Annotated in this window: 49 protein-coding genes (1 of these 49 running past the window's edge); 31 read left to right on the top strand and 18 right to left on the bottom strand. The window is 72.6% G+C overall.

The window, feature by feature from the left end:
* From ACP4J3_RS39620 to ACP4J3_RS39545, 16 genes are all read left to right on the top strand, one after another.
* Window positions 1–674, top strand: partial view of a 3-deoxy-7-phosphoheptulonate synthase gene (locus ACP4J3_RS39620; RefSeq protein ID WP_426541194.1) — the 3' portion only. It extends 496 nt beyond the left edge of the window; 674 of the gene's 1,170 nt are visible here — the last part of the coding sequence; its start codon lies beyond the left edge, outside the window; it ends in the stop codon at window positions 672–674.
* A 56-nt stretch (window positions 675–730) separates the two neighbouring features.
* Entirely contained in the window at window positions 731–1,507 is a 777-nt protein-coding gene (locus ACP4J3_RS39615) for a 2,3-dihydro-2,3-dihydroxybenzoate dehydrogenase (RefSeq protein WP_426541193.1), read from the top strand.
* Between the two features lie 141 nt (window positions 1,508–1,648).
* Window positions 1,649–2,272: an isochorismatase family protein gene (locus ACP4J3_RS39610; RefSeq protein WP_426541192.1), complete on the top strand. Its 624-nt coding sequence runs from the start codon at window positions 1,649–1,651 to the stop codon at window positions 2,270–2,272.
* On the top strand, window positions 2,269–4,191 hold the full coding sequence (locus ACP4J3_RS39605) for an anthranilate synthase family protein (protein WP_426541191.1): 1,923 nt from the start codon (window positions 2,269–2,271) through the stop codon (window positions 4,189–4,191). The genes ACP4J3_RS39610 and ACP4J3_RS39605 overlap by 4 nt, the downstream gene beginning before the upstream one ends.
* A 164-nt stretch (window positions 4,192–4,355) precedes the next feature.
* Window positions 4,356–5,411, top strand: a complete 1,056-nt coding sequence (locus ACP4J3_RS39600) for a 3-oxoacyl-ACP synthase III family protein (protein WP_426541190.1) — start codon at window positions 4,356–4,358, stop codon at window positions 5,409–5,411.
* A gap of 10 nt (window positions 5,412–5,421) precedes the next feature.
* Window positions 5,422–6,225, top strand: coding sequence for an arylamine N-acetyltransferase family protein (locus ACP4J3_RS39595; RefSeq protein ID WP_426541189.1), 804 nt, complete (start codon window positions 5,422–5,424; stop codon window positions 6,223–6,225).
* Between the two features lie 5 nt (window positions 6,226–6,230).
* Complete coding sequence (locus ACP4J3_RS39590) at window positions 6,231–7,805, top strand: FAD-dependent oxidoreductase (RefSeq protein ID WP_426541188.1); 1,575 nt, start codon at window positions 6,231–6,233, stop codon at window positions 7,803–7,805.
* An 80-nt stretch (window positions 7,806–7,885) separates the two neighbouring features.
* Window positions 7,886–8,371, top strand: a complete 486-nt coding sequence (locus ACP4J3_RS39585; RefSeq protein ID WP_426541187.1) for an RrF2 family transcriptional regulator — start codon at window positions 7,886–7,888, stop codon at window positions 8,369–8,371.
* Between the two features lie 105 nt (window positions 8,372–8,476).
* A complete protein-coding gene (locus ACP4J3_RS39580) occupies window positions 8,477–9,961 on the top strand; it encodes an MFS transporter (protein WP_426541186.1) in 1,485 nt (494 codons plus the stop codon).
* A gap of 187 nt (window positions 9,962–10,148) precedes the next feature.
* Complete coding sequence (locus ACP4J3_RS39575; RefSeq protein WP_426541185.1) at window positions 10,149–11,333, top strand: MFS transporter; 1,185 nt, start codon at window positions 10,149–10,151, stop codon at window positions 11,331–11,333.
* A gap of 169 nt (window positions 11,334–11,502) precedes the next feature.
* Complete coding sequence (locus ACP4J3_RS39570) at window positions 11,503–12,117, top strand: NAD(P)H-dependent oxidoreductase (protein ID WP_426541184.1); 615 nt, start codon at window positions 11,503–11,505, stop codon at window positions 12,115–12,117.
* Window positions 12,118–12,135: 18 nt separating this feature from the next.
* Window positions 12,136–12,519 carry a YybH family protein gene (locus ACP4J3_RS39565; RefSeq protein WP_426541183.1) on the top strand — a complete coding sequence of 128 codons (384 nt, stop codon included), beginning with the start codon at window positions 12,136–12,138 and terminating at the stop codon, window positions 12,517–12,519.
* A 187-nt stretch (window positions 12,520–12,706) separates the two neighbouring features.
* Window positions 12,707–13,354 carry an NAD(P)H-dependent oxidoreductase gene (locus ACP4J3_RS39560; protein ID WP_426541182.1) on the top strand — a complete coding sequence of 216 codons (648 nt, stop codon included), beginning with the start codon at window positions 12,707–12,709 and terminating at the stop codon, window positions 13,352–13,354.
* A 173-nt stretch (window positions 13,355–13,527) separates the two neighbouring features.
* Window positions 13,528–15,156: a class I adenylate-forming enzyme family protein gene (locus tag ACP4J3_RS39555; RefSeq protein WP_426541181.1), complete on the top strand. Its 1,629-nt coding sequence runs from the start codon at window positions 13,528–13,530 to the stop codon at window positions 15,154–15,156.
* Window positions 15,157–15,200: 44 nt separating this feature from the next.
* The gene (locus tag ACP4J3_RS39550; protein WP_361497625.1) at window positions 15,201–15,365 is read left to right on the top strand and encodes a hypothetical protein; all 165 of its coding nucleotides are present in this window, start codon (window positions 15,201–15,203) and stop codon (window positions 15,363–15,365) included.
* Window positions 15,366–15,516: 151 nt separating this feature from the next.
* A complete protein-coding gene (locus ACP4J3_RS39545; RefSeq protein WP_426541180.1) occupies window positions 15,517–16,101 on the top strand; it encodes an NADPH-dependent FMN reductase in 585 nt (194 codons plus the stop codon).
* A 596-nt stretch (window positions 16,102–16,697) separates the two neighbouring features.
* Here the strand turns inward: ACP4J3_RS39545 and ACP4J3_RS39540 are convergent.
* The 9 genes from ACP4J3_RS39540 to ACP4J3_RS39500 form a co-directional block, all read right to left on the bottom strand.
* Window positions 16,698–17,921, bottom strand: a complete 1,224-nt coding sequence (locus ACP4J3_RS39540) for an FAD-dependent oxidoreductase (protein WP_426541179.1) — start codon at window positions 17,919–17,921, stop codon at window positions 16,698–16,700.
* Window positions 17,918–19,321 (bottom strand): FAD-dependent oxidoreductase, encoded by a 1,404-nt coding sequence (locus tag ACP4J3_RS39535; protein ID WP_426541178.1) that lies wholly within the window; start codon window positions 19,319–19,321, stop codon window positions 17,918–17,920. The genes ACP4J3_RS39540 and ACP4J3_RS39535 overlap by 4 nt, the downstream gene beginning before the upstream one ends.
* Window positions 19,318–21,447, bottom strand: coding sequence for a molybdopterin oxidoreductase family protein (locus tag ACP4J3_RS39530; protein ID WP_426541177.1), 2,130 nt, complete (start codon window positions 21,445–21,447; stop codon window positions 19,318–19,320). The genes ACP4J3_RS39535 and ACP4J3_RS39530 overlap by 4 nt, the downstream gene beginning before the upstream one ends.
* Window positions 21,437–22,816, bottom strand: a complete 1,380-nt coding sequence (locus ACP4J3_RS39525) for an MFS transporter (RefSeq protein ID WP_426541176.1) — start codon at window positions 22,814–22,816, stop codon at window positions 21,437–21,439. Before ACP4J3_RS39525 ends, ACP4J3_RS39530 begins: the two co-directional genes overlap by 11 nt.
* Window positions 22,817–22,905: 89 nt before the next feature.
* Window positions 22,906–24,270, bottom strand: coding sequence for a 3-carboxy-cis,cis-muconate cycloisomerase (gene pcaB / locus ACP4J3_RS39520; protein ID WP_426541235.1), 1,365 nt, complete (start codon window positions 24,268–24,270; stop codon window positions 22,906–22,908).
* Between the two features lie 218 nt (window positions 24,271–24,488).
* On the bottom strand, window positions 24,489–26,468 hold the full coding sequence (locus ACP4J3_RS39515; protein ID WP_426541175.1) for an FAD/NAD(P)-binding protein: 1,980 nt from the start codon (window positions 26,466–26,468) through the stop codon (window positions 24,489–24,491).
* Window positions 26,469–26,716: 248 nt separating this feature from the next.
* Entirely contained in the window at window positions 26,717–28,285 is a 1,569-nt protein-coding gene (locus tag ACP4J3_RS39510; protein WP_426541174.1) for a class I adenylate-forming enzyme family protein, read from the bottom strand.
* 98 nt (window positions 28,286–28,383) lie between these two features.
* Window positions 28,384–28,938, bottom strand: coding sequence for an SRPBCC family protein (locus tag ACP4J3_RS39505; protein WP_426541173.1), 555 nt, complete (start codon window positions 28,936–28,938; stop codon window positions 28,384–28,386).
* A 232-nt stretch (window positions 28,939–29,170) separates the two neighbouring features.
* Window positions 29,171–30,148, bottom strand: a complete 978-nt coding sequence (locus tag ACP4J3_RS39500; RefSeq protein ID WP_426541172.1) for an NADPH:quinone reductase — start codon at window positions 30,146–30,148, stop codon at window positions 29,171–29,173.
* Between the two features lie 136 nt (window positions 30,149–30,284).
* Between ACP4J3_RS39500 and ACP4J3_RS39495 the strand changes: the two genes are divergently transcribed.
* From ACP4J3_RS39495 to ACP4J3_RS39485, 3 genes are all read left to right on the top strand, one after another.
* Window positions 30,285–30,725 carry a GNAT family N-acetyltransferase gene (locus ACP4J3_RS39495; RefSeq protein ID WP_426541171.1) on the top strand — a complete coding sequence of 147 codons (441 nt, stop codon included), beginning with the start codon at window positions 30,285–30,287 and terminating at the stop codon, window positions 30,723–30,725.
* A 672-nt stretch (window positions 30,726–31,397) separates the two neighbouring features.
* A complete protein-coding gene (locus ACP4J3_RS39490) occupies window positions 31,398–31,790 on the top strand; it encodes a hypothetical protein (RefSeq protein WP_426541170.1) in 393 nt (130 codons plus the stop codon).
* Entirely contained in the window at window positions 31,777–32,409 is a 633-nt protein-coding gene (locus ACP4J3_RS39485; protein ID WP_426541169.1) for a DsbA family protein, read from the top strand. Before ACP4J3_RS39490 ends, ACP4J3_RS39485 begins: the two co-directional genes overlap by 14 nt.
* Window positions 32,410–32,682: 273 nt before the next feature.
* Here the strand turns inward: ACP4J3_RS39485 and ACP4J3_RS39480 are convergent, their stop codons facing one another.
* Genes ACP4J3_RS39480 through ACP4J3_RS39465 form a run of 4 tightly spaced genes read right to left on the bottom strand, consistent with a single transcriptional unit; the run spans window position 32,683 to window position 39,149 of the window.
* A complete protein-coding gene (locus tag ACP4J3_RS39480) occupies window positions 32,683–33,876 on the bottom strand; it encodes an MFS transporter (protein WP_426541168.1) in 1,194 nt (397 codons plus the stop codon).
* Between the two features lie 31 nt (window positions 33,877–33,907).
* Complete coding sequence (locus ACP4J3_RS39475) at window positions 33,908–35,203, bottom strand: ATP-grasp domain-containing protein (protein ID WP_426541167.1); 1,296 nt, start codon at window positions 35,201–35,203, stop codon at window positions 33,908–33,910.
* Between the two features lie 14 nt (window positions 35,204–35,217).
* Window positions 35,218–35,763, bottom strand: coding sequence for an NADPH-dependent FMN reductase (locus tag ACP4J3_RS39470; protein ID WP_426541166.1), 546 nt, complete (start codon window positions 35,761–35,763; stop codon window positions 35,218–35,220).
* Window positions 35,764–35,768: 5 nt separating this feature from the next.
* Window positions 35,769–39,149, bottom strand: coding sequence for an ATP-grasp domain-containing protein (locus tag ACP4J3_RS39465; RefSeq protein WP_426541165.1), 3,381 nt, complete (start codon window positions 39,147–39,149; stop codon window positions 35,769–35,771).
* A 311-nt stretch (window positions 39,150–39,460) separates the two neighbouring features.
* Here ACP4J3_RS39465 and ACP4J3_RS39460 point away from each other — a divergent pair, with 311 nt between their 5' ends.
* The 9 genes from ACP4J3_RS39460 to trxB all read left to right on the top strand — a co-directional run bounded on the left by ACP4J3_RS39460 (window position 39,461) and on the right by trxB (window position 49,224).
* Entirely contained in the window at window positions 39,461–41,344 is a 1,884-nt protein-coding gene (locus ACP4J3_RS39460) for a WD40 repeat domain-containing protein (RefSeq protein ID WP_426541164.1), read from the top strand.
* Window positions 41,341–41,973, top strand: coding sequence for a GTP cyclohydrolase II RibA (ribA, locus tag ACP4J3_RS39455; RefSeq protein ID WP_426541163.1), 633 nt, complete (start codon window positions 41,341–41,343; stop codon window positions 41,971–41,973). The genes ACP4J3_RS39460 and ribA overlap by 4 nt, the downstream gene beginning before the upstream one ends.
* Window positions 41,970–42,932 carry a formylglycine-generating enzyme family protein gene (locus ACP4J3_RS39450; protein WP_426541162.1) on the top strand — a complete coding sequence of 321 codons (963 nt, stop codon included), beginning with the start codon at window positions 41,970–41,972 and terminating at the stop codon, window positions 42,930–42,932. Before ribA ends, ACP4J3_RS39450 begins: the two co-directional genes overlap by 4 nt.
* The gene (locus ACP4J3_RS39445) at window positions 42,929–43,993 is read left to right on the top strand and encodes a pyridoxal-phosphate dependent enzyme (RefSeq protein WP_426541161.1); all 1,065 of its coding nucleotides are present in this window, start codon (window positions 42,929–42,931) and stop codon (window positions 43,991–43,993) included. Before ACP4J3_RS39450 ends, ACP4J3_RS39445 begins: the two co-directional genes overlap by 4 nt.
* On the top strand, window positions 43,977–44,645 hold the full coding sequence (locus tag ACP4J3_RS39440) for a class I SAM-dependent methyltransferase (RefSeq protein ID WP_426541160.1): 669 nt from the start codon (window positions 43,977–43,979) through the stop codon (window positions 44,643–44,645). The genes ACP4J3_RS39445 and ACP4J3_RS39440 overlap by 17 nt, the downstream gene beginning before the upstream one ends.
* A gap of 28 nt (window positions 44,646–44,673) precedes the next feature.
* Entirely contained in the window at window positions 44,674–45,618 is a 945-nt protein-coding gene (locus tag ACP4J3_RS39435) for an isopenicillin N synthase family dioxygenase (RefSeq protein ID WP_426541159.1), read from the top strand.
* A gap of 362 nt (window positions 45,619–45,980) precedes the next feature.
* Window positions 45,981–46,550, top strand: coding sequence for a serine O-acetyltransferase EpsC (epsC, locus tag ACP4J3_RS39430; RefSeq protein WP_426541158.1), 570 nt, complete (start codon window positions 45,981–45,983; stop codon window positions 46,548–46,550).
* 146 nt (window positions 46,551–46,696) lie between these two features.
* The gene (locus ACP4J3_RS39425; RefSeq protein ID WP_426541157.1) at window positions 46,697–48,220 is read left to right on the top strand and encodes an FAD-binding oxidoreductase; all 1,524 of its coding nucleotides are present in this window, start codon (window positions 46,697–46,699) and stop codon (window positions 48,218–48,220) included.
* A gap of 56 nt (window positions 48,221–48,276) precedes the next feature.
* The gene (gene trxB / locus ACP4J3_RS39420; protein ID WP_426541156.1) at window positions 48,277–49,224 is read left to right on the top strand and encodes a thioredoxin-disulfide reductase; all 948 of its coding nucleotides are present in this window, start codon (window positions 48,277–48,279) and stop codon (window positions 49,222–49,224) included.
* 198 nt (window positions 49,225–49,422) lie between these two features.
* Here the strand turns inward: trxB and ACP4J3_RS39415 are convergent, their stop codons facing one another.
* Together ACP4J3_RS39415 and ACP4J3_RS39410 are read right to left on the bottom strand one after the other, a co-directional pair.
* On the bottom strand, window positions 49,423–49,557 hold the full coding sequence (locus ACP4J3_RS39415) for a hypothetical protein (RefSeq protein WP_426541155.1): 135 nt from the start codon (window positions 49,555–49,557) through the stop codon (window positions 49,423–49,425).
* Window positions 49,558–49,740: 183 nt separating this feature from the next.
* Window positions 49,741–50,910: a serine hydrolase domain-containing protein gene (locus ACP4J3_RS39410; RefSeq protein ID WP_426541154.1), complete on the bottom strand. Its 1,170-nt coding sequence runs from the start codon at window positions 50,908–50,910 to the stop codon at window positions 49,741–49,743.
* A 220-nt stretch (window positions 50,911–51,130) separates the two neighbouring features.
* Here ACP4J3_RS39410 and ACP4J3_RS39405 point away from each other — a divergent pair, with 220 nt between their 5' ends.
* Window positions 51,131–51,736 (top strand): dihydrofolate reductase family protein, encoded by a 606-nt coding sequence (locus ACP4J3_RS39405; protein WP_426541153.1) that lies wholly within the window; start codon window positions 51,131–51,133, stop codon window positions 51,734–51,736.
* 171 nt (window positions 51,737–51,907) lie between these two features.
* Here the strand turns inward: ACP4J3_RS39405 and ACP4J3_RS39400 are convergent, their stop codons facing one another.
* From ACP4J3_RS39400 to ACP4J3_RS39390, 3 genes are all read right to left on the bottom strand, one after another.
* Window positions 51,908–52,279, bottom strand: a complete 372-nt coding sequence (locus tag ACP4J3_RS39400; RefSeq protein WP_426541152.1) for a fic family toxin-antitoxin system, toxin component — start codon at window positions 52,277–52,279, stop codon at window positions 51,908–51,910.
* Between the two features lie 75 nt (window positions 52,280–52,354).
* The gene (locus ACP4J3_RS39395) at window positions 52,355–53,128 is read right to left on the bottom strand and encodes a glycosyltransferase (protein WP_426541151.1); all 774 of its coding nucleotides are present in this window, start codon (window positions 53,126–53,128) and stop codon (window positions 52,355–52,357) included.
* Between the two features lie 78 nt (window positions 53,129–53,206).
* On the bottom strand, window positions 53,207–53,380 hold the full coding sequence (locus tag ACP4J3_RS39390; protein ID WP_426541150.1) for a transposase: 174 nt from the start codon (window positions 53,378–53,380) through the stop codon (window positions 53,207–53,209).
* 957 nt (window positions 53,381–54,337) lie between these two features.
* On the opposite strand from ACP4J3_RS39390, the gene ACP4J3_RS39385 reads away from it, so the two are divergent.
* Together ACP4J3_RS39385 and ACP4J3_RS39380 are read left to right on the top strand one after the other, a co-directional pair.
* The gene (locus ACP4J3_RS39385) at window positions 54,338–56,641 is read left to right on the top strand and encodes a type II toxin-antitoxin system prevent-host-death family antitoxin (RefSeq protein ID WP_426541149.1); all 2,304 of its coding nucleotides are present in this window, start codon (window positions 54,338–54,340) and stop codon (window positions 56,639–56,641) included.
* Window positions 56,641–57,276: a hypothetical protein gene (locus ACP4J3_RS39380; RefSeq protein WP_426541148.1), complete on the top strand. Its 636-nt coding sequence runs from the start codon at window positions 56,641–56,643 to the stop codon at window positions 57,274–57,276. Before ACP4J3_RS39385 ends, ACP4J3_RS39380 begins: the two co-directional genes overlap by 1 nt.
* Window positions 57,277–57,671: the final 395 nt, after the last annotated feature.

The raw sequence follows: 57,671 nt of genomic DNA, 5'->3' as shown, positions 1-57,671 counted from the left end.
TCGGCTGGCACCGGCAGTCCGGGCCGGACCGCATCGACCCGCCGGTGTGGACCAGCCACGAGGCGCTGCTGCTCGACTACGAGGTCCCGCTGCTGCGGCACGAGGACGACGGGATGCTGCTGTCCTCGACGCACTGGCCGTGGATCGGTGAGCGCACCCGGCAGCCCGAGGGCGCCCACGTCGCCCTGCTGGCCGGCGTGACCAACCCGGTGTCCTGCAAGGTCGGCCCGCGCACCACCCCCGACGAAATCCTGGAGCTGTGCCGGCGCCTGGACCCGCGGCGCGAGCCGGGACGGCTCACCCTCATCGCGCGCATGGGCGCCGACACGGTCGCCGACGCGCTGCCCCCGCTGGTCGAGGCGGTCCGCGCGGCCGGACACCCGGTGATCTGGCTCACCGACCCGCTGCACGCCAACACCGTCACCACCCCCGGGGGATTCAAGACCCGCTACGTGGAGGCGGCCGAGCGCGAGGTCGCCGCCTTCCACCAGGCGGTCGTACACCACGGTGGCACCGCCGGCGGCCTGCACCTGGAGGCGACACCCGACGCCGTCCTGGAGTGCGTGCCCGACGAGCGGATGGCCGACCTGGTCGGCGACGCCTACGAGAGCTTCTGCGACCCGCGGCTCAACGCCGGCCAGGCCATCTCCGTGGTGTCGGCCTGGCACCTGTGAGCCGCTCCGGACCCGACAGTCCCTGCCCGCACGGCATGTGAAGGAGAAGGCACGACATGCACAGCCAAAGCAGACTGGCCCTGGTCACCGGCGCCGCCGGCGGCATCGGCGCGGCCGTCGCCCGCGTCCTGGGCGAACGGGGCGTCGCGGTGGCCGCCGTCGACCGTGACGCCGGACAGCTCGACGAGGTGATCGGCAAACTGGGCGCGGACGCGCTGCCGGTGGCGCCGTTCGCCGCGGACGTGACCGACAGCGCCGCGGTCGAGAGCGTCGTCGCCGAGATCGAACAGCGCCTCGGCCCCATCGACCACCTCGTCAACGCGGCCGGCGTGCTGCGCCTCGGCGAGGTGAGCACCTTCAGCGACGACGACTGGAACAGCACCTTCGCCGTCAACACCACCGGCGTCTTCCACCTGTCGCGCGCCGTGGTGGGCCGCATGGTGCCGCGTGGCAGCGGAGCCGTCGTCACCGTCGCCTCCAACGCGGCCGCCACCCCCCGTACGGGGATGGCCGCCTACGCCGCCTCCAAGGCGGCCGCGGAGATGTTCACCAAGAGCCTCGGCCTGGAGGTCGCCCGGCACGGCATCCGCTGCAACATCGTCGCGCCCGGCTCCACCGACACCCCGATGCTCAGCTCGATGTGGCACGACGACTCCGGCCCGCGCGCCACCCTCGCCGGGAGCCTCGAGGCGTTCCGGGTCGGCATCCCGCTCGGCAAGCTCGCCGCGCCCACCGACGTCGCGCACGCCGTCGCCTTCCTGCTGTCCGACCAGGCGTCCCACATCACGCTGCACACCCTGACCGTCGACGGCGGCGCCGCACTGGGCGCATAGAGCTCGGTCGTTCAGCGCCGTTTGCGACTGCGGGCCGTCTGTGGCTGGTCGCGCCCACGCGGCGGAGCCGCACATGGACGCAGCCCCGCGCCCCTTTGGGGCGCGCTTCCCGCACCGTCGAGAAAGGACTTCGAGTTCGTCATGGCCGGTCTCCCGCCCATTGAGTCGTACCCCTTGCCGACCCCGTCCGAGCTGCAGGCGAACACCGCCCCCTGGACCCCCGACCCCGACCGCGCGGTGCTGCTCGTCCACGACATGCAGCGCTACTTCCTCAAGCCGTTCCCCGAGCCGCTGCGCGGTCAACTCGTGCAGAACGCGGCCCACCTGCGTGAGCGCTGCGCCGGTCTCAAGATCCCCGTCGCCTACACCGCCCAGCCCGGCGGCATGAGTGCCCACCAGCGGGGTCTGCTCAAGGACTTCTGGGGCCCGGGCATGCGTCCGGCGCCCGCGGACCGCGCCGTGGTCGACGCGCTCGCCCCCCGCGAGGGGGACTGGCTGATCACCAAGTGGCGCTACAGCGCCTTCCACCACACCGACCTGCTCACCCGGATGCGTTTCCACCAGCGCGACCAGCTCATCGTCTGCGGCGTCTACGCCCACGTCGGCGTGCTGATCACCGCCGTGGAGGCGTTCAGCCACGACATCGAGACGTTCCTGGCCGCCGACGCCGTCGCCGACTTCGACGAGAGCCACCACCGGATGGCCGTCGAGTACGCGGCCGCGCGCTGCGCGGTCGTCACCACCGCCAAGGAGGTCTTCGCATGACCGGCACCCGCGCCGGACGCCCGCACGAGGGCGGTCTGCTCGACGACATACTCGGCCCCACGCCGCCGCCGTTCGCCCTGCTGCACCGCCCCGAGGCCACCGGCCCCGGCGTGCTCGACGTCATCGTCGGCGAGGTGTCGCACCCCGAGACCCTGGCCGGCATCCCGCTGCCCGGGCCGACCGAGGCGACCGGCGCCCCCCGGCACGAGGTGCTCGCCCTCGTCCCCTACCGGCAGATCGCCGAGCGGGGCTATTGCGGCCACGACGACGGCACCCCCCTGGTGGCGCTGAGCGTCACCCGGCAGGAGACCGCCCCGCTGGCCGCCGTCCTGCAGAGGCTGCCCGACGAACCCATCCGCACCACCGGAGCCCGCTTCGACGTCGACGACGACGCCTACGCCGACACCGTGCGCCGGATCATCACCGACGAGATCGGCACCGGCGAGGGCGCGAACTTCGTCATCAAGCGGACCTTCACCGTCGACATCTCCGACTACACCCCGCGCAGCGCCCTGACCTTCTTCAAGCGGCTCCTGGAGCGCGAGAAGGGCGCGTACTGGACGTTCGTCGTGCACACCGGCGAGCGCACCCTGGTCGGCGCCACACCCGAGCGGCACATCAGCGTGGACGGCGGCACCGCGGTGATGAACCCGATCTCCGGCACCTACCGCTACCCGGCCTCCGGCCCCACCCTGCCGGAGGTGATGGACTTCCTCGCCGACCGCAAGGAGGCCGACGAGCTGTACATGGTCGTCGACGAGGAACTGAAGATGATGGCCCGGATCTGCCCCGGCGGCGGCCGGGTGACGGGCCCCTTCCTCAAGGAGATGGCGCGGCTCGCGCACACCGAGTACTTCATCGAGGGACGGACCGCCGGCGACCCGCGCGAGGTGCTGCGCGAGACGCTGTTCGCGCCGACGGTCACCGGCTCGCCCCTGGAGAGCGCCTGCCGGGTCATCGGCCGCTACGAGCAGGAGGGCCGCGGCTACTACAGCGGCGTCGTCGCCCTGATGGGCCGTGACGCCGAGGGCCGCCCGGCCCTGGACTCCGCGATCTGCATCCGCACCGCCGACATCGACACGGCGGGAACCGTGCGCATCGGCGTCGGGGCCACCCTGGTGCGCCACTCCGACCCGCTGTCCGAGGTGGCCGAGACCCGCGCCAAGGCCGCCGGGCTGCTCGCCGCCCTGGAGGGGGAGGGGCAGGCCCGGTTCGCGGCCCACCCCGAGGTGCGCCGGGCGCTGGAGAGGCGCAACGAGACCATCGCCGGGTTCTGGCTCGCCGACGGTGCGCGGCCCGTCGGACGGACGCTGCTGCCGCCGGGCCGCAAGCTCCTGGTGGTGGACGCCGAGGACACCTTCACCTCGATGATCGGGCACCAACTGCACTCCCTGGGCCTGGAGGTGACGGTCAAACGCTTCGACGAGCCCTATCGCCTCGCCGGCCACGACCTGGTGGTGATGGGACCCGGCCCCGGTGACCCGCGCGACCTGTCCCAGCCCAAGATCGCCCACCTGGACGCCACGATCGCACGGCTGCTGAAGGAGCAGCGGCCGTTCCTGGCGATCTGCCTCAGCCACCAGGTGCTCAGCCGCCGTCTCGGCCTCGGCCTGGTGCGCCGGGCCGTGCCCAACCAGGGCGTCCAGCGGGACATCGACCTGTTCGGGCGGCGCGAACGCGTCGGCTTCTACAACACGTTCGCGGCCGTGAGCGCCGAGGACAAGACGGAGGCGGCCGGGGCCGGCGTCGTCGAGATCGCCCGCGATCCCGACAGCCAGGAGGTCCACGCGCTGCGCGGCACGTACTTCGCGTCGATGCAGTTCCACCCCGAGTCCGTGCTCACCCAGAACGGGTTCGCCATCACCGGCGACCTGGTGCGCGGCCTGCTGACCGGCTCTCCGCTGGCGCCGGCCGCGTGACACCCCGGCGTCCGGCCCGGCACCCCTGCGGCCGGGCCGGACGCCATCTGACGTACTCCCCGGCGACCTGACGGGTTCGGCGTCCGGCCTTTGCCCGGGGCCGAGCGGCCTCGGGAGCATCTGCCTGCGCGGGGAGGCCCGAACTCTCATGGAAGGGTCACACAATGATCACCACGGGTACGGCCCGGACCGGCCGGACGAGTGCAGGTATCGCGATCCTGGGGACGGGGTCCTGCCTGCCCTCGCATGTGGTCGGCAACGACGAGGTGGCGGCCGCCGCCGGGGTCACCGACGAGTGGATCCGGCTCAAGACCGGGATACGCAGCAGGCGCCGGGCCAAGCCGGACGAGGCCACCTCGGACCTGGCGATCGCCGCGGGCCGGGCCGCGATGGAGGCCGCCGGCATCGGCGCCGCGGACCTCTCGCTGATCGTCGTCGCGACCTCGACGCCCGACCAGCCGCAGCCGCCCACCGCCAGCATCGTCGCCGACGGCCTCGGCGCGGGCCACGGCACCGCCGCCTTCGACGTCAACGCCGTCTGCAGCGGCTTCGTGTTCGCGCTGAACGCCGCCCAGCACGTCCTGGCGGGCTCCGACTCGCCGTACGCGCTGGTCGTGGGCGCGGACATCTACTCCCGCATCCTCAACCCCGCCGACCGGCGCACCGCCATCCTCTTCGGCGACGGCGCCGGAGCGGTGGTGCTCGGCCCGGCCCGGCCCGGGCGCGGCCTGCTGGCCGGACGGCTGGCCGGATTCGGCGCCGAACGCGACCTGATCGAGGTGCCGGCCGGGGGCAGCCGCCTGCCCGCGAGCGCCGAGACCCTCGCCGACGGCCGGCACTACTTCACCATGAACGGGCGCGGGGTGCGCGACTTCGTCAACACCACGGTCGCCCCGGCCATCACCGCCTTCGTCGAGGAGGCGGGCTTCACCGCCGGCGCCGTCGACCACTTCGTGCCGCACCAGGCCAACGGGCGGATGCTCGAGGACCTTTCGGACACCCTCGGCATCCCGGCCGGCCACACCCGCGTCACCTACGAGGACTTCGGCAACACCGGAGCCGCCTCGATCCCCGTCACCCTCGACCGGGCGGCCCGCTCGGGGCAGCTCGCCGACGGGGACCTCCTGCTTCTGGCCGGCTTCGGCGGCGGCATGGCGATGGGCCTGTCGCTGCTGCGCTGGCAGCGCACCCAACCCTCACCCAGCACCACGCAACGCTAAGGAGACGGCGATGTTGGACGGCATCATGGACGACTACCTGCGCCGCATCGGAGCGACCCGGCCCGAGCGCGCGGACCTCGAAGGACTCCGCCACGTGATGGAGCGTCACCTTCTGTCGGTCCCCTTCGAGAACCTCGGCTACCACCTCGACGAGGACATCTTCATGGACGAACGCGTCCTGGAGAAGATCGTCCGCCACAACCGCGGCGGCGGCTGCTACGAGGTCAACCCCGCCCTGTCGTTCCTGCTGACCTCGCTCGGCTACGAGGTCGACATCCTGCCGGGCTGGGTGCACCGCCCCGGCGGGGTCCTCGGCCCCTTCCTCGGCCACCTGGCGCTGCGCGTCAAGGCCGACGGCGAGGACTGGCTGGTCGACGTCGGCTTCGGCCGCAACAGCCGCTTCCCGCTGAACCTGGCCTCGCGGAAGGTGCAGCACGACCCGCACGGCGACTACCAGCTGCACGACGTGGGCGACGGCGCCGTCGACGTGTACCTCGGCGGCAAGCCCCTGTACCGGGTCGCCGACCGGCCGGTGACCATCGCCGACTTCGCCCCCACGCTGTGGTGGTACCGCACCTCGCCCGACTCGTCGTTCCTGCAGGGCCTGTTCTGCTCCATCCGCACCCCCGACGGCCTGGTCACCCTCAAGGCCAACAAGCAGGTCAGCATGGTCGCCGGCGAGGAGCGCTCCAAGCGTGCCCTGCAGAGCGAGGCGGAGGCCCTCGAGGCGTACAAGGAGTACTTCGGCATCAGCCTGGACCGGCTGCCCGACGAGCCCGCCGGGGGCGTCACCGCCGGCGTGCGGACGGAATGAGCGCGATGAGCGAGAACCTCACCGGCGCGCCCGACATGGACGTGCTCGTCGTCGGCGCCGGGCCCACCGGCCTGCTGACCGCCGTGGAACTGATGCGCCGTGGCATACGGGTACGTGTCATCGACCGCGCCCAGGCGCCGTCGACCACCCCCAAGGCGCTGTCGGTGTGGCCCCGCGCCCTGGACATCCTCCAGGACGCGGGGCTCGCCGACGGCATCATGCGCGAGTCCGTGGCCGTCAGCCGGCTCAGCTACTTCTCCGAACGCAAGCCGCTCGCCTCCTTCGCCCTGACCGAGGACACCGCCTGCCGGGTGCTGCCGCAGCATGTGACCGAGCGTCTGCTCGCCGAGCGGCTCGCCGAGCTCGGCGGCAAGGTGGAGCGCGGGGTGCGGCTGCTGGCCCTGGAAGGCGTGGACTTCTCCGGCGACATCGGCGCGAGCGAGGGTGTCACCGCCGTCGTGGAGCTGCCCGACGGCAGCGTCGACCGCATCCGGGCGCCCTTCGTGGTCGGCGCCGACGGCGCCGGCAGCGCGGTGCGCGGCCAGCTCGGCATCGGTTTCCAGGGCAGCACCTACGAGATGGCCTTCGCGCTGGTCGACGCGCGGATCGAGGGCGAACTCCCGCCGGACGAGTGCCTGTTCTACCAGGCGCCCAGCGGTGCCCTGGTGGTCGTGCCGATGCCCGGCGGCGTCCACCGCTTCCTGTCCGTCATGCCGCAGGGCCGGGGCGAGGTCTGCCTGGAGATGATGCAGGAGATCCTCGACGAGCGCGGGCCGCGCGGGGTGCGGCTGACCGAGGCGGTGTGGCAGGCGGTCTTCCGCGTGCACGCCCGGCACGCCTGCGACTTCAGCGTCGGGCGCGTCTTCCTCGCCGGCGACGCCGCCCACGTGCACAGCCCGGCCGGCGGCCAGGGCATGAACAACGGCCTGCAGGACGCCCAGAACCTGGGCTGGAAGCTGGCCGCCGTCATCCGGGGCCAGTCGCCGGCCTCGCTGCTCGCCAGCTACGGCACCGAGCGCTCGGAGGCCACCCGCCAGATCGTGCGCGACACCGACCTGCAGACCCGTGCCTGGGTGGCGAACAGCAGGGCCAAGGTGCTCGCCCGGGACACCGCCTTCAAACTGCTCGACCGCACCGGCGTCGTGTCGCGGTTCTACACCCCGGTGATGGCCGGGCGGCGCCTGGCCTACCCGCCGGTGCGCGACACCCAGCGGCCCTCGGGGATCGCCGGCTGCCGGGTCCGGGGCCGGATACCGGGCGGCCTGAAGGACGGCGCCGTCTTCCCGCGGCGCCACGCCCTCGCATACGGCATCAGCGGGCCGGGCGCCGACCCGCACGCCTGGACCCTGGTCCTCGCGCCGCCGTCGGACGCCTGGCGCACCGAGGCCGGGCACGTCGCGGCCCGTCACGGCGAGGCGGTGCGCACGGTGGTGCTGCGGCGCCGCGAGAGCGCCTTCGCCACCGGCTGCCGCAGCGCCGGGTACTGGCTGGTGCGCCCCGACGGGCACGTCGCGGCACACGGCCACGAGGCCGATCTCGGCCGTCTGGAAGCCGAGCTGAAACATGCTCTGAACAGCTAGAACGGGCACACCCAAGGCGACTTGACATTAAAAGAGGCCGGCCCTTCTGGCGGACATCGAGGATGCGTAATGTCCAGAACATGAAGCTGCGAGAGGGCGTGGAATGGGCGGTGCACTGCTGCATCAACCTGTCCTGGATCTCCCCTGACAGGGCGGTGCCGGCCGCCAGGCTGGCCGAGTTCCACGACCTGCCCACGGCTTACCTGAACAAGCAGATGAACGCGCTGGGACGAGCCGGCATCGTCTCGTCCCGCTCCGGCCCTCGCGGCGGATTCCGTCTCAACCGTGAACCGGAGGAGATCACCCTGATGGACGTGGCGGCGGCCATAGACGGTTCGGCACGGGCCTTCCTGTGCACGGGCATTCGCCACCAGGGCCCGGCCGGCCGCATCGCCGGCCCGGCCGGACACCGCACCCCCTGCACCGTGGCCCAGGCCTTCTCCAGTGCGGAACTGGCCTGGCGGCGCAGGCTGGCGGACCAGACGATCGCCGATCTGGCGGACGAGGTCCGGCGGGCGAACCCCGCCGCACCGGACCACGTACGCCACTGGTTCGACCGGACCTGAGCCGGAGCCAAGAGCGCACCCCCTGTACTGCGCCGGGGCCGTTCCCCCGGCGGTGGCGCCTCGCGCGCCTGTCGAATTTCCGACCCCGTAGTGAAAGGCACAGTCATGCCGTCTTCGGCCACAGGCGCCGCCACCGAGGCACCGCGCCGGCGCCCTGGACTCCTCCTGGCGCTGCTGGCGTTCGCCCAGCTGATCATCTCCATCGACTACAACATCGTCTACGTCGCACTCCCCGAGATCGGCGACGGACTCGGGTTCTCCGCCCAGTCCCTGCAGTGGGTGGTCAGCGCCTACGCCGTCGCGTTCGGCGGGTTCCTGCTGCTCGGCGGCCGGGCCTGCGATCTGTGGGGGCCACGGCGCATCTTCGTCCTCGGCCTGTCCCTGTACGGGGTGTCCTCGCTGCTCGGCGGCCTGGCCACCGACCCCGGGGTACTGGTCGCGGCCCGCGCGGTGCAGGGCATCGGCGGCGCCTTCCTCTTCCCGGCGACGCTGACCCTGGTCTCCACCAAGTTCGCCGAGGGCAAGGAGCGCAACCGCGCCTTCGCCGTGTGGGGCACCGCCGGCGGTTCCGGAATGATCCTCGGTTCGCTGCTCGGCGGCGTCCTCACCGAGGCCTTCGGCTGGGAGTCCGTCTTCTTCGTCAACGTCCCGCTCGCCGTCCTCGCGATCCTGTTCGCCTTCCCGCTGATCGCCCCCGACATCCTGAGCGGCAGCGGCCGCTCCTTCGACCTGGCCGGTGCGCTGACCTCCACCGTCGGCACCACGTCCGTCGTCTTCGCCCTGGTCCAGGGCCCGGAGTCGGGCTGGGGCTCGGGTCTGATCATCGGCGCCTTCGTCCTCGGCGTGGCGCTGCTGGCCGCCTTCCTCGTCATCGAGAAGCGCAGCAGTGACCCGCTGATGCCGCTGCGCCTGTTCCGCAACCGCAACCTGAGCACCGGCGCCGCGGTCACCTTCCTCTACATGGCGACCTTCGGCACCCTGCTGTACTTCCTGACCGTCTACTTCCAGGGCGTGCACGGCTACAGCGCGCTGGAGACGGGCCTGGCCTTCCTGGTCCCGATGGTCGCCATCGCCATCGGCGCCCAGACGGCGGGCCGCCTGGCCACGAAGTACGGTCTGCGCGCCATCATGATCACCAGCCTGCTGGTGGGCCTCGTCGGCACCGTCATCGTGGGCCTGACCCTGGCCACCGACGGCTCCTACGCCGCGCTGATCCCCGGCATGGTCGTCATGGGCCTCGGCCAGGGCGCCGGCTACACGCTGATGTTCGGTGCCGCCACGGTCGGCGTGGACCCGATGGAGCAGGGCATCGCCTCCGGCTGGGCCTCCACCACGCAGCAGGTCGGCGGTGCGGTCGGTCTCGCCATCCTGGTCGCCATCGCCAACTCCGGCCTCGACGGCCTGCAGGGCGAGGCGCTGCGCGCCGCCACCAACGACGGCCTGCGCACCGCGGTGCTCATCGCCGCGGCCGGTATCGCGCTGACCGCGCTGGTCGCCCTCGGCCTGCAGAAGCCGAACAAGCAGCGGGCCGTCGCCCAGGGCGGGGCCGCGGCCACCGCCTCCGACGAGCCGCAGACCGCCCAGGTCTGATCCGCTCTCCGGCGCGCCGCCCGGGCGCGCCGGACGCCGGGCCCCTCGCACCGATCATTCCCCCGCGGGTGCGGGGGTTCGGCATGTCACCCCTCCTCTCCAGACAAGTCCCCTTTCTTCGAAAGGTACTTGACACATAGTCGGCCGCCGGTTGCCGCGGCCGGAGGACCCTGACGAAGGTCGGTGTATGTCGAAATCATCGGTTGCCGAGGCCCCGCCCTCGGCGGCGCCGCGGACCGCACCGTTCGCCGCGACCGTCGCGACCGTGTCCGTCATGGGCGTGCTCGTGGTCGGCCAGATGTACGTCACCATCCCGCTCATGCCCGAACTCGCCGGCGCCTGGCGCGTGCCGGCCGGGTCGGCGGCGGCCTCGACCACCGCGTTCGCCTTCGCCCACGCCGTGGGCTCGCTGTTGAGCGGCCCGCTGTCCTCCCGCTTCGGGCGGCGCACCGTCATGGTGGCCAACGTCCTCGCCATGGCCGTCGTCACCGCCCTGCTGCCGCTGGCCAGCTCCCTGACCGCCGGAGTAGGCCTGCGCGCCCTGCAGGGCCTGTTCGCCGGCTCCTTCATCCCCATGTCGTACGCCTATCTGCACGCACGCATCGCCCCGCACCGCGTCTCCACGGCCCTGACAGTGGTCTCCGCCTGCATGGGGGCCACGGTGGTGCTCGGCCAGGTCGAGGCGCAGCTGGTGACGGCGTGGCTCGGTTGGGTGTGGGTGTTCTGGGGGACCGTGCCGTTGCTGCTCGTGGGGGCAGCCCTCTCCTGGCGGGTCCTGCTGCCCGAAGGGCGGCTGAGTGCGGGCGGCCCACTGGGCCTGAGGGCCGCGCTGGGCGCCCGGATGGTCCCGCTGTACCTGGTCATCCTGGTCGGCGCGGGCAGCCTCACCGCCGTCTACACCGGAGTCCAGTTGTACGGGCCCGCCGACGTGGTGGGCGGCGGCGCGCCGCTGCTCGTGCTGCGCGCCAGCGCCCTGCCGGCGCTGCTGGGCGCCGTCCTTCTCGCCCCCGCGCTGGCCCGCGTGCCCGCCTCCCGCCGCGCCGTCGGCGCGCTCGTGGTGACCGCCGGCGCGATGCTGGCCGCCGCCCTCGGCGCGGACGACGCCGTCGCCCTCGGGGCCTCCCTGTTCGTGTTCATGGCGGGCTTCTCCACGCTCGGCCCCGCGCTCATCCAGTCGGTCGGCGCCCGCGCCGGGGCGGCGGCCCAGACCACGGCGATCGCCCTGTACGGCTTCACGCTCAACGTGGGAGCCGGGGCGGGCGCCCAACTCGCCGCGTTCTTCGACCGCTTCACCCCGCTGGCGCTGTTCCTGGCCCTCGCTCTGGCCGTCGCCGCCGGCGGCGTCCTGCGCCGCCGCCGTAAGAGCCTGTGAACAAACCCCCGCCGAGCAGGCGGGGGTTTGTTCACAGGCTCCACGACCTGACGCACTCGCGGGCCCTTCGTTGCCGCGCCCCCGCCCGGCGGACCACGATGCGGACAGCGCCGCACACTCCACCGCCCACGTAACTCATGACCCCCGTACGCCCAGGGAGCGCCCGACCATGACCAACGTCGCCGTCATCTACTACTCGTCCACCGGCTCGACCCACCGGCTCGCCCAGGCCGCCGCGGACGCCGCGGCCGCGGAGGGCGCCGAGGTGCGGCTGCGCCGGGTGCCCGAGCTCGCCGCCACCGGACGGCCCGGCTCCGCGGAGCACGCCGCCGAAGTGGCGGACATACCCGAGGCGACGCTGGACGACCTGGAGTGGGCCGACGCCGTCCTGCTCGGCTCGCCTGTCCACTTCGGGCTGGCCGCCCCACAGTTGATGCAGTTCATCAACACGACCTCGTCGCTGTCGATCCACGGCAAGCTGCTCAACAAGGCGGTCTCCGCCTTCGCCTCCGGTTCCGCCGAGCACGGCGGCCAGGTGACGACGATCCTCGCGCTGCACAACGCGATCTGCCACTGGGGCTCGGTCATCGTCGCCACCGGCTCCGCCGATCCGGTGCTGTACGAGAAGAACAACGGCAACCCGTACGGCGCGAGCACCGTGGCCGGCAACCGCATCGGCTTCATCCACAGCGAGAACGTCGGCGCCATCGCCTACCAGACCCGCCGGACCATCCAGGTCGCCGCGGCCCTGAAGGCCGCCGCGGCCGCCCCGGCCGCCGCCTGATCCCAAGGAGGAGACATCATGGCAGTCAGCGACCCGGCCCTGTTGCCCTCGACCTTCGTCGAAGCCTTCAACGCCAAGGATCTCGGCGCCATCGACCGGCTCTTCGAACCGGAGGCGGTGCGGGTACTGAAGCCCGGCGTGGTGGTCACCGGTGACGGCCGCCGCCAGGCGACCAGCAGCTTCCTGGCCCTGGGCGTCCCGATCGAGATCAGCCTCCGGCACACCTACGTCTACGACGACACGGCCCTGCTGATCGGCGACTTCGTCATCGACGGCACCAAGCCCGACGGCGAGTACGTGCACATCGAGGGCACGGCCACCGACGTGGCCCGCCGCGGTTCCGACGGGCTGTGGCGCTACATCATCGACAACCCGCCGGGCGTCGAGACGGGCGGGCAGTGAACCGCCGCCCACTCGCCGACGCCGTGCGAAACGGCAGGAAAAACCGGCTGCCCGCCCGGAAGAGGGAGGTACTTGACGGACTAATGAATTCAAGTGGCCGCCCGGCGCGGCCCGCGACACCATGGAGCACGCACCCAGCAGCCGGAAACGGCGCGAGCACCCAATCCAATGAGGGAGCAGTACGGCCATGACCAATGTCGCCATCGTTTACTACTCGGCCACCGGAAACATCCACAAGCTGGCTGTCGCCGCCGCCGAGGCGGCGCAGAAGGCAGGGGCCGAGGTACGGCTGCGCAGGGTCGCGGAGATCACCGACGAACCGCTCGCGCCCAACTACAAGGAATGGACCGAGGCCAACAACGAGCACGCGGCCGCCGCCCGCGAGGTGCCGGTGGCCGCCATCGACGACCTGGACTGGGCCGACGCCGTCATCTGGGGCACCCCGGGCCGCTACGGTCTGCTGGCCGGCCCGCTCAAGCACTTCATCGACCAGACCTTCGAACTGCACGCCCGGCGCGGCCTGATGAACAAGGCGATGTCCGCCTTCACCTCGACAGGCACCCCGCACGGCGGCCAGGAGTCCACGATCCTGTCCCTGAGCAACGTCTTCTACCACTGGGGGGCCGTCATCGTGCCGCCCGGCGTCACTGACGACATCCTGCTCACGCCGAGCAACGGCAACCCGTACGGTGTCAGCGCCACCTCGGGTCTGCAGGCCATCCCGGGCCACCTCGCGCAGAACGTCACCGACGACAACCTCGCCGCCGTCGGCTACCAGACCGTGCGCACCCTGCGGGTGGCCGAGGCACTCAAGCAGGGGCTGGAGAAGGACTGACGCTTTTGATTTCCGCACCAGAACCCGGGCCGCGCATCCGCGCGGCCCGGGTTTTTCTTTGGTTGACGAGATGACGCATTAACCGGCTCTTTCTTCCTGGTGAATGGCTTCCTGTGGGATTTTTTTCAGGGGAGTTCCCATTTTGTGTGTCGGTTCTCAGAGGAAGAGTTCTGATGTTTAAGGTGCCGAAGAGCAAGAAGTTCCTCTACCTCGGGGTCGTCTCCGAGCGTGCGGCCGAGAAGTACGGCGACACCCCGATCACGCTCGACCACGACATGGAGGCCTTCCCCGGGGTGGGCCGGAAGCTGACCGTCGCCGAGTTCGCCGGCCTCGTGGCCGACACCGCCAACCGGCTGTGGGCCGCGGGGGTGCGGCCCAGCGAGCATGTGGCCGTGCACAAGACGTCGAGCTTCGACATCACGGTGCTGGCCTGCGGCGTGGCCCGGATCGGCGCGGTGCCGGTGATGCTCTCCCCGCACCTGGACGGGGAGTCGATCGGCAAGCTGCTCCAGCGGCTGGAGCGTCCCACCCTGCTCACCGACGAGGCGAAGCTGACCGGTCCGCTGGCCGGCCTGCCGCTGCGCGAGCTGACCGTGCGGACCGTCACCGCGACCGGCTCCCACCCGGACGCCGTCTGCCTGGCGGACCTCGCGGGCGCGCCCGAGCGCCGGCCGGTACTGCTCGACCCCGACCAGCCGGCCCTGATGACGCACACCTCCGGGACCACCGGCATCCCCAAGCTGGTGGTGCACTCGGCGCGCTCGCTGGGCGCCCGCGGCAACTGGCAGGACAAGGTCGTCTCCTTCATCCGCAAGCGGGAGACGGTCGCCATGCACGTGTCGTACGTGCACTCGCGGATGTACCTGGGCCTGGCCGTGCTGCAGATGCGCGGCATGCCGATGGTCTTCATGAGCGACGGCAGCCCGAAGCACGTCGCCGACATGCTGGTCCGCCACCGCCCCGGTGTCCTGGAGACCCACCCCAACTCGTTCCTGGAGTGGGAGGAGATGCTCGAGGACCCGCGCCGGCCGATCTCCAACGTCAAGTACTTCAACAGCACCTTCGACGCCATCCACCCGAGCACGATGCACAAGTTCCTGCACGCCACGGACCGCCGCAGCCCGGTGTTCCTCCAGGTGTACGGGCAGAGCGAGTGCGGCCCGCTGGCCGCCCGCACCTACCGGCGCCGCAACGCCCTGAAGGCCGACGGCCGCTGCCAGGGCTACCCCACGCCCGGCATGACCAAGTACCGGCTGGTCTCCCGGGGCGGTGCCAAGCCGTCGAAGGAGAACCCCGGCTACATCGACGTCTCCACGGCGGGCCGCGCGCTGACGTACTACGGCGAGCAGGAGCGCTTCGACAAGCAGGTCATCGGCGAGTGGTGGCGCGGCGGCGACGTCGGCTACCGCACCAAGTGGGGCTGCCTGCACCTGCTCGACCGGGAGGTCGACGTGATCCCGGGCATCGACTCCACCCTCGAGATCGAGGACGCGGTGCTGCACAAGCTGGACGAGCTGACCGAGCTGGTCATCGTGCCCGGCCCGGACAAGCGGCCGGTGCCGGTGGTGTGCACCCGCGGCGACCAGCCGCTCGACCCCGAGCGCTGGCAGGCCGCCGTCGCCGACCAGCCCGCGCTGTGCCCGCCCGTCCAGCGCCGGCTGTCCGACCTGCCGCGCACGGCCACCGCGAAGATCCGGCGGCTGGAGCTGGCCCGGCAACTGGCCGAGACGCTCGCGCCGGCCCGGGCCGCCGACGAGCCGCTGAACACGACCCCGGAACGGACCGGGGCCGCCGCCCGCTGAAGCGCTTCGGCGGGCAGGCCGACCGAGTGAAGGGAGAGTTACGGGTGACAGCGCATCAGACGCCCGTGGGGTGGGCGCAGGACACCGGGCGCGGTCCGGCACCCCCGGACCCGGGCTTCCTGGAGGTCTGGGCGAGGTCCGCCCCGATCCGCCTGGCCGGCTACGAGGACGACCTCGCCGAACCCCACATCCTGCAGGGCGTCGACTGATCCCCTGACGGTCCACCGACTGCCGGGCCCGCCGCACGAGGGCGGGCCCGGCAGTGGTGCGGTCCCATCGAATTCTTCGATTCGACTTGGAAACCCGCATGCGGGTTTGTTCTTCTGTTGGTGGAGGACTGACCGTCGTGAAAGGGCTGACATGTCGAGTGACCGCATCCGCGTGGCCGTGATCCTGTCGAGCGTACGCAAGGGCCGCTTCGGCCCCACGATCGCGAACTGGTTCGTCGGCACCGCCGACCAGCGCGATGACCTCGAGGTCGACCTGGTGGACCTGGCCGACTTCCCGCTGCCCACCGCCATGACCGACCAGCCGACGCCCGAGGTCGCCGAACTGCTCGGCGCGTTCTCGGCACGGCTGTCGGCGGCGGACGGCTTCGTCGTGGTGACGCCCGAGTACAACCACAGCTTCCCGGCCGCGCTGAAAGCCGCCGTGGACTGGACCCAGAACGAGTGGCACGCCAAGCCGGTCGGCTTCGTCGGCTACGGCGGCCTCGCCGGCGGTCTGCGCGCCGTCCAGCAGCTGAAGCACATCTTCACCGAGCTGCACGCCGTTCCGGTCCGCGACGCCGTCAGCTTCCATGGCCCCTGGGCGCAGTTCGACTCCGAGGGCACCCTGACGGAGCCCGCGGACGCGGAGGCGGCCGCCAAGGTCCTCTGGGACAAGCTGAGCTGGTGGGCGCTGGCCACCAAGGAGGCCAAGGCCCGCCGCCCGTACGACAACTGACGCCCCGCCGGGACGACCCCGGCCACCGGGCCGCACCCACCACCCCCGGGCCGCGGCCGGGGCATGACCTCCCCGCGGCCGTCCCCGGCGCCCCACCCCTGGCGCCGGCCAGGACGGCACCGCACCACCACCCAGGACCGCGGGTCCGCGCCCACCCCCCTGACGCGGCCCCGCGACAAAGACCCTGCCGAGCATCCGGTCTCCTCCACACCCGGGTTCTCGGCAGGGTCTGGGGCGTGTCGGCGCACCGAACGAGGGTGTGTGCACCGGCACGCCGAAGCAGCGGGGTCCGGCAACCAGAGGGACGGCCGCCGGACCCCGCCAACTCCACTCACCGGCACCCAGGAGACGCGGGCCGCCTGGGCGACGACGCCCGGTGAAGCGGTCCGCACCGCCGGCCGGCACTGCTCAGGAGACGTCGACCGCCCGGGGCGGTGACGAGACCGGTGAGGTCGGGTCGCGCCATGGGGCCCGCGGCGCTCAGAGGGCGTTGGGTGCCGGGGTCGGTGACGAGCATGGTGAACCCAGGGTGCGGCGTGCAAGCGGCGCCGGGCGTGGCGGCGAACAGCCCGGTGGGTCGGGCCGGGGCGTGGGGTTCAGGCAGTGGCTGTGGCTGTGGACAGCAACTCGTCGGGGGATGCGGTCAGCTGGCGGCCGGTCAGAGCGCGTAGCAGTGGGTACACGCCGGTGTCGCCGGCCAGGACGCCCCCGAGGACCGTGCGGCCGTCCGGGGCCAGGACCACCTTCGCGTAGGTGCCGGCGCGCCGGTCGTCCCGTACGTACTCGATCGCCCCCTGCGAGCGCGCGTGCGCGTCGCCGAAGCCGGCCACCTCCACGCCGAGAAGCTTGAGCTTGGCGGAGGCGTCCGCCCCGGCGAACGCCTCGCCCGGCACGCCGAGCAGCTGCCGGGCCACGGTCTCGGCCATCCGGAAGCCGGGAGCCGCCAGCCCGTGGCAGCGGCCCGCGACGGCCGCGCACTCGCCGATCGCCCAGATGCGCTCGTCCGCGGTGCGGCACCACTCGTCCACCAGAAAGCCGCCGCGCTCACCCCGCTCGAGCCCCAGCCCGGCGGCGAGTTCGTCACGCGGCCGCACCCCGGCGGCGAAGACGACGAGCGCGGCGTCCAGCACCGTGCCGTCGGCCAGTTCGACCCGATCCGCGCGGCCGTCCGCGCCCGCGCCGACCGCGTGCAGCGTGGTGGAGCAGTGCACGCCCACCCCGAGCCGCTCGATCGCCCCGGCCAGCACCCGCCCGCCGCCCTCGTCGATCTGCTGGGCCATCAGCCACGGCGCCATCTCCACCACATGGGGCCGCATGCCCAGCAGCCGGAGGCCGTTCGCGGCCTCCAGACCGAGCAGCCCGCCCCCGACCACCACCGCGTCCCGGCCCGGCACGGCGGCCGCGCGGATCGCCGCGACGTCCTCCACCGTCCGGTACACGAAGCACCCTGGCAGATCGTGTCCGGGCACGGGCGGCACGAACGGCCGCGACCCGGTGGCCAGCACCAGCGCGTCGTACCCGAACTCGGTGCCGTCGCCGCAGGTCACCTTCCTCGCCCCGCGGTCGACACCGCTCACCGTGGTGCCCGGACGCAGCGCGAGGCGGCGGTCGTCGAGGACGCCGGGTCCGGCGAGGGCGAGGTCGTCGGGCGTGGCGCCGTCGAGCAGGGAGGACAGCGCCACCCGGTCGTAGGCGGCCCGCGGCTCCTCGCCGAGCACGACGACGCGCCACCGCCCCTGGGCATCGCCGGCGAGCATCTCCTCGACCAGCCGGTGGCCCGCCATGCCGTGGCCGGCCACGACCAAGGTCTGCGTCGTCACGGCGTCGCTCCTTCCACGGTGGTGTCGTCGCCGGCGCCGGCGAGCGCCGTGCACAGCTCCCGTATGGCCGAGGTGCAACTGCCGCAGCCCGTCGTCGCCCGGGTCGCCCGGGCCAGCGCCGCGCTGTCGTGCGCGCCGCGGTGCCAGGCGTCCTTCACCGCCTTCCTGGTGACGTTGTTGCAGTGGCACACCACGGCCTCGTCCGGCAGTGCCCCGTCGCCCGCGTACTCGCCGTCGGCGCCGGTCAGCAGCGCCAGCAGGTCGGCGGGCACCGGCTCGTCGCGCAGGTACAGCCGGCTCACGGCGGCGACGGCCGAGGGCGAGCCGACGACGGCCCCTTCGTGGATGCGCCCGCCGCGCAGCACGAGCCGGGCATGGCGGCCCCGTGCCCTGTCCAGCAGCGAGACCGTCTCGCCGGTGTCCGCCCCGGGCCCGGCCGGCGGGAGGACGACCATGTCCTTGCCCGGGGTGCGCGGCCGCAGCACGCGCCGCCCGGGTTCGTACGACTGCCCCCGCCCGGTGAGGATCCGGGCGAGCGCCTGCGCCTGCTCCCACGCCCGAAGCACCGTCGTGCCGACCGCGCCCGCGTGCTCGGCGCAGTCGCCGATCGCGTGGATGTGCGGATCGCCGGTGCGCAGCAGGGCGTCGACGACCACCCCCGCGCGCACGTCGAGGCCGCTCGCGCGGGCCAGTGCGGCCTCCGCCACCGTGCCCGTGCACAGCAGCACGGTGCCCGCCGCCAGCACCTGGCCGTCGTCCAGGACCACCTTGCCCGGCACGTACTCACCGGCCCGGCGGCCGAGGTGCAGCGTGACGCCCCGGCCGGCGAGCCACTCGGCCACCACGGCCGAGCCCGCCGCGTCCAGGTGACGGTCCATCAGCCGGTCCGCGGGATGGACGAGTGCCACCTCGTGCCCGGCCCGGCGCAGCGCCCGGGCCGACTCCACGCCGCGGATCCCGCCGCCGAGGACCACGACGGGTCCCTCGGACAGCGGACGGCAGTCGGCCGCGGTGCGCACCGCGCGCACCCCCTCGGCGAGCCGTCCGGGCGCGGTCGTGAGCCCCGGCACCCGCGGCACCCGCGGCCGGGCGCCGGTGGCCAGCACCAGGACGCCGTAGGGCAGTTCACGGCCGTCACTCGTGCGCACCGTGCGGCGCAGCCGGTCGACGGCGGTCACCCGCATCCCGGTCAGCTGCCGTACCGCCGCGGGCAGCGCGGGCAGCGACAGCCGGCCGGCGTCGAGTGTGCCGTCCAGGACCGAGCCGAGCAGGGCCCGGTTGTAGGCGGGCCGCGGCTCGGCGCCGACGACGGTCACCTCACCCGCGTATCCGTACCGCACCAGCAGCGCGGCCAGCCGGTGCGCGGCCGGGCCGCCGCCCGCGACGACGACGCCGCTCACGGCCGCTCACCCACCGGCCGGACGCGCACCGCGCTCACCTTGAACTCGGGCATACGGCTGCGCGGGTCGAGCGCGTCGCCGGTGAACAGGTTGGCGCGGGCGGCGCCGGGAAAGTGGAACGGCACGAACACGGTGTCCGCGCGCACCGTGCGGGTCAGCCGCACCCGCGCCCGGGCGGTGCCGTGCGCCGAGCCGATCTCGGCCAGCTGGCCGTCGGCCAGGCCGAAGCGCCGTGCGGTGTCCGGGTGCATCTCGACGACCGCCTCCGGCGCGGCCGCGACCAGCTCGGGCACCCGGCGGGTCTGCGCGCCCGACTGGTACTGGGCCAGCACCCGGCCGGTCGTCCCGTACAGCGGGAAGTCCTCGTCGGGCTCCCGGGCGGGCGGGCGGTGCTCCACCGCCGCGAACCTCGCGCGCCCGTCCGGGTGCGCGAACCGGTCCAGGAAGGGCCGAGGCGTCCCCGGATGACCACTGCCACCGCCATCGCCGCTAGGACCACCGCCGTTGTCGCCGTCGGCCGGGCAGGGCCAGTGCAGCGCCTCGCCGGCGTCCAGACGTGCGTAGCTGATGCCCGAGTAGTCCGCGCGGCCCCCGGCCGAGGCGCGGCGCAGCTCGTCGAAGACCTCTTCGGGCCGGGTGGGGAAGCGGTCGGCGCTCTGCCCGAGCCGGACCGCGAGCGCGTGCAGCACCTCCAGGTCGGTGCGCACACCGGGCGGCGGGCTCAGATGGGCACGGCGGCGCAGCACCCTTCCCTCCAGGCTGGTCAGGGTGCCCTCCTCCTCGGCCCACTGGGCCACCGGCAGCACCACGTCGGCGAGCGCGGCCGTCTCGGACGGCACGAAGTCGGCCACCACCAGCAGGTCGAGGCCCTCGAGCCGTTCGGTGACATGGGCGGCCCGGGGCGCCGAGACGACCGGGTTCGCCCCGAACACCAGCAGCGCCCGCGGACCTTCGGCCCCGCCGAGGGCGTCCAGCAGCTCGTACGCGCTGCGGCCAGGCCCCGGCAGCGTGTCCGCGTCCACCCCCCACACGGCGGCCACATGGGCGCGGTCCGCCGGGTCGGTGAGCGAGCGGTAGCCGGGCAGCTGGTCGGCCTTCTGGCCCATCTCGCGGCCGCCCTGCCCGTTGCCCTGCCCGGTCAGCGTGCCGAAGCCGCTGCCCTCCCGGCCCGGCAGGCCCAGGGCGAGCGCCAGGTTGACGAACGCGGCGACCGTGTCGGAGCCCTTGCTGTGCTGCTCGGCGCCCCGGCCCGTCAGGACGTAGGCCCGGCGGGCGCCGCCGAGCATCCGCACCGCCGCGCGCAGGTCGTCGGCCGGCACCCCGGTGACCTCCTCCACCCGCTCCGGCCACCAGGGGAGGCAACTCTCCCAGGCCGCGTCGAAGCCGGCGGTGCGCGCGTCCACGTACTCCTTGTCGACCAGCCCCTCGGTGACCGCCAGATGCAGCAGACCGAGGGCCAGGGCGAGGTCGGTTCCCGGGGCCGGCCGCAGATGCAGCGCGGCCCGCTCGGCGGTGCGGGTGCGGCGCGGATCGACCACCACGAGGTCCGCCCCCTCCAGGTGGCGCATGAGCGGCGGCATCGTCTCCGCCGGGTTGGCCCCGGCCAGCAGGATCACCTCGGCCCCGTCCAGGTCGGTGACCGGGAACGGCAGACCGCGGTCGAGCCCGAAGGCCGCGGTGGTCGCCGCGGCCGCCGACGACATGCAGAACCGGCCGTTGTAGTCGATCTGACTGGTGCCCAGGGCCACGCGCGCGAACTTGCCGAGCGTGTACGCCTTCTCGTTGGTCAGCCCGCCGCCGCCGAACACCCCGACCGCGTCGGAGCCGTGCCGCGCGCGGATCTCCCGCAGCCGCCCGGCCACCAGGTCCAGCGCCTCGTCCCACCCGGCCGGCGCGAGCTCACCGTCGGCCCCGCGCACCAGGGGCGTCAGCAGCCGGTCGGGGGCGCCGAGCACGGCGGGTGCCGTCCACCCCTTCTGGCACAGCCCGCCCCGGTTGACGGGGAAGTCGGCCGAGGGCCGCACCGCCACACCGCCCCGCTCACCCGACAGCACGGTGGAGCACTGCAGCGCACAGTACGGGCAGTGGGTGGTGCTCTGCCGCCCGGTCCTCTGCTCAGCGCACATGGGAGGCACGCACCCGTTCGGTGACGGACAGCGCATCGGGCCTGCGCCCGCCGCGCACGTACACCGCCCACAGCACCGCGGCACACAGCCCGTAGAAGGCGAGGAAGGCGTAGAACGCCGGCTCGCCGCTGCCCAGCCGGCCGTAGGCCGAACGGAAGGCGAGGTTGATGGCGACCCCGCCGAGCGCGCCCACCGCCCCGGCGATACCGATGACGGCCCCGGACAGGCGGCGGGAGCGGGCGAAGGCGGCCGCGGCGTCGTGACCGGAGGTGACGGCGACCTCCGCCTGCCGGGCGAAGACCGCCGGGATCATCTTGTACGTCGAGCCGTTGCCGATGCCGCTCATCACGAACAGCGCGGTGAACCCGGCCACGAACAGCGGGAACGAACCGCTCTCGGTGGCCCACAGCAGGACGGCGATCCCGCCCGCCATCCCGGCGAACGCCCACAGCGTCACCCGCGCCCCGCCGAACCGGTCGGCGATCCGGCCGCCGAGCGGGCGGGCCACCGAGCCGAGCAGCGGCCCGAGGAAGGTGAACGAGGCGGCCTCGAGCGGCGTGGACCCGAACTGGCTCTGCAGCACCAGCCCGAAGGCGAACCCGAAGCCGATGAAGGAGCCGAACGTACCGATGTACAGCAGCGAGATCCACCAGGTGTGGGCACTCGCGGCGGCCTCACGCTGCGCGCCCCGCTCGGTGCGCACCACGGCCACGTTGTCCATGCGCAGCGCGGCCAGCACCGACACCAGCGCGATCAGCGGCAGATAGAACGCGGCGACGTACGCCGGGTGGGTGTCCCCGGCGACGGAGATCACCAGCAGGCCGAGCAGCTGGACCGCGGCGACGCCCAGGTTGCCGCCGCCCGCGTTCAGGCCGAGCGCCCAGCCCTGGTGGCGCTGCGGATAGAAGGCGGTGATGTTCGTCATCGAGGAGGCGAAGTTGCCGCCGCCCGCCCCGGCCGCCGCGCCGATCAGCAGGAACACCCACAGCGGGGTGCCCGGCCGCTGCACGAAGTACGTCGTCGCCGCCGTCGGCACCAGCAGCACCAGCGAGGCGAACACGGTCCAGTTACGGCCCCCGAACCGGGTCACCGCATAGCTGTAGGGCAGCCTCAGCAGCGAGCCCACCAGGGTGGGCACCACCACCATCAGGAACTTCTCGTCGGGCGCGAAGTCCAGTCCGATCCTCGGCGACATGAACAGCACCAGGACCGACCACATGCTCCACACGGAGAAGCCGACGTGCTCGGAGAGCACCGACAGCACCAGGTTGCGCCGGGCGATGCGCTTGCCGCCCCGCTCCCACAACTCCTCGTCCTCGGGGTCCCAGTTCTCGATCCACCGCCCTCGGGCGGCGCGTGCGCTGGCCATCTTCTCCTCGGCTTTCTCCGGGTCGTACCAGCGCGGCCCGGCGGGAGCAGGCCGCGATGGCGGGGACGGGGGTGGGGGGGGGTGGGGGTTCAGCGCCGCAGCGCACGCTCCACCAGGGCGGTGGCGGCTCCGGTGTATCCGGCCGGATCGCACAGCTCGGCCAGCTCGCCCGTGACGCCGGACGGCAGGCCCGGCAGTCCGGCGAGCACCTCGGCCAGCGGGCGGCCGGTACGGCCCGCCTCCCGCGCGGCCTCGGTCATCAGCTGCTTGGCCTCGGCCTTGCCGAGCAGCGGGGCGAGTTGTGCGGCCACCCGCTCCGAGACGATCTGACTGCCCGTCATGTCCAGGTTGGCGCGCATCCGTTCGGGCCTGACCTGCAGCCCCTCGGCGAGCTCCACCGCGGTGTGGGCCGCCCCGCCGGCCAGCCGCAGGCACTCGCGCAGCAGCTGCCACTCCGCGTGCCAGGCGCCGGCGGACCGCTCGTCCTCCGACACCAGGCACTGCGTGAGCGCGGCGGCCAGGGCCGGTACCTGAAGGGCCGCACTGCGCAGCAGGGTGGCGAGCACCGGGTTGCGCTTGTGCGGCATGGCGGAGGAACTGCCGCGGCCGTCCGCACCGGGCTCGGCGACCTCGCCGACCTCGGTGCGGGCCAGTGACTGCACATCGACGGCGATCTTGCCGAGCGCACCGGCCGTGAAGGCCAGCGCGGATGCCAGATCGGCGACGGGGGTGCGCAGCGCGTGCCAGGGCAGCACGGGCCGGGCAAGGCCGGTCTCGGCGGCGTACGCGTCGACCAACCGGTCCAGATAGACGCCCGGTTCGGGCCGTCGGCCGTCGTCGCCGACGGCCGCGTACTCCAGATAGCCGGCCAGTGTGCCGGCCGCCCCGCCGAGCGAGACGGGCAGTCCGCCCTCGTGGACGCGGGCCAGGCGCGCCTCGGCGTCCAGCACCAGCTGCCGCCAGCCGGCCGCCTTCAGCCCGAACGTCGTCGGTACGGCGTGCAGGGCGAGCGTGCGGCTGACGGCGAGCGTGTCCCGGTGCCGGCCGGCCAGCTCCGCCAGCGCCCGCGCGGTGCGCATGAGGTCGGCCCGGATGATCCCGAGCACGCGGCGGGCGACCAGCATGGTGCCGGTGTCGAGGACGTCCTGACTGGTGGAGCCCCGGTGCACGTACTCGGCGGCCCACGCGTCCTGTTCGGCCACCACCGCGGTGAACGCCTTCACCAGACCGACCACCGGATTGGCGGTCTCCCGGGCGGCCAGCGCCAGCGCGCGCAGGTCGAGCCGCCCGGCGTCGGCCGCCCGGGTGATGCTCTCGGCGGCCTCCTTGGGCAACGTCCCGAGCGAGGCCTGCGCCCGCGCCAGAGCCGCCTCGGCATCCAGCATGGCCTGCAGCCAGGCCCTGTCACCGGTAGCCACCTCAACGGGTGTACCGGCCCGGACCGGCGACAGCAGTCCGGCGTCGGTGAGGTGATCGGGGGCTGGGGTGGCACGGTCACGGTCGGTGGCCGCTTCGGTGGGTGTGCCGGTGGTGAGCGGGCACTGCGGTCCGGTGGCGGTGAGCTGGCCGGGGGATGGGGTTGCGCGATCACCGCCGGCGGCCGTTTCGACGGGTGTGCCGGTCGTGGCCGGCGGCAGCAGGCCGGTGTCCGTGAACCCCTCGGGGGAGAAGGTCACACGATCACCCCGGACAGGTCGCTGTCGGCGTCCACCGGCCGTACAGCGACGGGGACATGGGCCACCGGCGGCAGTGCCAGCACCGAGCGGGCGATCGCGTCGGAGTCGCCGAGCGTCACCGAGTCGACGCCCGGCCGGATGCCGGCCGCCGTCACCCAGTGCACCGACTCCGTGGGCACGCCGTAGGCGAAGCGCCGCGGGTGGGCGCGGCCGCGGCCGTCGAGCAGCCGGTAGGGGCGCTCGGTGACCGCCAGTCCACCGGTCTCGTAGACGGTGCCGCCCGCGCCCGCGATCCGGTACGGCGTCGCCTGGTCGGTGTCGAGCAGGTGCTGCAGCAGCGGGTCGTCGGTGCGGCGCAGGTCCGGCTCGGGCAGCCGGGCCTCGATGAGCGCGCTCGCCCGCACCGGCTCGCCCGGCACCGCCGTCGACGTAGCGACGTACACCTGGGCCGTGGTGTCGATCCGGACCTGCGTGCCCGGGCCGGTCAGCGTCAGCACGCCCGCCTCGATCAGCGCGATCATCTCCTCGATGCGGGAGGACGGCGGGCCGATCGACAGGAACGCGTTGAGCGGCGTGTACCAGCCCTCCAGGTCGTCGCGGTGCGAGTTGCCCTCCAGACCGCCGTGGTCGACGGCGAGGCGGACCTCGTTGCGCAGGTCGCGCAGCACGTCCAGGGCGGCCTTGAGCGGACCGCTGACATTGCCCTTGCGGGACTCCTCGACATCCCGCCGCAGATAGGCGAGCAGCCAGCCGGTGAACTCCTCACGGCCGGCGAACTCCCGCTCGCCGTACGGCCGCGACAGGCGCTCCCAGTCCCAGCGCTCCTCGGCCGGGATGCCGTATGCGTCGAGGAGGGCGCCCGGATCGGCGTCCGGCTCCAGCGCGAGCAGCCGCCCGGTGAACTCCTCCCGGCGCTCGCCCTCGCCGCGCTCGCTCAGCAGCGCGCCGTAGTAGACGCTCTCCACCTCGCGGGAGATCAGCGGCCACAGGTCCTCGCCGAAGTTGACCGGCCGGCCGGCGGCGGAGCGCTCCTTGAGCGTCGCGATGTACTCGGCGGTCAGCAGGCGGGGGAAGTAGCGGCCGGTGGAGCCCTTCTCGTTCTCGCCGCGCGCGTGGTACGGGACGCCGCGCCGGGAGAACGCGTACAGCTTCGGCTCGTTCCCCGAGGGGCGGTAGACGAGCCCGCCGCCCGGCGTGCGCTCGAAGCGGCCGCCGCGGCCCAGCGTGAACAGGGCCATGTGATCGAAGAAGTTCAGGCCGAGCCCGCGCAGCAGCACGTTCTGTCCCGGCCGGATGCCGGTCAGGTCCAGGTCGGCCGGGTTGGCCGGGGTGACGTAGGTCAGGTGGTGGATGCGCGACAGGCTCGCGGTGCGCGCCTCGCGGGCCGACAGCCGGGCCCGGACATGGCCCTGGGCCATCACGACGGCGTCCAGCTCGTTGAGCCGGGTGCCGTCCTCCAGGCGGATGCCCTGCGGGCCGCCGGGAACGCCGTGCGTGTCGGCCGCGGCGACCGCGCGCGAGCGGTGCACCCGGACCTCGACGTGGGCGGGAGCGGACCGCACGATGTGCTCGAAGCAGTCCTGCAGGTAGCTGCCGTAGAAGGCGCGCGTGGGATAGGAGTCGGGGCCCAGGCGCCGGGCCTCGGCGAGGACCGCCTCGTCGACCTCGGCCGGGTCGCCGAGCAGGGCCAGGCTCTGCGCCCACTCGTAGAGGCTGGGGCCGGGCTCGATGGGGCCGTCGATCCGGGCACTGTCGTCGGTGAAGACGGTGATCTGCGAAGCCACCGTGTTCATCAGCAGGTGCTGCGACTGCTCGGTGCGCCACACCGTTCCGGCGCCGGGCGCCGAGGGGTCGACGACATGGACCGTCACCGCGCTGTGCGCCGGGGCACGGCGCTCATTGGCCAGCAGCCGTTCCAGCACCGACAGCCCGCGAGGGCCGGCACCAATGATGCAGACCTCGAGGGTGCTGCTCATGCGGATACTCCGTTTCTGGGCAGGGGCGACCGGCGGCCGGGAGCGTAGGAACCGGCCGCCTGCCGCGGACGAGGGGACTTGAGGCCACCGGGGCCAGGGCCCGGGTACTGACGGCGTGCGGGGCCGGAAGTCGGTCACAGGCCTGGATACGGGGGTGGCGGACCGGGCGTCCGGGCGGGGCCCGCCGCCTGCGCGCGGCCCGCCGCTCGGGCAGCGGCCCTTGAGCCCGCCCGGTCCGTCGGAAACGGCTACTCGCCGGGACCGGCCGCCAGCAGGCGGGCCAGTTCCAGGCGCTTGATCTTGGTGGTGGCGGTCTGCGGGAGGTCCTCCAGCCGCCACTGGACCGGATCGCCCAGGGCCGGCAGATCGACCACCGCGGTCTTCCAGGCCATGTCGTCCAGCGGTGCGTCGTCGCGCGTGCACACCACCGGTACCGCACGCCCGTCCGGGCCGGGGATGATGATGACCTCGACGAGCTCGGGCAGCCGGGTGAACAGCTTGTCCTCGATCTCCAGCGTGGACTGCACACCGGGGATCTCGTCGACCTCGCGGTCCAGCAGGTGCAGGCAGCCCCACTTGGTGCGGTAGCCGAGGTCGCCCATGCGCCACCAGCCGTCGTTGACCTGCTTCTGCCAGCGCTGGTGCTCACCGAGATAGGTGACGATCCGCCCGTCGCTGCGGACCTCGATGAAGCCGGGGTTCTCCCTGGAGACCGGCGCGCCGTTGCGGCTGACCACGCGCACCCCGGTCATGCCCGGGAACGGCATGCCGACGCAGCGGCCGTTGAAGTCGGCGCCGTCCTTGAGCGAGTAGGTGCGCGCGGCGATCGGACCGACCTCACTTTGCCCGTAGGCCTGGGCGAAGCGCCGGCCCTTGCGGCGGGAGGCCTTGAGCAGGGTGTTGACGGTGCGCGGGTGGATGGCGTCGAAGGTGGAGGAGAAGTACTTCACGTTCGCCAGCGGCCCGCGCGGGTCGTCGGCCAGCACCTCCCAGCGCAGGAACGTGTTGGGGTGGGCCTCGATGAAGCCGGGCGGGATCTGCGTGAACAGCTCGCCCACGGTCTGCGGGTCGTCGTCCTTGAGGATGATCAGCGGGTGGCCCTGCAGGATCGAGATGGGCATCGCCGTGAACATCCGCGAGTGCACGAACGACACATGGATGGCGATGGGCTCGCTGCGGCGCACGGCGCCGCGCACGACGGTGGCCTGCGGCCGGTAACGGGACTGGAAGCTCATGCCGGTGTGCACGGCCAGCTTCGGCGTGCCGGTGGTGCCGGAGGTGTGCGTGATGAGCGTCGGGTGGTCGATGGGCATGGACACCGCGGGCACGCGCGGGGCGCCGGCCAGCGAGGCGAACGGCGTCGCTCCCTCGTACTCGCCAAAGGCCAGCAGCACCTTGCGGGACAGACCGAAGACCTCGGCCGGCAGGTCGTGTTCGAGCTTGTCCTGATCGGTGACGAGGAACGGCTGCCCGACCCGGCGCAGCAGTTCGGCGACCGTCGCGCCGTCCAGTTTCGGCGACAGCAGCACCGGGATGGCTCCGGTGCGGGCGACGGCGCAGGCGAGGAGGGAGATGTCGAAGCCGTCGCTCTTGTGCACCACGACGTGGTCCCCGGGGCGCACCTTGACGGACCACAGCCGGGAGGCGAAGTCGTCCACCAGGTCGGCCAGTTCGGTCAGCGTCGCGCGCCGGCCGAGGCGGGGGGCGATGTCCAGGTCGTGGTCGAGGATCACGAAATTCGCCGGATGCCGGGCCGCCGCTCGGTCGAACAGCGTGCCAAGCCGAATTCCCTTGCTTCCTATTCGCTGGAGAAACATGTAACCGATCTCTCGTCCATGGCTGCGGATTCCTGAAAGGGGGGTGCCGGATTACGGAACTGACGGCCTGCCGGTTGCGGGTGGTGCGGCGCGCGGCCTCAGTTCTTCTCGATGACGTCCTTGATGCGGGCCAGGGTGTCGTCGAGGTCCTGCTCGAGCTTCGCGGTCCAGTCGGCGATGAACCGCTTCCGCGCGTCCTCGTCGAGATCCGCGACGATCTTGTGGATTCCGGCGGTGGCCCTGCCCATCCGGAAGTGGTGGACGAGCCAGGAGGTGCCCTCACCGGCGTCCTCGACGTCGAAGCCCCAGATCGACTCCTGGTCCTCGCGGGCGTGGGTGAGCATCATCCAGCGGAAGGTCCGGCCGGGCTCGGCGGCCACCACGCGGGCCTCGGTGTACCAGGTGCCGCGCACCAGCGGCGCCCAGCCGACCACGTCCTCGCTGCGCAGGTTCTCGCCGCGGAAGACCGAGCCGACCGCCGAGGGCTCGCCCTCGATCCACTCGCCGCCCATGCACTCCGGGCTCCACTCCTTGCTGCGGGTCAGGTCGCTGACCACGGAGTAGACCTCCGCCGGGGTCGCGGAAATACGAATTCGGGCGTCCAGTTCGAAGAGTGGGGAATTGTTGATGACGGTTTCAGTGTTCGCTGTCATGGCGGCAATCCTGCCGATCCCCGCAGAAGCCGAGCAATGAAGCCGTCCGGGGTCCGTCAAGTTCAATTCCGTCCCGCCGCCGGGGAGTTGACGGTGGATCATTTCGATACGGGAATCACCGGCCGGCGCGGGAAATCACGAGAGGGCGCCGCGACAGCCGTACGCGACGCCTTCACCGGCAACGGAACGGAGCGCATACGGCCGCTCAGGCGGGGGTTTGTCCAGGGGGCTCTCAGTCGCGCACGCGCAGTACGAGCTTGCCGTGCACCTTCCCCTCGTCCAGGCGGCGGTGGGCCTCGGCCGCCTCGCTCAGCGGCAGGACCTCGGTGGCGCGCGGGCGCAGCCGGCCCGCCGCCAGCAGCCCGTTGATGCCGCGGGCCGCGTCGGCGAGCTGGGCGGTGTCGGCGTGCGAGATGGCGAAGCCGTGCACGGAGCGGTCCATCAGGTACAGCGGTCCCACGGGCAGCACCGGACGGGTGCGCAGCCCGGCCAGCACCACGATCCGGCCCCGGCCGGCCAGCAGGTTCACCGCGGTGTCGAGGTCGTTGCGGCCGGAGGTGTCGACATGGACGTCCACGCCGTGCGGGGCGGCGGCCCGGATCTGCCCGGCGACGTCGTCCGAGCGGTAGTCGACGACATGGTCGGCGCCCAGGGACCGCAGGTACGGCTCGTCGCGGCCGGAGGCGACGGCGATCACCCGGGCGCCCGCCCGGACCGCCATCACGACGGCCGCGCTGCCCACGTTGCCGCCGGCGCCGAGCACCGCGACGGTCTCGCCGGCGCGCAGCCGTCCGTGCGTGAACAGCGCCAGGTGCGCGGTCGCGGCCGGGTGCGCCAGCGCCACCGCGTCCACCGGGTCCACGCCGTCGGGCAGGTGGTAGAGCCGGTCCGCGGGCACCACCGCCTGCTCGGCGGCGGCGCCCTGGCGGCCGTCGTGGCCCAGGCTGTTGCACCACACCCGGTCGCCGGGCCCGAAGCCGGTGGCGGCCGGGCCGGCCGCGGCCACCGTGCCGACCAGATCGCGGCCGATGACGAAGGGGAACTCGACTGGGGTGCGCCAGGCCCCTGAACGGACGAAGGTGTCCACATGGTTGACGGCGCTCACCTCGACGTCGACCAGCACGTCGTGCGGGCCGGGCACGGGCGGTGGCAGCTCGTCGTGACGAATGAGGTCGGGGGAGCCGAGCTGGGTTATGTAAGCGGCACGCATGGTCGCCGAGTCTGGCACCGGCCGCGACGCCCGCGGCAGACCTGGCGGCGATCAGGGGGCACGGTCCGTCAGGTCGGCCCGATGGTGTGTCAACTCGGGTGCACGGGACGGCCATGGGGCCCCTACGATTCCCGCCGTGTCCCTCACCCTGACCGATGTGGTGCCCGGCGACTGGCGCATGTCCGCGCACATACGGCCCCTGATGCGCGCCCTGCGGCCCGCGCTCACCGAAGAGGACTTCGACCGGTTCGCGTCCGAGGCGCACGCGCAGGGCCTGGTGTTCACCGCCGCCCACGACATCCACGGCCACTGCGCGGCGGTCGCCACGCACCGCGTCCTGGCCACCAGCCGTGGCCGGATCCTCTTCGTCGACGACCTCGTCACCGACCCCGACCGCCGCTCGGCCGGCATCGGAACGGCCCTGCTCACCCACCTGACCGAACGGGCCCGCGCCGCCGGCTGCCATCGCATCGAACTCGACTCCGGCACTGCCAACCTCGCCGCCCACCGCTTCTACCACGCCCGCCGGATGAACATCTCGGCCCTGCACTTCACGCGCGACATCACCGGCACGTGACGCCCACGGGTTCCCGCCCGGCCGCTTCTGTCGTTCCGGCGGGTGCCGGGGTGCCGGGGTGCCGGGGTGCCGGGGTGCCGGGGTGCCGGGGTGCCGGGGTGCCGGGGTGCCGGGGTGCCGAGGTGTTGGGGTGCCGAGGTGTTGGGGTGTTGGGGTGTTGGGGTGCCGAGGTGTCGGGGTGTCGAGGTGCGGCGGCTGCGGGGGCCGCTGGGGGCAGGAGGGCGAGCCCGGCGCCACCGCTTTCTGTCGCGCTCGCGGGATGAACGCAGGCCCCGGCACACAGGAGTCCTCGCCGCCACCATGTCAGCCGTCGGGACGCTGCGGGCTCGGCCGCCGTCTCCTCCCGGCCGCTTCCGGTCTCGCCGGGGTTGGGCTGGGCTGTCGTCCACGCCGTGTGCCGCCCCTTCCGCTCCGCCCTCCAGGCGCAGCTCACCGGGGCGGCCGGGGCGCGCCGTGTCATCCCGCATCCGGGCCGTCGCGTCTTCCCGGCCGGCCAGTGCCACCCCGCTCCGGACTCCTGCGACCCCTCCCGCAGGCCCGCCTTGGTCGCCCCTTGGCCGAGCGTCGACCGCTTGCGGCGACCGTGTGGGCACGCCGCAGCGCCCGGCACCCGCGCCGTGGGCAGCCGTACGTGGCGCGAACGGCACGACAAGGAAGCGGAAAACACCTCACATGACCGACACCACCGTTGCCCCGGACGGGCAGGACGCCCCGGCCGTCGGACGGCTCGCCGAGCTGACGGCCGCGCTGGCGCAGGACCTGGCCGACGGAGCCTGGAGTCCCGGCCCGCTGGAGCGCCGGCTCGCCCATCGCCTGCTCGTCGCGTCGGCGGGGGACCAGGAACTGACCGCGGACCGCCTGCGCGACACGCTCTGGGAGGGCGACGTCGCCCTGCACCACGTCGGCGAGGGCCGGCTCGCGGCCCTGCTCGCACACCTGTTCGCCATAGCCAATGCCTCCGATGCCCCCGGTGCCCCCGGTGCCACGGCGGCCAGGACCGAGGCCCGCGCCCTGCTGGAGCGGGTCGCGGGCCGGGAAGGAGAACACGACCGTGCCCGCAGCTGACCCCACCCCCGTCGACTTCTGGTTCGACCCCGTGTGCCCGTGGGCGTGGATGACCTCCCGCTGGCTGCTGGAGGTCGCCGAGCACCGCGCCCTCGACATCCGCTGGCACGTCATGAGCCTGGCCGTGCTGAACGGGGGCCGCGATGACCTGCCCGAGCGCTACCGCCGGCTCCTGACCGAGGGCTGGGGACCGGTGCGGGTGGTGACCGCCGCGGCGCAGAAGTACGGCGACGACGTCACGGCCCCCCTCTACACCGCGCTCGGCAACCGCATCCACCGGCAGGGCCTCGGCCCGAGCCGGGAGGCGATGGCCGGAGCTCTTGAGGAGGCAGGCCTCGCACCGGACCTGATCGACTACGCCGACCAGGACACCTACGACCGCGAACTGCGGGCCTCCCACCAGGAGGGCATCGACCGAGTCGGCCAGGAGGTCGGCACCCCGGTGATCGCCCTGCCCGGCCCCGACGGTACCGCGACGGCCTTCTTCGGCCCGGTCATCACCCCCGCCCTGCACGGCAAGGCGGCACTGGACCTGTGGGACGGTCTGCTGCTGCTGGCCTCCAGCCCCGGCTTCTACGAGCTCAAACGCTCCCGCACCCAGGGCCCGGTCTTCGACTGACACCCCGGGCCCGCGTCGCCCCGACCCCGTAGGGACGACGCGGGTCCCTCACACGCCCCGGCCTCCCCGCCGGGGCGCGGGCCTTTCCCCCCGCGCGGCAAAACCACCGCCCCACGGCCGCACGCACAGCGACCAGCACCCGGCCACGGTCCGGCGCCCGTATCACCGGCTCTCGTATCGACGCCGGGGACGTTGTGCTGCCGGGTGTTTGTGCCACGGCCACACACCGCCTGGTGCCCGCACCACGCCCTGACACACCGCCCGGCGTCCCCCTCAGGCCGCCACGGTCGCCACCTGCTCACGCCGTGCGCGGGACCGCGGCTGGGGAACGCGCAGGGCGAGCAGGCCGAGGGTCGTGAAGAACGCGGCCCAGCCCACCCAGCCGGCCCAGTCCCAGCTGACGGTGGTGCTGATCAGCGGTGGGCCGACGACCGTCGTCACGGCGAAACCCAGGTTGAGGGCGGCGAGATGGCCGGTCTTGTGCCCCTGGGGGATGTGCAGCAGCGCCGCCCCCGTCGTCCCGGCGGTGATCAGCAGCTCGCCCAGCGACAGCAGCACCGCCGCCCCCACCACGACCAGCAGGTCCAGCCGCCCCGCGCCCAGCACCGTCAGCGGCACCACCAGCGCGCCGAGCCCGGCCAGCAGACCTCCGAGGCACATCAGTGCCCGCGCCCGCGCCAGCCGCTCCGAGCCCCTGCTCAGCCGTACCTGCAACACCACGACGATCACCGTGTTCAGCAGCTGGATCAGCGTCACGCTCCACGCCGGGGCCTGGGTCTGCTGCACGATCCACAGCGGCATCCCGATGCCCAGCAGCAACGCCGACAGCGTGAACCCCCCGTACAGCGCGGTGATGGCGAGGAACGGCCGGTTGCGCAGAATCCTGGCCCGCCCGCCCGGCCCGCCCGGCCCGCCCGGCGCGGCGGCCGAGGCGGGGAAGCCGCGGCAGACCGCGGCGCAGCACAGGAACAGCACGGCCGAGGCCACCAGCACCGCCCGGTACCCCCACGCCGCGCCGCCGGCGATCGCGGCGCCCGCGGGCAGCGCCCCGGCCGCCATGCCGGCGTTGCGCAGGGTCCGCAGCCGGGCGAGTGTGCCCACGGCCTGCGCGTCACCGACCCGGCTGATCAGCCCGGACTCGATCAGCGGGCCGATGCCGCGGCTGAGCAGCCCGGCCACCGCCGCCGCGCCCAGCGCCTGCCCGAAGGAGGAGACCGCCGACAGGGCGAGGAAGGCCGCGCAGCGGATCGCGAACAGAGCGCCCAGCACGGCGCGCACGCCGAGCCGTTCCGCCGCCCGGGCGATGGGCATGGCGCCCAGCAGGGACGCCACGCCCGAGGCGCCGAGCACGATGCCGATCTGCTGGTTCGTCAGAGCGGCCGCCCTGTCGAGGAACAGCACCGACAGCGACAGATACATGCCCAGGCCAAGGGCGTCGCACAGCCCCACCGCGTAGAACCTGCGCACCGGCGCCGCCGCCTCCTTCCGCGTGCCGGCATCAGTCACGGTCCGCCCCGGTCGTCGCGTCGAACCCCGGCACCAGCCGGATGTCCAGGGCCTGCTCCACCTGCCGGGTGACGGCGCGGGCCGCGGCCCGGTCGGGCGCGCCCACCATGAAGCTGGCCAGGTGCAGGGTGCGCTGCCGGCTGACCCGCTGGCCGGGCGTGAAGCGGGGGGAGACGTAGACGAGTTCGGGGAAGGCGCGCAGCACCTCCTCGACGGGGGTCTGCGCGGCCACCCGCCAGTTGCCCGCCGGGATCGGCAGGAACCGCAGCAGGGCGACCCGGGTGAACTCCGGCGGCCCGGACGGCTGCAGGCCGAGCGCGCTACGGCCGATCTCGGCGGCGTAGTCGTAGCCGGCGGCCACCTTGAACATGGTGGGCAGCGGGCCGCCGGCACGCGCGTTGACCTCGATGACACGCGGCCCGTCGGCGGTCAGCGCGATCTCGGTGTGCACGGCGCCCGAGACCAGCCCGATCGCCCGGATGGCCCGCTCGGCGACGTCGACGACGGCAGCCTGGACCGCCTCGTCCAGCCGGCTGGGCAGGACGACGCCCTCCTCGGCGTAGCCGTGCTCCAGCGGCAGCCGGTCGGAGACCGCCAGGTGGTGGGCGGTGCCGTCGGCCAGCAGCGACTCCACGCTGCAGTAGGCCGCGTATCCGCTGTCGCCGTCCGTCTCCAGCGCCATCCGCTGCTCCAGCAGATACGCCTCGTCCAACTGGAGGAAGGCGGTCTCCTCGGCGCGCGCGGCGGTGAAGGCGTGGATCAGCTCGGTGTACGTGGACACCAGCCGCACGCTCTGGCTGCCCGCGCCCAGGGAGGGCTTGAACACGCCGGGGAGCCCGACGCGCGCGGCGGCGGCCGCCAGGTCCCGCTCGCTGGTGATCACCTCGAACTGCGGTGAGGGCACGCCGTGCTCGGCGAAGACCAGGCGCTGGCGTGCCTTGGACTGGGCGACGGCCACCGCCTCGGGCGGGTTGCCGGGCAGGCCCAGCCGGGCGGCGATCTCGGCCTGCGGGCGCAGCAGCAGTTCGGAGTAGGTCACCACGCCGTGCAGGGGCAGTCGGCCGTGCAGGGCGGCGGCGGCCTCGACCGCCGCGTCCAGGTCGTCGGCGTCGAGGAACTCACCGCGCAGGCCGCGCCGTTCCCAGTCGGCGCGGACCTGCTCGCCGGAGCGCCAGGCGGTCACGTACACGACGCTGACGGTGCCGGTCAGGGTGGACAGCGAGTCGAGGGCCTCGTCAGGGGCGTGACCGCCGATCCCGGCGAGGAGCAGAAGGTGGGGGGAGCCCATGATGGTGAGGCCTTTCAGTTGAGGACGGGGAAGGACGCGCGGGACGCGCCGAAGGACAGGAGTTCGCCGACCAGCACGTCGAGCCGCCGGTCGAGGAAGCCGAGAGGTTCTCCGGGGGCCAGGTCGGCCCTGGTGGTGGCGACATGGGTGGGCGCCGCCCAGCCGCTGAGCGCCCTGACGACGGTGCGCAGCTGGTCGCAGGCGGTGCCGGCGCCGCGCGGCCCGCCGCCCGCGGCGATCAGTCCGACCGGCCGTCCGGCCAGCGCGTCGCCGGTGAGATGGTCCAGCGCGTTCTTCAGCAGCGCGCTGTAGGAGCCGTGGTAGACGGGCGTGGCGAGCACGGCGCCGCCGGCGCGGGCGACACGGGCGCGCAGGTGCGCGGTCTGGCTGCCGGGCGGCGGATCGTCGTAGTCCTCAAGCGCGTGCGGCCGGGGGAACTCCACGGCCAGGTCGATCAGTTCGAAGCCGACGCCGGCCCGGTCGATGCGCTCGCCCGCCCGCAGCAGGATCTCGCGGGTCACCGAGTCCTTGGCGGCGCTGCCGAGGATGCCGAGGATCATCGCCGTCACCCCTCGCCGGCCGGGCCGGTCACGACGCGTATCTCGCGCTCGGCCCGGGCCAGCAGCCGCGACAGCTCGCGGTGCGAGTCGTGGACGAAGACATGGGTGCTCACCCCGGTGCCGGAGAACGTCGACGCGGCCACGGTGTCGCCGACGCGCCCCTGCACGGACCGGAAGTGGGCCAGCGGCGCCACCGCCGAGTCGTCGTACTCCAGCAGCCTTCCGCCGCCGCAGTAGTGCACGGTCCAGCCGGCGTACGCGGCGACCGGCTCGCGGCGCCCGGCGAGCAGGTCCTCGCCCGCGTCGGCGAGGATCTTGGCGTGCCGCAGGTCGACGCCGGTGGTGGCGCGGAACGCCTCGGAGATGCCGGCGCCGCCGGGCCGCGCGGCCACCTCGCAGAACGTCAGGCGCTCCCCGGTGACGAACGCCTCCAGGTGCAGCACGCCCGAGCGCACCCGCCAGGCGTCCACGACCTGCGCCAGCAGCCGTCCGGCGGCCGCGCGCACCGCCGGGTCGGCCACGGACGCCGACGACAGCGGCCGGCCGCTTTTGAGGGCCATGGTGTCGCGTTCGTAGAGCGAGACGTCCCACACCGGCTCGCCGCCCTGCACGACCGCGTCGATGTGGCACATCGGGGCGTCGACGAACTCCTCGCACAGCTGCGTGCCCGGGATGAACTCCTCGCGCAGCCAGGTCTGCAGAGCCGGCCAGGACGAGATGATCGCCACACCCTGGGAGCCGGAGGCGGCCCGCGGTTTGAGGACGATCTTCCCGTGGCGGTCGAACATCTGCGCCACGTCCTCGGGGGTCTGCGCGAGCAGCCCGTCGGCGCAGCGGACGCCGTGGCGGCGGGCGATGCGCTTCATGACGGCCTTGTCCACGAAGCGGCGCACCTCCTCGGGGCCCTCGCCCGGCACGCCCAGCAACCGCCGCAACCGTGCGGCGGGTTCGAGCAGCCGCTCCGACATGGCGGCCACCCGGTGCACCGGATGCGCCGCGTGCACGGCGCGGGCGAGATGCTCCAGCGCGAAGTCGTCGCCCAGATCGGCGCGCACGGTCAGCTCGGCGGGCCCGGATCCGGCCGCCGACGTCATCACGCTCAGCCGGAAACGGTCCGCGCCCAGCACGGGCGAGGAGCCGTCCGCCAGGGTCCAGGTGGTGTGCCCGAGCCGGTCCAGGAGCAGGACATGGGTGCGGTCCAGGCAGCCGGTGCGCAGGACGAGGGAGTCCTCCAGCCGTGCGGCGGCCCGCCTGGCCCCCTGCCGGCCGGCCGCGACCACGGTGTGCCGCAGCCATACGGCGGGCCCGGGCCTCTCGTGGACGTCGCCGGCGGCGGTGAACACCTGCGCCCTGAACAGCCCGGGCCGGGCGCTCAGTTCCCCGGCGGTGGTGGCCCGAACCACCCGGAAGCGGCCGCCGGGCGCCGGCACCTCGCGCTGCACGGCGACCGTGCCACGGCTCGTGCCGCGCGGGGTGCGGCCGAGCGCGGCCTCGGCGACGGCGCAGACCAGACTGCGGGTGTGCACCGCGTCGTACAGGTCGATGGTCGGCGCGTCCAGGCCGGGCAGCAGGACGGGCTCACCCACCTCCGGCGCGTCGGCGGGGAAGACGCAGCGCACCACGCCCTCCACCCCGGCCGCACGCACCGCGCGCACGGCCCGCTCGGCGAGCAGGCCGCGCAGCGGCGCGCTCAGGCCCGACGGGCACAGCCGGGCGTCTTGTTCCTCGTCGATGACGGCGAGGGCGTGAGCGGTGCCGCGGTGCGCGGCCACCACCACGGTGTGGCCGCGCGGCCGGTCACCGGCCACGGCGGCCGGTGCGCCGTCGCGCAACTGCCGTGCCACGGGGGAGGAGGAGAAGGTGAGCGCGGCGCGCACCGCCCCGGCCGCGTGGACCAGGCGGGCGGCGGCCCGGATGCCCGGTGCGGACCGGGCGCTGTGCCAGTGCCCGCGGTAGTGCCGCCGCCACAGCGCCCGCGCCTCGTCCTCGCCGTCCGGCCCGCCGGTCCACACCACGCTCAGCCGCGCGGTGACGGCTCCCATGGCGGTCAGGATCCGCTCGGCCGGGTCGTCGGCGCCGAGCAGCACCAGCAGATGGTCGCCGCCGGGGGCCCTGCCCGGGGCCGGCTCCGCCGCCGTCCGCGGCGTTGGCCCTGACCGCGGCTCCGCTTCCAGCTCCAGCGACGTCAGGATGCGCCCGGCGGCGTCGGCGGCCGCGCGTGCGGCCTCCTCGCCCGTGCGGCCGCGGGCCAGCACATAGCCGAACCGGTCGTGGTTCGTGCGCAGCGCCCGGACCCGGTCGCCCGGTTCGACGGTGAGGTACGTCTCGACCACCTCGGGCGTGAGCGCGTCCACCGGCTTGACCCCGCGCACCACCGCGTCCACGGGGCTGTACAGCTGGTGCAGGGCGACGACCGCCTCCGGCGGCGCGGCCTCCTGCACCGGGGTCCCGACGGCCAGCGCCACCAGGTCCCGGGTCAGTGAACGCCCCAGCGCCAGTGACATCTGACGGGCCACCACATGCCCGGCGACGCGGGCGTTGAGCTCGATCAGCTCGGGCCCGGTCGGCGTGAGCAGCAGTTCGGCGTGGACCGCCGAGGCACGGATGCCCAGGGCGCGTACGGCGTCCAGGACGAAGGCGCGGGCGGCCGCCTCCTGCTCGATGCGGGCGGGGAAGTGGCCGCCGAGCTCGGCGGCCTGGCCGGGCGGCGCGGGCAGCCGCTCGGCGAACCCGAGCAGCACCACACGCTCGCCCTGCACCAGCAGTTCCGCGCTGACGTGCCGGCCCACCGCGTAGCTCTCGACCAGCGCCCGCGGCGGCGCACCGTCGCGGCCCGCCGGTACCCCGAGCACCTCGGCCAGGGCGCGGGCCGCCTGCGCCCGGGTCCAGGCGATGGTCACCCCCACCGACCAGCCGCCCGCGGTGGGCTTCACGACGACGGGCAGCCCGATCTCGTCCACCGCCGCCAGCCCCTCGGCCTCGGTGCCGGCCACCCGCCAGGCGAGCGAGCCGACGCCGTGCTCGGTGAGACGGGCGCGTACCGCGGCCTTGTCGCCGAGGATCCGGGCCGTCGCCGGCGATTCGTGAGGCACCCCCAGGTCCCGGGCGAGTTCGGCGACGGCGAACGGATACACCTCGTCACGGCCGATCACTCCGTCGACCGGAGTGGAGCCGAGCCTGCCGCGCAGCCGGTCGGCCAGGCCCCCGCGGGCCGGCGACGGCACTTCGATGATGCGCGCGGCCCGCGAGGAGAGTTCGAATCCCGGCTTTCCCCGATAGGCGTCCAGGTTCCCGGTGACAAAACTCACCTCGATTCCCGAGTCCGCCATCTCCGCGACCATGTCGAATCCGCGGACTGACGTCGTCTCCACCAGAACTATGTGCACGCCGCTCAGCTCCCTGGCCCGGTCCTGACGTTCCGCGCCAGCGTCCGCCCGGCCCACCGAACCCCTCAAGGAAGCCCGGAGGAATGGGTCAAGTAGTCCTCCCGCACCACCCGTTGACGCGGCACCGGGCCCACTGTCAACACGGCGGGCCCGAATACCGGAAGTTGCCAGATTGCGTGTCGTCCGCTCGCCATTCGTCAAGCCGCCCGCCTAATTTCGGCGATCGGCGGACCCGGTAATCCAGGAATTCGAGAAACCGGGAAACCGAGAAGTCCCAGCAACCGAGCCACCGAGAAAAAGGACGAGACGGCGTGCGAACCATTGACCTTCCGGCCTACGGATCAGGCCACTCCGCTCCCCTCACCCATGTGGGATTCAGGCCCGACGGACAGCGCCTGGCCACCAGTTCGTACGACGGCACGGTGATCGTCTGGGACACCGGCGACCCGTCCCGTCCCGCCCCGCTGGCCCGGCTGCGCCACCGCCGCCTGGTCAACGCCTCCGCCTGGAACCCGGCCGACCCCGAGGTACTGGCCACCGCGTCGGCCGACAAGACCGTGGCGATCTGGCGGGTGGGCGAACAGGGCCGGACCACCCTGCACACCGTGCTCGCCCGGCACACCGACGACATCAACTCGGTGGCCTGGCTGCCCGACGGCGAACGGCTCATCTGCGTCTCCGAGGACGGGCGCGCCACCTTGTGGTCGGCCGTCGACGGCGCGTTCCTCGCCGAGGTCGGCTCGCACGAGGCGCACTGCATGATGGTGTCGGTCAGCGCCCAGGGCCTGGTCGCCACCGTCGGCGAGGACGGCCTGGTCGCGGTCAGCGACCCCGACACCACCGCCGAGCCCCGCACCCGCCGCTACGACTCCTCCATCGAGGGCTGCGCCTGGTCCCACTCCGGCCGGCTGCTCGCCGTCGCCCGCGACGACGGCTGCGTCGACCTGCTCACCGCCGACCTGGAAGCGGTGCGCACCGTCCCCGTGTCCACCTCGGCGGCCCGCGCGGTCGCCTGGGCCGAGGACGACTCCTGCTTCGTCGTCGGCGCCTACGACGGCGCCCTGCACTGCTTCGACGTCGTCGGCACCCGGCTGCACCGCGTTGAGGACCGCCGGGTGTGGCCGCGCTCGGTGGCCGTCGCCCACGGCGTCGTCGCCGCCGGCAGCTTCTGGAACGGCCCCCACCTCTACGACCTGCACACCGCCCGCGAGATCGCCGCCCCCGACGCCGCCACCCACGGCCCCAACGCGCTGGCCCAGCACGGCGACGAACTGCTCATCGGCACCGACTCCGGCCTCGTCGTCGCCGTGACCACCGACGCCTTTGGCAGCCAGACGGCCCGCACCACCGCCTTCACCGACGGTCCGATCCTGTCCCTGGCCACCGACGGCGACACCGTCTACGCCGGCACCTACTCCGGGCACGTCCTGCGCCACGACGGCCGCCTGCTCACCACCAGCACCGGCCTCGGCGCCCCCGTGCCCTCCCTCACCCTCCACGAGGGCACCCTCGTCGCCGGCACCTACAACGGAGAGTTCCTCCTCCTCGACCCCGGCACCCTCGAGGTGGTGGAGCGGATCGAGGCACACGACGGCTCCGTGAAGTCCCTCACCGCCGTGGAGCAGGGCTTTTTGTCCGCCGCCACCGACCGCACCGTCGAAGCGGGCGGGCCGCACGGCCGCAGCAAACTGTGGGAGCACGGCAACCTCGTCAACGCCGTCGCCGCACTGGGCACCGAGGCCGCCGCCAGCGCCTCGCGCGACCACACCGTCAAGGCCGGCCGGCTCACCCGCCTGCCCGACGGCACCTGGCGCGCCGAGCGCGTGCAGACCCTCCTCGGCCCCGACGAGTCGGTCAAGTGCGTGGCCCTCCTCGGCGACGCCGAACGGCCCGTCGTCCTGGCCGGCTCCTACGACTTCGGCCTGTACGCCTGGCAGATCGACTGGGACGACTCCGCCGCCACCCTCGCCTCCGGCCGGGTCCTGGCCGAGTTCGCACAGGGCCTGTCCTGCATGCTCCGCCTCACCGACGGCACCGTCGCCGTCGCCGGCTGGGACGGCCGTGTCCTCGTCGTCGGCCTCGACCCCGCCGGCCGGCCCGAGGTGCGGCACTCGCTGCACCTGGACGAGCTGCTCACCGCCCCCACGGCGACCCACCCGGCCGCCGCCCGCACGATGGAAAGCAGGGCCGCATGAACCGCCTCACCGCACTGCCGGACGTCGCCTCGATCCGCGCCCGCGTGCCCATCGCCCTCCACCGCGCGCAGGGCCGCGCCGCCGAACTCGTCACCTTCCACGGCCTGCCCGACGCCCAGGAGCACATCGCCTGCCTCCTGCCCCACACGCCCGGCACCGTGCCCCTGGTGCGGCTGCACAGCGAATGCCTGACCGGCGACGTGTTCGGCTCCGCCCGCTGCGACTGCGGACCCCAGCTCGACGAGGCGCTCACCGCCATGGCCGACGAGGGCGGCGTCCTGCTCTACCTGCGCCAGGAGGGCCGCGGCATCGGCCTCTACAACAAGCTCGACACCTACGTCCTGCAGGACCAGGACATCGACACCTTCCACGCCAACCGCATCATCGGCCGCGGCGAGGACGAGCGCGACTACCGGGCCGCCGCCGCGATGCTGCGCGCCCTCGGCCTGATCCGCATCCGGCTGCTCACCAACAACCCCGACAAGGTGGCCCAGCTGCGCGGCCTCGGCATCCGCGTCGAGGCCGTCCTGCCCACCGCCGTCCACCTGACCGAGGACAACGCCCGCTACCTGTCGGCCAAGGCCAGGAGCGGCCACACCCTGGCGCTGCTGAAGGAGGCGAGCGCATGAACCTCGACGACATCGCCCGGTCCCCGCACTTCAAGGAGCACGCGGACCTCGCCGACCCGGCCCGCGTCCACACCACGCCGCACCCGCGGCCCTCCGCCGACCGGCTGCGCCTGGCCGCCGCCGTCGAGGACCCGTCGCTGCCGCTGGCCGAACGGCTCGCCGCCGGCGGCATGCTGGCCCTGCTCGGCGACCCGCGCATCACCCCCGTCCCGGCCGTCTGCTTCGTACCCGGCGCCACCGTCCCCATCGGCCTGCCCGCCGAGGAGACCGGCTACGTCACCCGGGCCTGGGCCGACAGGGGCGTGGAGGAGTCCTGGATCGCCAAGGAGACCCCCGAACACGCCGTTCGGATCGCCGACTTCTACCTCGCCCGCTACCCGGTGACCAACGGCGAATGGCGCGACTTCCTCGCCGACACCGGTCTGGAGGACCGCCCCACCACCTGGTACCTGGGCGCCTACCCCTGGGACCGCTCCAACCATCCCGTCGCCGGCGTCCGCGCCGAGCACGCCGACCGCTACGCACGCTGGCTGAGCGACCGCACCGGCCACCCGTGGCGGCTGCCCACCGAGGCCGAGTGGGAGTACGCGGCCAAGGGCCCCGAAGGGCGCCCCTACCCGTGGGACGGCGGCTTCGACCCGGACGCCGCCAACACCCGTGAGTCCGGCGTGCACACCACCACCCCCGTCGGCGCGTTCCCGGCCGGCCAGGCCCCGTTCGGCGCGCACGACATGGGCGGCAACGTGGAGGAGTTCACCGCCGACGACTACGCCCCCTACCCCGGCGGAGAACACATCGCCGACCACCTGGTCGAGTCGATGGGCACCTACCGCGTCGCCCGCGGCGGCAGCTTCGCCCGCTTCGGCGACCTCACCCGCACCCGCCGCCGGCACGGCGCCTTCCCCGGCCCGCTCTACCCCGTCGGGTTCCGCCTCGCCACCAGCGAGCGCCCCTCATGACCGCGCCGGTGATGGCACCCCCCGCCGTCCGGCCCGCCGGCATCGAGCGGGCGCTCGCCGCCCGCCGCCCCGGCCGCGCCGACATCGAGGCGCCCTTCGCCCCGCTGGAGCGGCGCGCCCTGCGCCTGCTGCCCCGCCTGGCCGCGCTGAAGCCCACGATCGGCGCCACCCCGCTGGTCCCCGTACCCAGCCGGGCCGGCCGCGGCACCGTATGGCTGAAGGCGGAGGCCGCCAACCTGACCGGCACCGTCAAGGCCCGCACCGCCTACGCCCTGCTGTGCGCGGCCGTGGCCCGCGCGGGCACCCCCGACGTCCGGCTCGTGGAGTACTCCGGCGGCTCCCTCGCCCTCGCCCTCGCCGAGATGTGCGCCGCACTCGGCCTCGACCTGCACCTGGCCGTGCCGCACGGCTCGCCCGACCGCCTCGTCGGCACCCTGCGCCGGCACGGCGCACACGTCACCCACGGGCCCGAAGGCGCCGGATTCCTCGGCGCGATGGACGAGGCCGCACACATCGCCGAACGCGAAGGACGCCATCTGCTGCTGCAGCACTGCGCCCCCGAGGCGGTCGCCGTGCACCGCGAACGCACCGGCGCCGAGATCACCGCCCGCCTCACCCAGGAAGGGATACGCCCCGTCGCGCTCGCGGCGGCGGTCGGCTCCGCCGGCACCCTCGTCGGCACCGCCCAGGCCCTGCGCACCCGCTGGCCGGACTGCACACCCCTCGCCGTCTTCCCCGCGGAAGCCCCCTACGGCGACCACCGCGCCCCCGGCGGCGCCCGCCGCATGAACGGCACCGGCGGCCTCGGCCACGGCCTCAGGCAGCCCCTGCTGGCCCCGTACGAGGACGACTTCACCTTCACCGAGATCGACTACACACAAGCGCTTCAGGCGATGCGTCGGCTGCAGCGCATCCAGCAGGTCGCCGTCTGCAGCAGCGCCGCCGGCGCCTGGCTGGGCGCGTCCCGCATCGTCGACCAGGGCCCGCGCGGCCGCCACGCCGTGGCCGTCGCCGCGGGCCGCGGAACAGCCGAGGAGTGGGCTCATGCCGCCGACCACTGACACACCCGCCGACTACGCCGCCTACCGGCGGACCGTCGCCGACTCCTTCGGCCACTGGTACCGCCAGGGACGCGACTCGTGGACCGGCGCCGCCACCAACGATCAGGTGACCCGGTTCGCCTGTGCCCAGGCACCGGCCGCCGCCGGCCCCGGCCGCCGCCGGATCCTGGACGTGGGCTGCGGCCGCGGCCACCAGAGCACCGAGCTCGCCGAGCGGCTCGACGCCGACACCACCGGCCTGGACCTGCTGGACGTGTGGGACGCCCCGCCGCCCACCCGCGGCCGGACCCGCTTTCGCCAGGGCGACTTCCTGGACTACGCCCGTACCGGCATCGACCTTGTGGTGGACAACGGCTGCCTGCACCACCAGCGGCGCGCCGACTGGGCCGCCTGGGCCGCCCACGGCGCCCGCCTGCTGCGGCCCGGCGCAGTCCTGGTCGTCAGCGTCTTCCTCAGCCCTGACGGCGAGATCGCCGAACTTCCCCTCGACGACGGCCGCCTGAACTGGTGGCTGACCGAACAGTCCGTCACCGGCCTGTACACCGATGCCGGTCTCACCCCCGCGGACCGCCTGGTGATCGACCGGAACTTCCAGTACCAGGGCCACTGGCTCGAATACCTGGTGCTCTCCTTCCGCAAGACCGACGGATGACCCCCGTCACCTGTGAAGGGACGACAACATGCTCAAGGAAATCGACCTGGAACGGCCCGGCGGCCGTGAGCACCTGCGCGACGCACTGCGCGACGGGTTCTTCCTCGTCCGCAACACCGTTCCCGAAAGCCTCCTGGACGAGGCGTACGCCTTCCTGCACACCTTCTTCGCCCTGGACCCCGACAGCAAGAACACCTGCCGTGTCGCGGGCAGCAACGGCCAGTCCGGCTACACCCCACCCCTGGTGGAACACGCCGAGAAGGGCACCGTGCCGGACTGGAAGGAACTCTTCCACTGGGGAGCGCCATTGCCCGCCCAGCACCCGCTGCGCCTCCGCTACCCCGCCCGCTACCCGGACCCGTACTTCCCCGACCACCTGGTGCCCGGGATCGGCTCCGCGCTGCGCGAACTGCACACCCGCATGGTGCGCTTCCAGCACGACGTCGTACGCACCCTCGCCGACGCGCTCGGCGCCCACCCCGACTATTTCACCGACATGCTGGAGGACGGCCCCGTCGTGAACCGGGCCACCTGGTATCCGCCGATGGGGCAGGCCCCCTCGGACCGGCACGTATGGGCGGTGGAACACCAGGACTTCGACCTGATCACCGCGCTGCCCCGGGCGACCGCGTCCGGCCTGGAGGTCCTCGTCGACGGGGAATGGCTGGCCGTCGACGCGCCGCCCGGCTACGCCGTCGTCAACGTCGGCATGGTCCTGGACCGGCTCACCAACGGGCTCGCCCGTGCCGCCGTACACCGCGTCGTGGCCCGGCCCGGCCAGCGGGAAGGACGCCTGTCCATCGTCCAGTTCTGCCACCCCGCACCCTGGACCGCCCTCACCCCCCTGCGCGTCCCGGGCGCCGAAACAGGACCGCAGCGCTTCGCGACCCTCACCGCGGACGAACTGTTCCAGCGCACGATGTACCGCATCAACCGCCTGGACACCCCGCCCGTCCCCACCCCGGTCCGATGACCCCCACACCACGCACCACGGGCGGCGCTGAGCCGGTACCTGTCCGTACGGGTTCTCGCCCGGTGGCGGGCGGGGGTGCCGTGACGGGTGCGGGTTCGCAGGCGGGGGGCGGCACACCACGCACCACGGGCGGTGCTGAGCCGGTGCCTGTCGGTAGGGGTTCTCGCCCGGTGGCGGGCGGGGGCAGCGCCTCCGCGGCCACGGCAATCGCCGGCGGCCGCGCCGAATCGTCCGCCCGCGCCAGTGGCACCACTACCCGTACCGGCTCCCGTCCCCCCACGACGACCGCCACCGGCACGGCGGGACACGACGCCCCCGGCCCCACCCCGCGCCCCGGCGTGGTCGGGCGCATCCGCCTTGGCGTGACCAGGCCCCCCGCCACCGGCGGAACTCCCTCGCTGCGACGGCTGATCCGCGAGGATCTCCAGGCCGTCCTCGACCGCGACCCGTCCTGCTCGGGCCGCCTGGAGGCGCTGCTGCACGCCGGCTGGCAGGGACTGGCCCTGCACCGGCTGGCCCACCGCCGCTACAGGCGCGGCCACCGGCTGCGGGCCGCCGCCCTCACCCGCCTGGCCCGGCTGCTGACCGGCATGGAGATCCACGCCGGTGCCAGCATCGGCCGACGCGCCTTCATCGACCACGGATTCGGCGTCGTCATCGGCGAAACCGCCGTCATCGGCGACGACGTGACGCTCTATCACGGCGTCACCCTCGGCTCCCGCGGCTGGCTGCGCGACAGCGGCGGCGGCCGGCGCCGCCACCCCGTCCTGGGCGACCACGTCCTGATCGGGACGGGTGCCTCCGTCCTGGGCCCGGTCACCGTCGGCGACGGCTGCCGTATCGCCGCCCACTCCCTGGTCCTGCACGACCTGCCCGCGGCCGGCCCGACCACCCGGCCCCCCGCGGCCGCCCGCCGAGCCCACCCCCGATGACCCACCGCCCCACCCCAAGCCCGCACAACCAGGACGGAGATGACGAATTCCGCCCCGATCCCGCCGGACCCCCACCGTCCTCACGGATGCTGCACCTGTCCCCGCACACCCCCGTCCCGCCACGGACACAACGGAGAGTGATCCACGTGCTCAGCAGACGCTCCCTCATACGGGCCTCGGCAGGCGCCACCGCGGCAGCCGCCCTCACCGCCACCACCGGCGGCCTCGTCCTCGCCGCCGGCACCGCGGTGCCCTGGAGCACCCTGCGGGACAAGCTCACCGGCCGCCTCGTCCTGCCCGCCGACGCCGGCTACGACACCGCCCGGCAACTCCAGCTCGCCCAGTTCGACGCCGTCCACCCCCAGGCCGTCGCCTACTGCGCCACCGACAGCGACGTCGCCACCTGCATCCGCTTCGCCCAGGACAACGGCCTGGCCACCGCCGTCCGCAGCGGCGGCCACAGCGCCGCCGGCTACTCCACCAGCCCCGGCCTCGTCATCGACGTCTCCCGCCTGAACACCGTCCGCGTCGACGGCCCCACCGTCCACCTCGGCCCCGGCAGCCAGGGCGCCGACGTCGTCAACACCCTTTCCGCGTACGGCATCCAGGTCGGCGGCGGCACCTGCCCCACCGTCGCCATGGGCGGCTGGATCCAGGGCGGCGGCCTGGGCTACGCCTCCCGCAAGTACGGCATGGGCTCCGACCGCCTCGTCTCCGCCCGCGTCGTCCTCGCCGACGGCCGCACGGTACGCGCCTCGGCCACCGAACACCCCGACCTGTTCTGGGCCCTGCGCGGAGGCGGCGGCGGCAACTTCGGCGTCGTCACCGACTACGAGGTACGGCCCGTGCGGATCCCGGTCCTGACCCTGTTCAACCTCAACTTCCGCTACACCGACGCCCTCCAGGTGATCCTCGCCTGGCAGGACTGGATGGCATCGGCACCCCGCGAACTCGCCGGCGAACTGATGTTCCTGCACTCCACCGACGCCCCCGCCGGCACCGAGCCCACCGTCGTCCTCACCGGCGGCTACCACGGCACCAAGACCGCCTGCGACCGCCTCCTGGACCGCCTCACCACCGCGATCGGCCACCCCGGCACCAGCCGCACCACCAGCGAACTCCCCTACACCCAGGCGATGATGCAGGTGTACGGCTGCGGCGACAAAACCGTCGCCGAATGCCACCGCATCGGCTTCACACCCGAAGCCCAGCTCCCCCGCGACAGCCACACCACCCAGCGCAACCAGTACTTCGCCACACCCTGGACCCCGGCCGCCGCCCGGGCAGCCCTGGACGCCTTCACCGCCGACCCCAGCCCCGGCCAGTTCCGCTTCCTCGGCCTGTTCCCCTACGGCGGCCGCATCAACGAGATCTCCCCCACCACCACCGCGTTCGTCCACCGCGACGCGGTGCTCAACGCCGGCTTCGCCGTCACCCTGCCCACCGCCGACCCCGCCCCGAACGACCGCGACCGCGCCCAGGCCTGGGCGAACAAGGCCCACACCACCATGGACGCCCACTCCAACCACGAGTCGTACCAGAACTACATGGACCCGGCCCTCACCACCTGGCGCCAGGCCTACTACGGCAAGAACTACGCCCGCCTGCAGACCGTCAAGCGGACCTACGACCCCGCCCGCTTCTTCCGCTTTTCCCAGGCCGTCGACTGAACCCACCCCGCCACGGCGGCCCCAGGCACGGCCCCGCCCCGACCGAAGGACTCACAGTGACCCGCACCGCCGACCACGACGTACGCGACGTCATCATCATCGGCTCCGGCCCCGCCGGCTACACCGCCGCCCTCTACACCGCCCGCGCCCAGCTGACCCCCCTCGTCTTCGCCGGCGCCCTCCTCGTCGGCGGCGCCCTCACCACCACCACCGAGGTGGAGAACTTCCCCGGCTTCCCCGAGGGAGTCCAGGGCCCCGACCTGATGGACCGCATGCGCGAACAGGCCGAACGCTTCGGCGCCGAGATCGTCGACGACGACGTCACCGCGGCCGACCTCACCGGCGACATCAAGACCGTCACCGACACCACCGGCACCGAACACCGCGCCCGCACCGTGATCGTCGCCACCGGCTCCCAGCACCGCAAACTGAACCTGCCCCGCGAGGACGACTTCTGCGGCCGCGGCGTCTCCTGGTGCGCCACCTGCGACGGCTTCTTCTTCAAGGACCGCGATATCGCCGTCGTCGGCGGCGGCGACACCGCGATGGAGGAGGCCACCTTCCTCACCCGCTTCGCGAAGTCCGTGACGATCGTCCACCGCCGCGACTCGCTGCGCGCTTCCAAGATCATGCAGGAACGCGCCCTCAACGACCCGAAAATAGCCTTCGCCTGGAACAGCGAGGTCACCGAACTCCACGGCGAGGACCGCCTCACCTCCCTGACCCTGCGCGACACCCTCACCGGCGAACACCGCACCCTCCCGGTCACCGGCCTGTTCATCGCCATCGGCCACGACCCCCGCACCGACCTCTTCAAGGGCCTGCTCGAACTCGACGACGCCGGCTACGTCAAGGTGGACGCCCCCTCCACCCGCACCAGCCTTCCCGGCGTCTTCGCCGCCGGCGACGTGGTCGACCACACCTACCGCCAGGCCATCACCGCCGCCGGCACCGGCTGCGCCGCCGCCCTGGACGCCGAACGCCACCTGTCGGCCCTCGGCTGACCACCGCAACGGGGCGCCTCGGGGAGGCAGCGACGATGCGGGAACGCGTGGCCGCCGACGTCTGGGGGGAAGACCCTGCGGGGCCACCGAACCGGCCGCAGGGCCGCCGCGTGTGCGGCTGCGGTGTGATGGCGAGGCACGGCAGCATCTGGCAAGGCTTGGCAATTCCCCGGGAGACGAGCCGGGCGCACCTGGGGCCTACGCCGCCAGCAGAACGGGCGCGGCGACCGTCCCCTGCTGCATCAGCGGCCGTGCGGCCCGGGTGCGGCGGGCGGCGAAGACGTAGAGGCGCAGCACGAGGTAGCGGCCTGTGACAGAAACGCTACGTTGCATTCAAGGATTCAGCAACAAGTCCGTTGCGCAGAATCGACATCAACACAGGCGGGAGCCCAGTAATCGTTGCAATGGTTCAAACTCTAATGCAACCGCACCCGGCATGCTCGTTGCAATGAATTGAAGGTGAACGCGACGGCTACCGGCAAAGCCCTCGGTCCAGTACCGGCCCCGCGGTCCCCGCTACTTCCCGCCGGGCGCGCACAGCTCCCCGTCGATCAGCTTGTTCTGCGCGTGCTCGGTGGACATGCCGGCCGCGCCGTCGCCCGTCGTCGCGAGCACCACGACGCGGCGGCCGTCGGCGCTGATGCCGTTGCGGGTGGTGTAGCCGGGGAAGTCGCCGGGGTGGCTGTAGTACGACCCGCCGCAGGACAGCGGGATCCGCATCAGGCCGAGGCCGTAGCTCGCGCCGGGCCAGACGAAGTCCAGCTCCAGGGTCCGCACGGTCGTCTTCATCGCCGCCAGCTGGGCCGGGCGCAGCAGGTGCCCGCCGAGGAGCGCCTGGTAGAAGCGGGTCAGGTCGGCCGCCGTACTGGTCATGGCGCCTGCCGCGCCCGCGAAGGACGGGTTGACCTCGGTGACGTCGATGGTCGCGCCGGAGCCGTCGAAGTCGGAGTAGCCGTGCAGATGGCGTCCGGGGATGCTCGTCGCGGTGGTCGGGGCGAGGGTGTGGCGGAGGCGGAGCGGCCTGAGGATGCGGCGGGTGACCTCCTGCTGCCAGCTGTCGCCGGTTGCCTTCTTGATGATCATTCCGGCGAGGGTGTAGCCCGTGTTCGAGTACGACCACTTGGTGCCCGGCGCGAAGTTCGGCCGGTGCCTCGTGGCGATGGCGACCAGCTCCTCGTCGCTCCAGGTCCGGTACCGCTCGGCCTTGAAGCCGTCCACGCTGTCGAGCACTGGAAGGTCCGCCGTGTAGTTGTACAGCCCGCTGGTGTGCTGGAGCAGCTGCCGTACGGTGATCTTGCGGCCGTCGTTGCCGTTGCCGGAGACGACGCCGGGCAGCCAGTCCTCGACGGTGTCGTCCAGCGACAGCCGCCCCTCACAGACGAGTTGCAGCACCACCGTGGCGACGAACGTCTTGCCGGCGCTGGCGATCCGGAACCGGTCGCCGGGGCGGACGGCCTCACCGGTGGCGGTATCGGTGACGCCGGCGGTGGCGGAGCGCTGCCGGCCGCGCGGCCCGGTCGAGCGGGCGAGGGCGCCGACCGTTCCGGTCTTCATCACGGCGGTCACCCGGTCGCGCAGCGCGTCCTCGGGGAGCTGCGGGGACCTGGTGGTGGCGGGCGCGGCGGGGATCGTCAGGACGGACGCGGCGAGCGCGGCGACCAGGGCAGTGGCGGTGGTGCGCATCATGGCACCAGGAACGCGGTCACGTCCGCACGATCACGCCAACTGGCCTGTCCGGGTGGCGGCCGGGGCCATGGCGGGGTGCAGCCCGCTGGACATCCGAGCTGAGGACCCATCGAGGACCCATCGATGGGTTTTCCGGCTTTCTCGTTGCCCCACAGCGCGGCCGATGAGTTTGTGTCTCGGGGCCGGTCCAAGCTCGTGACACCGAAGAAAGGACACCGCCATGTCGGAGCTTCTCGTCGACTTCATCACCTCCCTCGACGGCTACGCATCGGGAGAGGGATGGCCCGGGTTCTGGGGCCTGGAGGGCCCGGAGTACCTCGCATGGCTCGGCGAGCAGCCCGAGGCCACCTACCTGATGGGAGCGAACACCTACCGCCTGATGTCGGGCTTCGCCGCAGGCGAGGTCCCAAGTGGCCAAGACGAGTTCAGGCCCGAGGAAGAGGCGTCCGTCGACGAGCTCACGCAAGCGTCCAAGGTGGTGTTCTCCTCCTCACTGGAGGAGCCACTGACGTGGGCCAACTCCACGCTCGTCCGCGGCGACGCCGTCGAGGCGGTCCGCGCCATGAAGTCGAAAGGCTCGGGGCTCCTCAGCACGATCGGCAGCCTCAGCCTGTGCCGGTCCCTGCTACGAGCCGGACTCGTCGACCGCTTCCGGGTCGTGATGTTCCCGGTGATCACCGGGGCCACGGGCGAGGAACGCATCTACGACGGCTATCCGGACGTCGCCCTGGAGATGATCGAGCACCGCACCTTCGACGGCCGCATCCAGCTGGTCGAGTACAAGCCCCGCGTGCTCGAGCACCCGCCGCTCGGCGTCCCTGCCTGACGTCGCCCCGTCCGCCGGTCCGGACGGCCGCCAGGCCGGCGCCGGCGGACGCGGAGCAAACCTCTCGGCCAGCCCCGGCGCCCGACCACCACAGCCAGATCGGCTCGTTCACCCCGCCGGACGGCAGCTTCTCCACGGCGAGGCGGATGACGGTGCCCTCGGCGATCGGGGTCAGGGTTTCCAGGTGCGCAGGAAGGCGGCGATCCGGACGGCAGTGCAGCGCGGGTTGTTCAGCTCGTGGGCGAGCGCGGTGAGCTGCTCGCGGGTGGGGCCGACGGGGATGTTGCTGGCCTCGAGATACATGACGGCGACGGCGCAGGCGACGGTGAGGTTGGAGCGCTCCAGCCAGCGGCAGCGGCCCAGGGTGTGCACCAGGGCGGCGGCGCGGGCGTAGGGACCGTCATAGACGGCTGTGTCGAGGAGTTCGCCGCGGTGGCGGGCGACTGCCGCGATGGGCACGCCGTAGTCGTCGGCGGCCGGGTCGCGGTGGCCGGCCCGCTCGGCGACTTCGAGGATCCAGGATTCGTCGACGTGCAGGATCACGCCGCGGCGCCCGGCTGCTGCTCGGCGTACGGGGCGTCGAGCTGCTGCTCCAGATCGTCGAGGAACGTGCCGTGCTCATCGATGAGACGTTGTGCTGCAGCCATTCCGGCGGCGCGGGCACCGGTGGTGTCCTCGATGATGAGGCGCTCTACGTACTTGTTGAAGTCCAGGCTGCGGGCGGCTGCGGCGGCTTTGCCGGCCGCGAGCACATCCTCTTGCAGCCGGACCTGCGTCTGCTTCTTCGTGGAGGTCACACCCGCATGGTAGCAGGGTGGTAGCAATCTTCGGGTGCTGCCTCTCGCCGAGCAGCGCCACGGCCGCGCCGGCGTCGTGCAGATGGCGGGCGTTGTGGGCCTGCTCGTTGCCCGCCGACGTGGCCAGCGGGATGAACACGGCAGCCTTCCCGAGCACGGTCAGCTCCGCAAGGGTGCCCGCACCGCTGCGGGAGACAACCACGTCCGCGAGCGCCAGGACGTCGGGCAGCTCCGGGCCGACGAACCCGGTGAGGTAGTACCTGTCCGCCAGTTCGGCCGGGAGCGAGGCGGTGTGCTGGCGCAGGGCGTCGAGGTTGGCGGTGCCGCACTGGTGGATGACGTTGGCGTGGGTCAGCAGCCACGGCAGGACGTCCCGTACGACCAGCAGCGACAGCGTCGACTCGGACGAGACGGCGATACGGGTCGCCGAGGCGGCCAGCTTCCGGTTGGCCACGATGTGCCGCTTGCGGCCCGGCACCTTCTTCCCGCCGTCGTAGCCGCGTGAGGCGGCCGGCACCGTCGCGGCGGCCCGCACCGACTGCGCGTCGATGATCCCCGCCGTGGGCTCGGCCTCACGGCCCTCGCGTTCCCTCACTCGCCCGCGCAGCCGGTCGTGGAACTCTGTGATCAGCCCGTGCTCGCGCCAGCGGCGGAAGAAGGCGTAGACCCGGCCTCAGTCGGGGAAGTCCGCGGGCATCGCCCGCCAGGAGATCCCGCCCGCGACCAGATACCGGATCGCGTCCAACATCTGGCGGTGGCAGTAGCCCTCCGGCTGCCCGCCCCGCCCCTGGAGCCAGGCCGGCACCGGCAGCAACGGCCGGATGGCCGCCCACTCCGCGTCCGTCATGTGGGATTGTCGATCCGACCCCGGACGACGACGCGGAGGAAGTGTCCGACGAGGAGCTGAAGGCGCCCGAGTGACTGCCGTGCGGCCCGAGAAGCCTCGGGCCGGCAGGCGAGGGGTGGGGGAACCAACCATCCGAACAACAGGGACAGTTGGAGTCGCCCTGATGAGGCCGAAAGAAGCTGCCGCAGCCAGCTTGAGGGCAGGCGTGCGCCGGAGCAAGGGATGTCCGCTGCCACACTCCCAACTGGGCGGCGGCTGGGCGGCTACGTCGGATGCTCCGTGCTGACTGAGGCTGGATGTCAGTGGGTGCTGCGATGCTGCGGGCATGCTGATCAGTGAGAAGCTGACGCGGCAGTACCTGGACGACGAGACACAGGGGTGCGCGGTTCCCGTAGCGCCACAGCAGTTCCGGCGCCGCCGGAACATCGAGCACAGTCACGTGTTCTTCGGTGATGTTCCCGTGCGTGGTTACAAGCACAAGAACCGCTGGGGATTCGACTCCCCGGCACCACCAGCTTCAAGTGGTCCGCAACCACCTGCACGCCACCAAGGGACAGCAGCACTGCGACACGCCTGCCATTACTTGCTGTGAAAATTACTACGCAAGGTGACGTGCTGCACTGCGTGCTGCGTTGTTGGGGTCAATCCCATAGCGACAAGCAGGAGTTGAGCGCGCACCAGGTCACCGAACTGGTACGCCGGACCGTCGAGGCGGCACGTGCCGACAGCGTAGGCCGTAAGCGCGGGCTCCGGTGCCCCGCCACACCTTGCCCTCACAAGCCGCAGCCAAGTCCCCGCGGCCCTGCTGCTCCGCGTGGGGTCGGCCACGTGATAGCGGCCGGTGCAGCAGCCCCACCCGGTCCGCTACTCACCAGGTAATTCTTACGAGTCAACGCATTTCCTTACGAGTTGATGTGCTAGTTTCCTTACGTGTTGTCGGATGTGAGGAGACCGATCGTGCCGGACACAGGGAACAGGGCGAATCCCGAGCCGCTGCGGGTGGAGGAGGCGCGCAGACGCCTGTACGAGCTGGTGGAAGCCGCCAGCCAAGGGCAAAGCACCCAGATCGCGAAGGGCTCCCGCCAGGCTGTGCTGCTGCCGCTGGAGTGCCTGGCCCCCGAGCGACAGGCAGACCTGCCCCGCCTCCCCGCATCACCGATCACCGAGGCTCGTACACGGCTGGGAAGCCTGGTCGTGGCCGCGGCCCAGGGCCAGCCGCAGGTACTGATGCGCCGCCGCAGGCCGCTGGCTGTCCTGGTATCCGCAAAGGACCCAGCCGCAGCATCAAGAGCCACAGACCACAGCACCCTCACCCCCGAACACCCATACCACGGCACCGAGAAGACCCCCGCCGCTGCGGCCCCCACCGACACCGTCACACCCTCCGCACCACCATCCCACGCCCGCAGCGCGCCAGAAAACAACCCGCGCCACCTGGCCACCCTCGGCGACGTACTGCCCACCGTCGTCTCCCCCCAGAGCACCCTCTCCTGGGGCCTGGGCACCCTCGACCACGCCACCGGCGGCCTCCCACCAGGCCGCCTGATCCTGATCGCCGCCGCGCCCGGCGCCGGAGGATCCCTCCTGGCCGCCACCGCCGCCCGCCACACGGCACTCACCCACAGGCGGCCGGTGCTGTACGCGGCATCAGGACTCACCCGCACCGACGTCGCTGCCCGCATCGTGGCAGCCGAAGCCGGCGCGGACTACCGCCGCCTGCGAACCGGAACCCTCTCCACCCCCGAACAAGCAGCAGTCGACGAGGCATTCACACGCCTAGCCCACGCCCCCCTCCACATCGACGACGGCACCGACCTGACCCCCGAAGCCATCGCCGACACCGCCCCCTACATCGACCACCTCGCCCTCCTCGTCATCGACCGTCTCCAGCACACCCACGACCCCGCAGTACCCCTCTCAGGCCCTGCCCTGCCCACCGCAACCCGCACACTGGCCCGCCTCGCCCAGCAGCTGCACCTACCTGTCGTGGCCGCCCTGGACACCGACGACCCCGACACGGTGGCCGCCCTCGACCCTGACATCACCCTCACCCTGACCCGCAAGGACACACACGCCCGCATCCTCGTCGCCGAACGCGACTTCGGCCCCCTGACCACCGTCCACCTACACTCCGAACTGCCCAACGCCCGCTTCACCGACGCCCCCGCCCAGCCCTCCGAACCACCCACCCCACCCCACCCCACCCAGCAGCCGCCCCAGCCCAGTTCCACCCCGCCGCCCGCCCGCACGCGCTCTCACCGCTCCGCTCGCCCTAGCCTGGCCACGTTCGTCTCCGACCGTGTAGCCCGCGCACTGCAGACGCACGGTGGTGACGCGGACGCGGCCCTGAAGGCCCTGGCGGGCGACGGCGGTTCAGCGATTCCTGACGTGATGGAACTGTTCGAGGCCACACGGGTGGAGACGAACTATCAGCACACCACCTATCCCAAACTGCCCGAGCCGCTCATCCGTAAGCGCCGGGACAACGCCGACGATGTATGGGAAGCCCGCCCCAAGTTCACACACCCTGCCGTGCCCGAAGGTACGGAAGTGACCGAGCTGGACGTCAACGCCGCCTATCTGGCTGCGCTCCAATCGGCACACCTCCCGATCCGGACGATTACACACAACCCAGATGGATGGGATGACCTGGATAACTATGGGAAGGGGCTTGATCTTGCGGGGATCTGCCGGATCGACCCAGTCCAGTGGGCTCACCATGAGCTGCCGCATCCCCTCGGCGACGACCGAGAAACCCCCGGGACGGTATGGGTACCGACGTCGGTAGTACTCAGCCTGAAGGATTTCGCTTCACCGCCGTACGGAAAACTGTGCGCGCCGCCGGTGATCCGGGAAGCCTACGTTGCCAAGGGCAGCGCAGCCCTCTTCAAGAAGCTAGTTCAGGTACTCAATGAAGCCCGTATGCAGGCTATTGCAGACGGCGACGAACTGACGAAGAAATACGTCGCAGCAATGTACGCGAAGTTGGTCTCCACCATGGGCGACAGTCGTAACAACCATGAACTACGACGTCCCGAATGGCAGCACATCGTCCGCGGCCAGACATTCGCCAATCTGCGACGCAAGGCAGTCCGTGCACACCAGGCAGGATTGACGGTGATTCACGTAGGTGGCACGGACGAGCTCCATCTTTCCGGTAATGTATGGGGAGCTGCCAGGAACGGTAAGCCACTGCTCGTGGAAGGACGCGCGCTGAATCAGATCAAGGTGAAGAAGATTTCTCGCTGGGGAGACACGTAATGGCCCGTGAGCCGCATACCGGAGGCCCCCTTCGCGACTGGGGACGCGGGCCCGACAGCGGCGGTACCGTCTTCGGCAAGCAACTGAACGCCGAAGTCCTCGACCTTATGCGACATTCAGACATCATCCCTCCAACCGACGTATCACCCAACTGGAAGGCCCAACTGACCTACCTGAACAGCCGCAAAGGCGGACACGATGCCATGGACCGCGCCGGAATCCCGGCCAGAACCCGTCGCGGCTGGAAGACCCGTACCCCCAGCCGCCTCAGCCGTGAGCGCATCAATCAAGCCTATTGGCAGCTCCGTGCCACCAACTGGAAACGCACTGGGCACACCCCGTCTCCCCATATCCGCGAAGCGATCGCGCAGCAGGTCAAAGAACGAGCCTACGGAAAGCGAATGACCGTTACCCCCGTCGACTGGCGTGACGTGCACAGGCAGGCTCAAGGAGCTCAGAAAACAGCCAGCGAGCGGGAGATTCGTCCCAGCCGGCGCAGCTGGGACAAGCTGATCGACGCATGGGTAACGGGTGATGAGACAGCCCTCGACACAGCATGGATGGACTTCTCCAGCGAAATTGACTCTCCATCAGAGCTCTATTATGAAGTAGAACACGTAGGGTTCGTGCTCTAGGTCTGCTTATGTGGCAGCCGCTGTAAGTGCGTTCCTTGCGTAAGTTTTTGACATACTGTTCGCTCCTTCACGCCGAGCCTTTCCTGCTCCGTTTGCTTCCAGCGCCGAGAACAAGTTGACGTCAGCTCAGTATGGCTGGGAGGTGGGTGTCGGGTTGGGGTATTTCCAGTAGGACGCCTTTAATGTGATGCCGACATTCCATTATTAATTAGGTAAGCCAGCAAAAACACAAGCCTATCGGCAGGAAAGAATTCTCAATTCTTTTAATTTAGCGTTAAATGCAAGGAGTTGACGCGGCGTCACCCCGTTTGCTCGTAGCTAGCCATGCGCGCGCAGCGCGCAATCCTCATGCCGCGCAGCGGCATGAGGAAGCGGTCCGCAGGACCGCAATCACC

This window comes from Streptomyces sp. UG1, assembly GCF_049974585.1.
In the GTDB taxonomy this organism is placed as follows: domain Bacteria; phylum Actinomycetota; class Actinomycetes; order Streptomycetales; family Streptomycetaceae; genus Streptomyces.
This window is presented reverse-complemented; position numbering and strand designations above follow the sequence as displayed.

Bases quoted from the DNA above. Each gene is read 5' to 3' on its own strand.
- ACP4J3_RS39500 (WP_426541172.1), bottom strand. From the start codon at position 30,148: ATGCGTGCCGCTTACATAACCCAGCTCGGCTCCCCCGACCTCATTCGT.
- ACP4J3_RS39565 (WP_426541183.1), top strand. From the start codon at position 12,136: ATGGCAGTCAGCGACCCGGCCCTGTTGCCCTCGACCTTCGTCGAAGCC.
- ACP4J3_RS39450 (WP_426541162.1), top strand. From the start codon at position 41,970: ATGAACCTCGACGACATCGCCCGGTCCCCGCACTTCAAGGAGCACGCG.
- ACP4J3_RS39510 (WP_426541174.1), bottom strand. From the start codon at position 28,285: ATGTTTCTCCAGCGAATAGGAAGCAAGGGAATTCGGCTTGGCACGCTG.
- ACP4J3_RS39585 (WP_426541187.1), top strand. From the start codon at position 7,886: ATGAAGCTGCGAGAGGGCGTGGAATGGGCGGTGCACTGCTGCATCAAC.
- ACP4J3_RS39615 (WP_426541193.1), top strand. From the start codon at position 731: ATGCACAGCCAAAGCAGACTGGCCCTGGTCACCGGCGCCGCCGGCGGC.
- ACP4J3_RS39515 (WP_426541175.1), bottom strand. From the start codon at position 26,468: ATGAGCAGCACCCTCGAGGTCTGCATCATTGGTGCCGGCCCTCGCGGG.
- ACP4J3_RS39605 (WP_426541191.1), top strand. From the start codon at position 2,269: ATGACCGGCACCCGCGCCGGACGCCCGCACGAGGGCGGTCTGCTCGAC.
- ACP4J3_RS39555 (WP_426541181.1), top strand. From the start codon at position 13,528: ATGTTTAAGGTGCCGAAGAGCAAGAAGTTCCTCTACCTCGGGGTCGTC.
- ACP4J3_RS39405 (WP_426541153.1), top strand. From the start codon at position 51,131: ATGTCGGAGCTTCTCGTCGACTTCATCACCTCCCTCGACGGCTACGCA.
- ACP4J3_RS39590 (WP_426541188.1), top strand. From the start codon at position 6,231: ATGAGCGAGAACCTCACCGGCGCGCCCGACATGGACGTGCTCGTCGTC.
- ACP4J3_RS39490 (WP_426541170.1), top strand. From the start codon at position 31,398: ATGACCGACACCACCGTTGCCCCGGACGGGCAGGACGCCCCGGCCGTC.
- ACP4J3_RS39600 (WP_426541190.1), top strand. From the start codon at position 4,356: ATGATCACCACGGGTACGGCCCGGACCGGCCGGACGAGTGCAGGTATC.
- ACP4J3_RS39580 (WP_426541186.1), top strand. From the start codon at position 8,477: ATGCCGTCTTCGGCCACAGGCGCCGCCACCGAGGCACCGCGCCGGCGC.
- ACP4J3_RS39410 (WP_426541154.1), bottom strand. From the start codon at position 50,910: ATGATGCGCACCACCGCCACTGCCCTGGTCGCCGCGCTCGCCGCGTCC.
- ACP4J3_RS39440 (WP_426541160.1), top strand. From the start codon at position 43,977: ATGCCGCCGACCACTGACACACCCGCCGACTACGCCGCCTACCGGCGG.
- ACP4J3_RS39505 (WP_426541173.1), bottom strand. From the start codon at position 28,938: ATGACAGCGAACACTGAAACCGTCATCAACAATTCCCCACTCTTCGAA.
- ACP4J3_RS39545 (WP_426541180.1), top strand. From the start codon at position 15,517: ATGTCGAGTGACCGCATCCGCGTGGCCGTGATCCTGTCGAGCGTACGC.
- ACP4J3_RS39475 (WP_426541167.1), bottom strand. From the start codon at position 35,203: ATGGGCTCCCCCCACCTTCTGCTCCTCGCCGGGATCGGCGGTCACGCC.
- ACP4J3_RS39575 (WP_426541185.1), top strand. From the start codon at position 10,149: ATGTCGAAATCATCGGTTGCCGAGGCCCCGCCCTCGGCGGCGCCGCGG.
- ACP4J3_RS39610 (WP_426541192.1), top strand. From the start codon at position 1,649: ATGGCCGGTCTCCCGCCCATTGAGTCGTACCCCTTGCCGACCCCGTCC.
- ACP4J3_RS39560 (WP_426541182.1), top strand. From the start codon at position 12,707: ATGACCAATGTCGCCATCGTTTACTACTCGGCCACCGGAAACATCCAC.
- ACP4J3_RS39595 (WP_426541189.1), top strand. From the start codon at position 5,422: ATGTTGGACGGCATCATGGACGACTACCTGCGCCGCATCGGAGCGACC.
- ACP4J3_RS39570 (WP_426541184.1), top strand. From the start codon at position 11,503: ATGACCAACGTCGCCGTCATCTACTACTCGTCCACCGGCTCGACCCAC.
- ACP4J3_RS39415 (WP_426541155.1), bottom strand. From the start codon at position 49,557: ATGCAACGTAGCGTTTCTGTCACAGGCCGCTACCTCGTGCTGCGCCTC.
- ACP4J3_RS39525 (WP_426541176.1), bottom strand. From the start codon at position 22,816: ATGGCCAGCGCACGCGCCGCCCGAGGGCGGTGGATCGAGAACTGGGAC.
- ACP4J3_RS39390 (WP_426541150.1), bottom strand. From the start codon at position 53,380: ATGACGGACGCGGAGTGGGCGGCCATCCGGCCGTTGCTGCCGGTGCCG.
- ribA (WP_426541163.1), top strand. From the start codon at position 41,341: ATGAACCGCCTCACCGCACTGCCGGACGTCGCCTCGATCCGCGCCCGC.
- ACP4J3_RS39530 (WP_426541177.1), bottom strand. From the start codon at position 21,447: ATGTGCGCTGAGCAGAGGACCGGGCGGCAGAGCACCACCCACTGCCCG.
- ACP4J3_RS39435 (WP_426541159.1), top strand. From the start codon at position 44,674: ATGCTCAAGGAAATCGACCTGGAACGGCCCGGCGGCCGTGAGCACCTG.
- ACP4J3_RS39445 (WP_426541161.1), top strand. From the start codon at position 42,929: ATGACCGCGCCGGTGATGGCACCCCCCGCCGTCCGGCCCGCCGGCATC.
- ACP4J3_RS39470 (WP_426541166.1), bottom strand. From the start codon at position 35,763: ATGATCCTCGGCATCCTCGGCAGCGCCGCCAAGGACTCGGTGACCCGC.
- ACP4J3_RS39380 (WP_426541148.1), top strand. From the start codon at position 56,641: ATGGCCCGTGAGCCGCATACCGGAGGCCCCCTTCGCGACTGGGGACGC.